The sequence below is a fragment of the Streptomyces sp. NPDC048291 genome, assembly GCF_043201715.1.
Taxonomy (GTDB): domain Bacteria; phylum Actinomycetota; class Actinomycetes; order Streptomycetales; family Streptomycetaceae; genus Streptomyces.
In genome coordinates, this window is record NZ_JBICZC010000002.1 from 90,345 (window position 1) to 148,015 (window position 57,671).

General features: G+C 71.9%; 47 protein-coding genes and 1 tRNA gene (1 of these 48 only partly in view). 13 read left to right on the forward strand and 35 right to left on the reverse strand.

From position 1 onward, the window contains the following. Positions 1-46 precede the first annotated feature (46 nt). Positions 47-1,006 (reverse strand): GTPase Era, encoded by a 960-nt coding sequence (gene era / locus ACGF5O_RS04745; RefSeq protein WP_393808487.1) that lies wholly within the window; start codon positions 1,004-1,006, stop codon positions 47-49. A gap of 152 nt (positions 1,007-1,158) precedes the next feature. On the opposite strand from era, the gene ACGF5O_RS04750 reads away from it, so the two are divergent. Then, the gene (locus tag ACGF5O_RS04750; RefSeq protein WP_393808488.1) at positions 1,159-2,469 is read left to right on the forward strand and encodes an ammonium transporter; all 1,311 of its coding nucleotides are present in this window, start codon (positions 1,159-1,161) and stop codon (positions 2,467-2,469) included. After that, positions 2,466-2,804 carry a P-II family nitrogen regulator gene (locus ACGF5O_RS04755; protein WP_362582106.1) on the forward strand — a complete coding sequence of 113 codons (339 nt, stop codon included), beginning with the start codon at positions 2,466-2,468 and terminating at the stop codon, positions 2,802-2,804. Before ACGF5O_RS04750 ends, ACGF5O_RS04755 begins: the two co-directional genes overlap by 4 nt. On the opposite strand, the gene ACGF5O_RS04760 is transcribed toward ACGF5O_RS04755, so the two are convergent. The 8 genes from ACGF5O_RS04760 to ACGF5O_RS04795 all read right to left on the reverse strand — a co-directional run bounded on the left by ACGF5O_RS04760 (position 2,698) and on the right by ACGF5O_RS04795 (position 9,930). Then, positions 2,698-3,762 (reverse strand): WxL protein peptidoglycan domain-containing protein, encoded by a 1,065-nt coding sequence (locus ACGF5O_RS04760; protein WP_393808489.1) that lies wholly within the window; start codon positions 3,760-3,762, stop codon positions 2,698-2,700. The two genes, ACGF5O_RS04755 and ACGF5O_RS04760, sit on opposite strands and share 107 nt — an antisense overlap. Positions 3,763-3,847: 85 nt before the next feature. Continuing rightward, positions 3,848-5,182 carry a beta-xylosidase gene (locus tag ACGF5O_RS04765; protein WP_393808490.1) on the reverse strand — a complete coding sequence of 445 codons (1,335 nt, stop codon included), beginning with the start codon at positions 5,180-5,182 and terminating at the stop codon, positions 3,848-3,850. A 154-nt stretch (positions 5,183-5,336) separates the two neighbouring features. Next, complete coding sequence (locus ACGF5O_RS04770) at positions 5,337-5,804, reverse strand: hypothetical protein (RefSeq protein ID WP_393808491.1); 468 nt, start codon at positions 5,802-5,804, stop codon at positions 5,337-5,339. Positions 5,805-6,232: 428 nt separating this feature from the next. Continuing rightward, positions 6,233-6,583 (reverse strand): cytidine deaminase, encoded by a 351-nt coding sequence (locus ACGF5O_RS04775; protein WP_393808492.1) that lies wholly within the window; start codon positions 6,581-6,583, stop codon positions 6,233-6,235. A 90-nt stretch (positions 6,584-6,673) separates the two neighbouring features. Further along, positions 6,674-7,033 (reverse strand): MmcQ/YjbR family DNA-binding protein, encoded by a 360-nt coding sequence (locus ACGF5O_RS04780; RefSeq protein ID WP_393808493.1) that lies wholly within the window; start codon positions 7,031-7,033, stop codon positions 6,674-6,676. After that, the gene (locus ACGF5O_RS04785) at positions 7,030-8,331 is read right to left on the reverse strand and encodes a hemolysin family protein (RefSeq protein WP_393808494.1); all 1,302 of its coding nucleotides are present in this window, start codon (positions 8,329-8,331) and stop codon (positions 7,030-7,032) included. The genes ACGF5O_RS04780 and ACGF5O_RS04785 overlap by 4 nt, the downstream gene beginning before the upstream one ends. Before the next feature lie 19 nt (positions 8,332-8,350). Beyond that, entirely contained in the window at positions 8,351-8,848 is a 498-nt protein-coding gene (ybeY, locus tag ACGF5O_RS04790; RefSeq protein ID WP_393808495.1) for an rRNA maturation RNase YbeY, read from the reverse strand. Between the two features lie 14 nt (positions 8,849-8,862). Continuing rightward, positions 8,863-9,930, reverse strand: coding sequence for a PhoH family protein (locus tag ACGF5O_RS04795; protein WP_393808496.1), 1,068 nt, complete (start codon positions 9,928-9,930; stop codon positions 8,863-8,865). A gap of 254 nt (positions 9,931-10,184) precedes the next feature. Between ACGF5O_RS04795 and ACGF5O_RS04800 the strand changes: the two genes are divergently transcribed. Then, positions 10,185-10,874 carry an FAD binding domain-containing protein gene (locus ACGF5O_RS04800; protein WP_393808497.1) on the forward strand — a complete coding sequence of 230 codons (690 nt, stop codon included), beginning with the start codon at positions 10,185-10,187 and terminating at the stop codon, positions 10,872-10,874. A 303-nt stretch (positions 10,875-11,177) separates the two neighbouring features. On the opposite strand, the gene ACGF5O_RS04805 is transcribed toward ACGF5O_RS04800, so the two are convergent. Together ACGF5O_RS04805 and ACGF5O_RS04810 are read right to left on the reverse strand one after the other, a co-directional pair. Beyond that, positions 11,178-12,353 (reverse strand): carbohydrate kinase family protein, encoded by a 1,176-nt coding sequence (locus ACGF5O_RS04805; RefSeq protein ID WP_393808498.1) that lies wholly within the window; start codon positions 12,351-12,353, stop codon positions 11,178-11,180. Positions 12,354-12,543: 190 nt separating this feature from the next. Beyond that, entirely contained in the window at positions 12,544-13,494 is a 951-nt protein-coding gene (locus ACGF5O_RS04810) for a 5-dehydro-4-deoxyglucarate dehydratase (RefSeq protein WP_393808962.1), read from the reverse strand. A 108-nt stretch (positions 13,495-13,602) separates the two neighbouring features. Between ACGF5O_RS04810 and ACGF5O_RS04815 the strand changes: the two genes are divergently transcribed. Together ACGF5O_RS04815 and ACGF5O_RS04820 are read left to right on the forward strand one after the other, a co-directional pair. Next, positions 13,603-14,379: an IclR family transcriptional regulator gene (locus ACGF5O_RS04815; RefSeq protein WP_393808499.1), complete on the forward strand. Its 777-nt coding sequence runs from the start codon at positions 13,603-13,605 to the stop codon at positions 14,377-14,379. Positions 14,380-14,730: 351 nt separating this feature from the next. After that, the gene (locus tag ACGF5O_RS04820; RefSeq protein ID WP_393808500.1) at positions 14,731-15,918 is read left to right on the forward strand and encodes an MFS transporter; all 1,188 of its coding nucleotides are present in this window, start codon (positions 14,731-14,733) and stop codon (positions 15,916-15,918) included. Between the two features lie 113 nt (positions 15,919-16,031). Here ACGF5O_RS04820 and ACGF5O_RS04825 read toward each other — a convergent pair whose 3' ends face one another. The 10 genes from ACGF5O_RS04825 to hrcA form a co-directional block, all read right to left on the reverse strand. After that, a complete protein-coding gene (locus tag ACGF5O_RS04825) occupies positions 16,032-17,060 on the reverse strand; it encodes an adenosine deaminase (RefSeq protein WP_393808501.1) in 1,029 nt (342 codons plus the stop codon). Positions 17,061-17,080: 20 nt separating this feature from the next. Continuing rightward, complete coding sequence (locus tag ACGF5O_RS04830) at positions 17,081-17,995, reverse strand: ribonuclease Z (protein WP_393808502.1); 915 nt, start codon at positions 17,993-17,995, stop codon at positions 17,081-17,083. 6 nt (positions 17,996-18,001) lie between these two features. Next, positions 18,002-18,355 carry a histidine triad nucleotide-binding protein gene (locus ACGF5O_RS04835; RefSeq protein WP_393808503.1) on the reverse strand — a complete coding sequence of 118 codons (354 nt, stop codon included), beginning with the start codon at positions 18,353-18,355 and terminating at the stop codon, positions 18,002-18,004. A 119-nt stretch (positions 18,356-18,474) separates the two neighbouring features. Further along, entirely contained in the window at positions 18,475-21,699 is a 3,225-nt protein-coding gene (locus ACGF5O_RS04840) for a S41 family peptidase (RefSeq protein WP_393808504.1), read from the reverse strand. Positions 21,700-21,745: 46 nt separating this feature from the next. Further along, positions 21,746-22,318, reverse strand: a complete 573-nt coding sequence (locus ACGF5O_RS04845) for a hypothetical protein (RefSeq protein WP_393808505.1) — start codon at positions 22,316-22,318, stop codon at positions 21,746-21,748. Between the two features lie 102 nt (positions 22,319-22,420). Next, complete coding sequence (locus ACGF5O_RS04850; RefSeq protein WP_393808506.1) at positions 22,421-22,813, reverse strand: VOC family protein; 393 nt, start codon at positions 22,811-22,813, stop codon at positions 22,421-22,423. A 31-nt stretch (positions 22,814-22,844) separates the two neighbouring features. Continuing rightward, a complete protein-coding gene (locus tag ACGF5O_RS04855) occupies positions 22,845-23,594 on the reverse strand; it encodes a 16S rRNA (uracil(1498)-N(3))-methyltransferase (RefSeq protein WP_393808507.1) in 750 nt (249 codons plus the stop codon). Continuing rightward, complete coding sequence (locus ACGF5O_RS04860; protein WP_393808508.1) at positions 23,591-24,673, reverse strand: nitronate monooxygenase; 1,083 nt, start codon at positions 24,671-24,673, stop codon at positions 23,591-23,593. The genes ACGF5O_RS04855 and ACGF5O_RS04860 overlap by 4 nt, the downstream gene beginning before the upstream one ends. 295 nt (positions 24,674-24,968) lie before the next feature. Beyond that, the gene (gene dnaJ, locus ACGF5O_RS04865) at positions 24,969-26,105 is read right to left on the reverse strand and encodes a molecular chaperone DnaJ (protein WP_217549614.1); all 1,137 of its coding nucleotides are present in this window, start codon (positions 26,103-26,105) and stop codon (positions 24,969-24,971) included. Continuing rightward, entirely contained in the window at positions 26,106-27,122 is a 1,017-nt protein-coding gene (hrcA, locus tag ACGF5O_RS04870; RefSeq protein ID WP_362582162.1) for a heat-inducible transcriptional repressor HrcA, read from the reverse strand. It lies immediately after the preceding gene. 172 nt (positions 27,123-27,294) lie between these two features. Here hrcA and ACGF5O_RS04875 point away from each other — a divergent pair, with 172 nt between their 5' ends. Then, positions 27,295-28,017, forward strand: coding sequence for an MBL fold metallo-hydrolase (locus tag ACGF5O_RS04875; RefSeq protein WP_393808509.1), 723 nt, complete (start codon positions 27,295-27,297; stop codon positions 28,015-28,017). Between the two features lie 34 nt (positions 28,018-28,051). Then, a complete protein-coding gene (locus ACGF5O_RS04880) occupies positions 28,052-28,867 on the forward strand; it encodes a DUF3097 domain-containing protein (RefSeq protein WP_393808510.1) in 816 nt (271 codons plus the stop codon). Between the two features lie 317 nt (positions 28,868-29,184). On the opposite strand, the gene hemW is transcribed toward ACGF5O_RS04880, so the two are convergent. After that, positions 29,185-30,417: a radical SAM family heme chaperone HemW gene (gene hemW, locus ACGF5O_RS04885; RefSeq protein WP_393808511.1), complete on the reverse strand. Its 1,233-nt coding sequence runs from the start codon at positions 30,415-30,417 to the stop codon at positions 29,185-29,187. Positions 30,418-30,516: 99 nt separating this feature from the next. Beyond that, entirely contained in the window at positions 30,517-32,523 is a 2,007-nt protein-coding gene (locus tag ACGF5O_RS04890; protein WP_393808512.1) for a SpoIIE family protein phosphatase, read from the reverse strand. Between the two features lie 102 nt (positions 32,524-32,625). Between ACGF5O_RS04890 and ACGF5O_RS04895 the strand changes: the two genes are divergently transcribed. Both ACGF5O_RS04895 and ACGF5O_RS04900 read left to right on the forward strand, forming a co-directional pair. Next, positions 32,626-36,774 (forward strand): HAMP domain-containing protein, encoded by a 4,149-nt coding sequence (locus ACGF5O_RS04895; protein WP_393808513.1) that lies wholly within the window; start codon positions 32,626-32,628, stop codon positions 36,772-36,774. After that, the gene (locus tag ACGF5O_RS04900) at positions 36,771-37,331 is read left to right on the forward strand and encodes a two-component system response regulator (RefSeq protein ID WP_393808514.1); all 561 of its coding nucleotides are present in this window, start codon (positions 36,771-36,773) and stop codon (positions 37,329-37,331) included. Before ACGF5O_RS04895 ends, ACGF5O_RS04900 begins: the two co-directional genes overlap by 4 nt. Positions 37,332-37,393: 62 nt before the next feature. Here the strand turns inward: ACGF5O_RS04900 and ACGF5O_RS04905 are convergent, their stop codons facing one another. Together ACGF5O_RS04905 and lepA are read right to left on the reverse strand one after the other, a co-directional pair. After that, positions 37,394-39,268, reverse strand: a complete 1,875-nt coding sequence (locus ACGF5O_RS04905; protein WP_393808515.1) for an AMP-dependent synthetase/ligase — start codon at positions 39,266-39,268, stop codon at positions 37,394-37,396. Between the two features lie 273 nt (positions 39,269-39,541). Continuing rightward, positions 39,542-41,416, reverse strand: coding sequence for a translation elongation factor 4 (gene lepA / locus ACGF5O_RS04910; protein ID WP_393808516.1), 1,875 nt, complete (start codon positions 41,414-41,416; stop codon positions 39,542-39,544). Positions 41,417-41,637: 221 nt separating this feature from the next. Here lepA and rpsT point away from each other — a divergent pair, with 221 nt between their 5' ends. After that, positions 41,638-41,904, forward strand: coding sequence for a 30S ribosomal protein S20 (rpsT, locus tag ACGF5O_RS04915; protein WP_089106790.1), 267 nt, complete (start codon positions 41,638-41,640; stop codon positions 41,902-41,904). Between the two features lie 197 nt (positions 41,905-42,101). Here rpsT and holA read toward each other — a convergent pair whose 3' ends face one another. The 9 genes from holA to leuS all read right to left on the reverse strand — a co-directional run bounded on the left by holA (position 42,102) and on the right by leuS (position 53,963). Beyond that, a complete protein-coding gene (holA, locus tag ACGF5O_RS04920; protein WP_393808517.1) occupies positions 42,102-43,094 on the reverse strand; it encodes a DNA polymerase III subunit delta in 993 nt (330 codons plus the stop codon). Between the two features lie 72 nt (positions 43,095-43,166). Next, complete coding sequence (locus ACGF5O_RS04925) at positions 43,167-43,412, reverse strand: hypothetical protein (RefSeq protein WP_393808518.1); 246 nt, start codon at positions 43,410-43,412, stop codon at positions 43,167-43,169. Between the two features lie 29 nt (positions 43,413-43,441). Next, positions 43,442-44,323: a YceI family protein gene (locus ACGF5O_RS04930; protein ID WP_393808963.1), complete on the reverse strand. Its 882-nt coding sequence runs from the start codon at positions 44,321-44,323 to the stop codon at positions 43,442-43,444. A gap of 174 nt (positions 44,324-44,497) precedes the next feature. Beyond that, a complete protein-coding gene (locus ACGF5O_RS04935) occupies positions 44,498-45,349 on the reverse strand; it encodes an arylamine N-acetyltransferase (RefSeq protein WP_393808964.1) in 852 nt (283 codons plus the stop codon). 13 nt (positions 45,350-45,362) lie between these two features. Beyond that, positions 45,363-47,957 (reverse strand): ComEC/Rec2 family competence protein, encoded by a 2,595-nt coding sequence (locus ACGF5O_RS04940; protein WP_393808519.1) that lies wholly within the window; start codon positions 47,955-47,957, stop codon positions 45,363-45,365. After that, positions 47,954-49,132 carry a helix-hairpin-helix domain-containing protein gene (locus tag ACGF5O_RS04945; RefSeq protein ID WP_393808520.1) on the reverse strand — a complete coding sequence of 393 codons (1,179 nt, stop codon included), beginning with the start codon at positions 49,130-49,132 and terminating at the stop codon, positions 47,954-47,956. Before ACGF5O_RS04945 ends, ACGF5O_RS04940 begins: the two co-directional genes overlap by 4 nt. A gap of 152 nt (positions 49,133-49,284) precedes the next feature. Next, a complete protein-coding gene (locus ACGF5O_RS04950) occupies positions 49,285-50,130 on the reverse strand; it encodes a DegV family protein (protein WP_393808521.1) in 846 nt (281 codons plus the stop codon). Positions 50,131-50,202: 72 nt separating this feature from the next. Then, complete coding sequence (locus ACGF5O_RS04955) at positions 50,203-50,931, reverse strand: hypothetical protein (protein WP_393808522.1); 729 nt, start codon at positions 50,929-50,931, stop codon at positions 50,203-50,205. Positions 50,932-51,083: 152 nt separating this feature from the next. Continuing rightward, positions 51,084-53,963 carry a leucine--tRNA ligase gene (gene leuS / locus ACGF5O_RS04960; protein WP_393808523.1) on the reverse strand — a complete coding sequence of 960 codons (2,880 nt, stop codon included), beginning with the start codon at positions 53,961-53,963 and terminating at the stop codon, positions 51,084-51,086. A gap of 427 nt (positions 53,964-54,390) precedes the next feature. Between leuS and ACGF5O_RS04965 the strand changes: the two genes are divergently transcribed. Further along, positions 54,391-55,683 (forward strand): cytochrome b/b6 domain-containing protein, encoded by a 1,293-nt coding sequence (locus ACGF5O_RS04965; RefSeq protein ID WP_393808524.1) that lies wholly within the window; start codon positions 54,391-54,393, stop codon positions 55,681-55,683. Next, positions 55,680-57,293 (forward strand): NADH-ubiquinone oxidoreductase-F iron-sulfur binding region domain-containing protein, encoded by a 1,614-nt coding sequence (locus tag ACGF5O_RS04970; protein ID WP_362582215.1) that lies wholly within the window; start codon positions 55,680-55,682, stop codon positions 57,291-57,293. The genes ACGF5O_RS04965 and ACGF5O_RS04970 overlap by 4 nt, the downstream gene beginning before the upstream one ends. 183 nt (positions 57,294-57,476) lie before the next feature. On the opposite strand, the gene ACGF5O_RS04975 is transcribed toward ACGF5O_RS04970, so the two are convergent. Then, positions 57,477-57,549, reverse strand: a tRNA-Ala gene (locus tag ACGF5O_RS04975). Between the two features lie 113 nt (positions 57,550-57,662). Between ACGF5O_RS04975 and ACGF5O_RS04980 the strand changes: the two genes are divergently transcribed. Beyond that, positions 57,663-57,671: the 5' end (the start) of a glycosyltransferase 87 family protein gene (locus ACGF5O_RS04980; protein ID WP_393808525.1), read on the forward strand. It continues 1,203 nt past the right edge of the window; only the first 9 of its 1,212 coding nucleotides appear in the window; it begins with the start codon at positions 57,663-57,665; the stop codon falls past the right edge of the window.

The following is a 57,671-nucleotide window of genomic DNA, read 5'->3' on the forward strand; positions in this document are numbered from 1 at the left end:
AGGCTGCATCAACATGCGGCTGCCGCCGCGCGGCCGGCGTACCCCCTCAGAACCCGAGCCGCCGCAACTGCTTCGGATCCCGCTGCCAGTCCTTCGCGACCTTCACGTGCAGGTCCAGGAAGACCGGCGTGCCGAGGAGGGCCTCGATCTGCTTGCGGCTCTTGATGCCGACCTCCTTGAGGCGCTTGCCCTTGGGGCCGATGATGATGCCCTTCTGGCTGGGGCGCTCGATGAACAGGTTGGCGTGGATGTCCAGGAGGGGCTTGTCGGCGGGGCGGTCCTCGCGCGGGAGCATCTCCTCGACGACGACGGCGATGGAGTGCGGCAGTTCGTCGCGGACGCCCTCCAGGGCCGCCTCGCGGATCAGCTCGGCGATCATGACCTGCTCGGGCTCGTCGGTGAGGTCGCCCTCGGGGTAGAGCGCCGGGCCCTCGGGCAGCAGCGGGACGAGGAGGTCGGCCAGCAGGCTCACCTGCTTGTCGCCGACCGCCGAGACCGGCACGATCTCGGCCCACTCGAAGCCCAGTTCCTTGCCGAGCTGGTCGATGGCGATCAGCTGCTCGGCGAGGGTCTTGGAGTCGACCAGGTCGGTCTTGGTGACGATCGCGACCTTCGGGGTCTTGCGGATCCCGGCCAGCTCCTTGGCGATGAAACGGTCGCCGGGACCGATCTTCTCGTTCGCCGGGAGGCAGAAGCCGATCACGTCCACCTCGGCCCACGTCGTGCGGACGACGTCGTTGAGGCGCTCGCCGAGCAGCGTGCGCGGTTTGTGGAGGCCCGGGGTGTCGACCAGGATCAGCTGGGCGTCGTCCCGGTGCACGATGCCGCGCACCGTGTGCCGCGTCGTCTGCGGCTGGTCCGCGGTGATCGCCACCTTCTGCCCGACCAGAGCGTTCGTGAGGGTGGACTTGCCCGCGTTGGGGCGGCCCACGAAGCAGGCGAAGCCCGCCCGGTGGACGGCCTCCGACGACTCCGACGGCTCGGTTGACTGGCTGCGAACGCTCATGGCCCCCATTCTCCCTGATCGTCGGGGCGCCGCCGCACCGTGAGTTTTCGGTAACCGCGACGCAACGAAACGTCACGGAAACACAGTCGTACGCAACCGGAAACGGGGACCGGTGACCCTCTGACGAGCCCCGACCGACGTTGGAGACGCCCGTGTTCCTCTCCGCCGCGCACGCCGACACCGGTGACACCGCCTGGCTGCTCGCCGCGACCGCCCTGGTCCTGCTGATGACCCCGGCGCTCGCCCTGTTCTACGGCGGCATGGTCCGCACGAAGAGCGTCCTCAACATGCTGATGATGAGCTTCGTGTCGATCGCCCTGGTGACGGTGGTGTGGCTGGCGGGCGGCTACTCGCTCGCCTTCGGGGACGACCTCGGGGCCGGGCTCCTCGGCGACCTCGCCCACGCGGGCATGAGCGGCCTCGGCCCGGACAGCGTCCAGGGCACCGTCCCCACCCTGCTCTTCGCCACCTTCCAGCTCACCTTCGCGATCGTCACGGCCGCGCTGATCAGCGGGGCCATCGCGGACCGGGCGAAATTCGGGGCCTGGCTGGTCTTCGTCCCCGTCTGGGCGCTGCTCGTATACGTTCCGGTGGCGCACTGGGTGTGGGGTCCGGGTGGCTGGATCGCGCACCGTCTCGGCGCCCTCGACTTCGCCGGCGGCCTGCCCGTCGAGATCACCTCCGGCGCCTCCGGCCTCGCCCTGTGCCTGGTCCTCGGCCCGCGGCTCGGCTTCAAGAAGGACGCCATGCGGCCGCACAACCTCCCGATGGTGGTCCTGGGCACCGGCCTGCTCTGGTTCGGCTGGTTCGGCTTCAACGCGGGCAGCGCGCTCGGCGCCAACGGCCTGGCCGCAGCCGTCTTCCTGAACACCCTCGCGGCCGGCTGCACCGGCCTGCTCGGCTGGCTCTTCGTCGAGCAGAAGCGTGACGGCCACCCCACCACCCTGGGCGCGGCCTCCGGCGCGGTCGCCGGCCTGGTCGCCATCACCCCGTCCTGCGGCTCGGTCTCCCTGCTGGGCGCCCTCGTCGTCGGCCTCGCCGCGGGCGTGGTCTGCTCGTACGCGGTGAGCTGGAAGTTCCGGCTGGACTACGACGACTCGCTGGACGTCGTCGGCGTCCACCTGGTCGGCGGGATCATCGGTACCCTGCTGATCGGCCTGTTCGCCGAGAAGGCCATGACCGGCTCCACCGAGGGCCTCTTCTACGGCGGCGGGCTCGCCCAGCTCGGCAGGCAGGCGGTGGCGGTCGTGGCCGTCGCGGCGTACGCGTTCGCCGTGACGTACGGCATCGGCAGGCTGCTCGACAAGGCGATGGGCTTCCGGGCGGCCGAGGACCAGGAGCACACCGGCCTGGACCTTACGGTGCACGCCGAGACCGCCTACGATCACGGGGTCCTGGGCCACGGCGCCCCGGTCGCCCACTCCGTCGTCCCCACCGCCAAGAAGGTCAACTCCCAGGCATGAAGCTCATCACCGCGATCGTCAAGCCCTACCGCCTCGACGCGGTGAAGACCGCGCTCCAGGAGCTCGGCGTGCACGGCCTGACCGTGACCGAGGCCAGCGGCTACGGCAGGCAGCACGGCCACACCGAGGTCTACCGGGGCGCCGAGTACCGCGTCGACCTGGTCCCCAAGGTCCGGATCGAGGTCGTCGTCGAGGACGCCGACGCCGAGCCCGCGATCGACGCGATCGTCAAGGCCGCGCAGACGGGGAAGATCGGGGACGGGAAGGTGTGGGCACTGCCGGTGGAGACGGTCGTACGGGTCCGGACGGGCGAACGCGGCCCCGACGCCCTCTGAACCACCCGGCGAACGGCCGCCGGCCCCTGCGGCGGGTACGGGCGAACAGCGCGCCGCCCGCCGCCCCGGCGGCGAAGACCACCACCAGCACCAGCCACGGCAGCGCGAGGAACGACGCGCTCGCCGACTCCCTGGTACCGGTCGCGCTGGCCGTCAGCGTCACCTTCCCCCAGTCGAGTTGGGGTGCGTCCCGCCAGCGGGTGGTGAGCCTGACCCGCTCCCCCGGCAGCAGTTCGGAGGGGACCCCGGTGAGGTCGCGGCTGAGCAGCGTACGGCCGAACAGGCCCGCCGCCCGCAGCCGCACCTTCGGGTCCAGCGTCACGTTCCCGGTGTTGTGCAGGGTGTAGGAGATCGTCGCCGTGCTGGTGCCGAGGCCGGGCACGAGCGGCTGGTGGTGGCTGACGTGCACGTTCTCGACGGCGAGGGCCGGGAGCGTCGGCCCGCTCACCCGCAGGTAGACGCGGGCGCCGACGGCCCGCCGCACGCCGAGCGCCAGGGACCCGGACCCGGGATCGACCTGCTCGTCCAGCGCGACGATCGCCCCGGGATGGTCACCGGGTTCGGCACCCTTGGGCACCCGCAGCGTGAACGGAACGGTGACCGTCCTGTGCGGCGGGACGGTGACCCGGGCCTTCCCGATCTTCGCCCAGGCACCCACCCCCCGCATCCGCTCCGTCACCGTCCGGACGGCGAAGCCGCCGTCGCGCGCGGTGTTGTAGGCGTCGGCCGCATACAGCCGGAAGGTCAGCGGCCTGCCGGTCTTGTTGGCGACGGCCACCTTGTCGGTGATCGTCTGCCCGGGGTCGAGGGAGAGGTAGAAGTACGGCCGCGCCGCGATCTTCGAGGCGACCGGGTAGACGGACCAGCTTCCGTTGTCGGCGGCGCGCGCGGGACCCGCCGTGCACAGGACGCCGAGGATCAGGCTCAGGAGGAGGACATACGGCTTGACGCGACGCATGGGTGCGGACCCCCGGTCGGAAGCGGGTCGGGTGGCGACCGGGTCCTTCTTCACTCGAAGGCCCGGTCGCCACAGGGGAGTTGGCTCAGGTAAGGGTCAGGGTCAGGACTCCGGAGTACGACCCCGGCGGCGTGAACGCCGGTACGTCCAGGGAGAGTCCGGCGTCGACCGTGAACTCACCGCCGATGAGCGTGCCGTCCGGCGTCGAGGCGAGGGTCGCCCCGGAGCTGCCGACGGTGCCCGCCGAACCGGCCGCACAGGTGCTGGGGCTGCCCGCCTTGGTCGCGCAGCTCGGCGTCCAGCTCAGCTTCCCGGCGTCGATCTTGGCGCCGGGACCGGTGAAGTCGGTGACCTTGCCGGTGAGCGACCAACCGGCCGGCCCGCCGCGGAAGTCCTTGACGGTGACGGTCTGCAGGCTGCCCGTGGACGCCCCGCCCTGACCGAAGTCGACCGCCGACAGCGCGACGGAGTCCCCGGCCTGGGACATGGACAGGGTCCCCGCCTTGACGGTGGTGGTCAGCTTCTGGCTGCCGGGCGGCACGGGCGTGGTGTCGTTGACGGTGTAGGCGGCCGGTCCGGCCCCCAGGTCGTCGCTCCACGCGCTTCCCTCGTACGCCACGATCCCGGTCGTCGTCTTGTCGTTGACGACGACCGGTGCGCTGAAGGAACCGTCGGAGCCCGCGGTCGCCGTGGCCGTGTCGGCGGTCTGGCTGGTGCCGGACCGTCCGGCCAGCGTCACGGTGGCCCCGGGCGTGAAGTTCTTCCCGGTGACGGTCACGCTGTCACCGGGGTTGCCGGAGGCCTTGTCCAGGCTGATGGCGCGGGTGTTGACCGGGGTGGTCGAGGTGGCCGTGACGGTCTCCGACACCGGGGCGGGCGGGTTGGTGACCGTGCACGGGGTGTCCAGCTCCAGGATGTAGCTGGTGTGGATGTTGTAGTCGCTGGGCGAGAGCGTGATGGCGCCCGGCGAGGTGACGGTGAACGTCCCCGTCATCGAGAACGACGGGAAGACCCCGTATCCCGGCACCGGATCGTTCTTCTTCGGCCCGGTCACCGTCACGTCACCCGTCTGTGCCCCGCCCAGCGTCACCTTCCCGGTCGGCGTCATGATGTCGGCCGGCAGGGCGAGCGCGGTGGGGTTGTTGGCGGCGGGCGTGACCACGGTGTAGGTCACGGTGACCGTGTCGCCGACCTTCGGGGCGGTGTTGTCCACCGAGATGGCGGCGGTGGTGGTGCCGTCGATCGGCGGGAGGCCCGCGATGGCGGGCGGGATGCAGTGCGTGGCGAAGTCGACGTTGGTGCCGGCGGCGCCGGCCGGGCAGGCCAGCGCGCCGCCCGCCGTGACCGCGAGCGCGGTCGCCCCGAACAGTGAGATCCAGCGCCACCGTCGGGATCTTCGTGATCTTGGGGGTGAACCCATGGAAGCCCCCTCCTGAGGGTTGCGGGCGCAGCGGCTCCTCTGCGCCGACAGGGGGCCATTGATGTGGAGGCCGCGTGAGAAGTCAATGGAGATGCCGCAGAAACCTGACGGTTCATCAGGTTCTGCGGCATCCGGAACGAACCCGTCACACGGTTCAGAAGACGAACGGACCCGGGGACTGGGCGGCGCTGGACGTACAGGTGACGGTGATGCCGAAGATGACCATCTTCAGCGAGCCGCCATAGAAGTCGAGGCTGTTGCCGGAGGCCACGGTGCCGGGGAGCGGACCGACGGTGACCGCGGAGCCGGCGGCCATGGCCGGGTTCACGGTGCCGCTGAAGACGACGTTGCTGCCGGTGGAGTTGGCCATGGTGAGCGTGGAGGCGATGGAGTTCGCCGACAGGGCCAGCGGGGTGGTGATCGCGCTGGAGGTGAGCGTGAGGGTGGCGCTCGTGCCGCTCTGGGTCGCGGTGAGCGTGGCCGCGCCGCCGCCGAAGATGCCGCAGCTGGCGGTGACGGTGGCGGTGGTCGGGGTGACGGCGGCAGCCGTCGGGGCAAAGGCCAGCGCCGTTGCGGCGAGGGCCCCCGCCGCGAGTGCCGCACCGGTGGCGATTCGTTTCATGGGGTTCGGGCTCCCTTCCCGTTGCGTGGGAATGCCATGTGGGAATGGCGACCCCGGTCCGGGTGGGTGCGGACACACCGCGGGGCCGAATCTGACGGTCCGTCGGAACTTACGGTCCCATTGATACGCGAGAGACACAGACCGACAAGGTTGAAATTTGGCCGACTGCGCGGAGGGGGTGGGCGACGTGTGTGGGCGGGTGCGGCGGCGTCATGGTTGCTCGCGCAGTTCCCCGCGCCCCTGAAGGGGCGCTCAGCGCAGCGCCCTGCTTTTTGGGGGCGCGGGGAACTGCGCGAGCAGCCCCCGCGCGCCCGCAGTCACCCACGCACCCCAGCCACCCCGGTCAAACAAGCCCCGCCCCTCCCCGACGGAGTCAGAGAAGACCTCGCTTCTCGGCGGAGCGAGCCGGTGGGCGGGTGGGCAGAAGGTCACGCGGGGACAGTGAGCCGAACCTCCCCGTCCGCCCCCGCGAGCAGCACCGGCGTCCCCGGCCCCCCGAGATCCCGCACCGCCGCCAGGTCCTCCGCCGAAACCCCCTCGGCCCCCGACACCACCGCCGCCGCCTCCAGCGACTCCGCCCCCGACGCCACCGCCATCGCCACCGCCGTCCGCAGCGCGCTCAACTTCAGCGAGGCCAGCTCCACGGTCCCCGCCACATACGTACGGCCCGTCGAGTCCCGTACGGCCGCCCCCTCGGGCACCCCGTTGCGGGCCCGGGCCGAGCGGGCCAGGGTGACGATCTTGCGGTCCTCGGCGCCAAGCGCGCTGCTGTCGGTCATGCCCCGAGCATACGAACAACCCGGACCGGCCCCACCCCTCCCCGCCGCCGGACGGAGTCAGCGGAGGTTCCGGACGCTCTGACTCCGTGGCTACGGCCGGTCCAGCCGCAGCCGTTCCGCCCTCGGCAGGCCCGCCACGACGAGGTCGTAGGAGTCCTCGATCAGCTCCCGGACGAGCCTCTCGGGGAGGGCGCCGTCCACGGTCACGGTGTTCCAGTGCCGCTTGTTCATGTGGTACCCCGGCGCGATCAGCCCCTCGTGCTCGTCGCGCAGCCGTACCGCGTCGTCGGGGTCGCACTTGAGGTTGACCTTGAGGGGCTTGGCGTCGATCCAGCTCAGCGCGAACATCTTGCCGAGCACCTTGAAGACGGAGATGTCCGGGTTGAAAGGGAAGTCCTCTTCGGCCGCGTTGAAGGAGAGGCAGAAGGCACGGAGCCGGTCCGGGGTCACTCGGGGTCGTCCTCCGAGGTGTCGGGCACCGGCACCGGCTCGACCAGCACCGTCACGATCTTGTTGCGGCGGCCGGCGGCCGACTCCGCGGTGAGGGCCAGACTGCGGCCGTCGGGGAGTTCGACCTGGGCGGCGGCACCGGCGATCGGCACCCTGCCGAGGGCCTTCGCGAGCAGCCCGCCGACGGTCTCCACGTCCTCGTCGTCGTACTCCTCCAGGCCGTACAGCTCGCCGAGGTCGGTGATGTCGAGGCGGGCGGTGACCCGGTAGCGGTCGTCGCCGAGGTCGGTCACGGGCGGGAGTTCACGGTCGTACTCGTCGGTGATCTCGCCGACGATCTCCTCCAGGATGTCCTCGATGGTGACGATCCCGGCCGTGCCGCCGTACTCGTCGATGACGACGGCGACGTGGTTGCGTTCCTTCTGCATCTCGCGCAGCAGGTCACCGGCGTTCTTGGTGTCGGGCACGAAGAACGCGGGCCGCATCGCGGTGGAGACCAGGTCGGACTCGGCGTCCCGGCTGATGTGGGTCTTGCGGACCAGGTCCTTGAGATACACGATCCCGACGATGTCGTCCTCGCTCTCCCCGGTGACCGGAATGCGCGAGAAGCCGGAGCGCAGCGCGAGGGTGAGGGCCTGCCGGATGGTCTTGTAGCGCTCGATGACGACCAGGTCGGTGCGCGGGACCATGACCTCGCGGACCAGGGTGTCGCTCAGCTCGAAGACCGAGTGCACCATCCGGCGCTCCTCGTCCTCGATCAGCGACTCCTTCTCGGCGAGGTCGACCAGCGCCCGCAGTTCGGCCTCGGAGGCGAACGGGCCGCGCCGGAAGCCCTTGCCGGGGGTGAGCGCGTTGCCGATGAGGATGAGGAGATAGGGAATCGGGCCCATGACGCGGGCCAGCGGCAGCAGCACGTAGGCGGCGGCCGTCGCCGTGTTCAGCGGGTGCTGGCGGCCGATGGTGCGCGGGGAGACGCCGACGGCGACGTACGACACGAGCACCATCACGCCGATCGCGGCGAGCAGCGCCTGCCAGGTGGTGGGGATCTCCTGGAGGCAGGCGTAGGTGACCAGCGCGGCGGCCGCCATCTCGCAGGCGACGCGGACCAGCAGCGCCACGTTGAGGTAGCGGGTGGGGTCGGCGGCGACCTGGGCGAGCTTGGCGCTGCCGCGCCGCCCGGACTTCACCGCCTCCTCGGCCCGGAAGCTGGAGACGCGGGCGATGCCGGCCTCGGCGCAGGCGGCCAGCCAGCCGACGACGACCAGCACGACCGCGCCGAGGACGATCTGCGGACTCATACGACGACTACCCGCCCGACTAGGAGACCGTCGGCGCCGGCGAGGGCCCGGTCAGGCCCTGCTCCGCACGCCAGCCGTCCACGATGGCCGCCTGCAGGCCGAACATCTCGGCCTTCTCGTCGGGCTCCTCGTGGTCGTAGCCGAGCAGGTGCAGCACGCCATGGACGGTGAGCAGCTGGAGCTCCTCGTCCATGGAGTGCTGGGTGTCGGCCTCGGCGCCCTGCTTGGCGGCGACCTCCGGGCAGAGCACGATGTCGCCGAGCAGCCCCTGCGGCGGCTCCTCCTCGTCCTTCGACGGCGGCCGCAGCTCGTCCATCGGGAAGGACATGACATCGGTCGGCCCGGGCAGGTCCATCCACTGGATGTGCAGCTGCTCCATGGCGTCGGCGTCCACGACGATCACCGAGAGCTCGGAGAGCGGGTGGATGCGCATCCGTGCGAGCGCGTAGCGGGCGATGTCGAGGATCGCCTGCTCGTCGACCTCGGTTCCGGACTCGTTGTTGACGTCGATCGACATGGCGCGGTGCTTGTCTACTTCCCCTTGTGCCCGGACTTCGAGCGGCCGCCCTGGTGCGCGCCGTTCTCCGTGCCGTGCGTGCTGTCGTACTTCTCGTACGCGTCGACGATACGGCCCACCAGCTTGTGCCGTACGACATCGTGGGACGTCAGCCGGGAGAAGTGCACGTCGTCGACGCCGTCCAGGATGTCCTGCACCTGGCGCAGACCGGACTTGGTGCCGTTGGGCAGGTCGACCTGCGTCACGTCACCGGTGATCACGATCTTCGACTCGAAGCCGAGCCGGGTGAGGAACATCTTCATCTGCTCGGGCGAGGTGTTCTGGGCCTCGTCGAGGATGATGAAGGCGTCGTTGAGGGTACGGCCGCGCATGTAGGCGAGCGGCGCGACCTCGATGGTCCCGGCCGCCATCAGGCGCGGGATCGAGTCGGGGTCGAGCATGTCGTGCAGCGCGTCGTACAGCGGGCGCAGGTACGGGTCGATCTTCTCGTAGAGCGTGCCCGGCAGGAAGCCGAGCCGCTCGCCCGCCTCGACCGCGGGCCGGGTCAGGATGATGCGGTTGACCTGCTTGGACTGCAGGGCCTGCACCGCCTTGGCCATGGCCAGGTACGTCTTTCCGGTACCGGCGGGGCCGATGCCGAAGACGATCGTGTGCTTGTCGATCGCGTCGACGTACCGCTTCTGGTTGAGGGTCTTGGGGCGGATGGTGCGGCCGCGCGAGGACAGGATGTTCTGTGTCAGAACCTGGGCCGGGGTCTCCTCCGGGCCCTCCCCGTTCTCGCTCGCCCGCAGCATGGCGATCGAGCGTTCCACTGCGTCCTCCGTCATCGGCTGCCCGGTGCGGAGCACCAGCATCATCTCGTCGAACAGGCGCTGGACGAGGGCGACTTCGTGCGCCTCGCCGACCGCGCTGATCTCATTGCCCCGGACGTGTATGTCGGCCGCCGGGAAGGCCTTCTCGATCACGCGCAGCAGGGAGTCGCCGGATCCCAGCACGGTGACCATGGGGTGCTGGGCGGGAACCTCGAACTGAGCTCGGGCCTGCTGCTGCGCGGGAGTGTGAGCTGTCGGTGTCTGAGTCATGGGCCGGCGCTTAAGGCCTGCGGTTCCTCCTCGTCACGGCCGCGTAGCTGAGGGCGGCCTCGCGGTATCAAGCGTACGACGCGGGGCTGACAACGCCGTAGGCCTTTTCACAGCCGAAGGCGCCCCCGCTGCAGCCGTGAGCCCTGCATGCGCTCCCGCACGCCGGGGCAGGATCGGGCCGTCACTGCCATCACGTGGTCGGGGGGCCGCGTCCGCTCGCTCCGGCCACCTGTCCGCACAGAAAGCAGGTAGCCGTGCAGCTGCGTCTGCCCACGTCGGTGTCCGAGGCCCGGGACTGTCTGGCCGAGGGGGCGATACCCGTCGGCGGAGCGACCCTGATATGGGCCGCGTGGCAGCGGGACGGCTTCCCGGAACAGGCGGTGTCCCTGCGGAAGGTACCGGAGGCGACGGCGGTGGGGAACGGGGTGCTGGGCGGCGCGGTCCTTCTCCACCAGGTGGACGACAGGGTTCCGGAGGTGCTGCGGCAGGCGGCGAAGGGCGTCGGCACGGGGGCGGTGCGCCGGGCGGCGACGGTCGGCGGGAACATCGCCGGGTCGAGCCTGCGGGACCTGCTGCCGGCGGCGATCGTGCTGGACGCGTGGGCCGACGTGCTCACGGCGGACGGGGTGGAGCGGGTGGACCTGGCCGAGGTGCAGGCCAAGTCGCCGGTGCTGCTGTCGCTGCGCTGGCGGGAGCCGGTGACGGGGGCGTACACGAAGGTCGCCGATCCGGCGGGCGGGGAGGTGCCGACGATCGCCGCCGCGGCGGTGGACACGGAGGGTGTGCTGCGGGTCGCGGTGCGGGAGGGGTACGTGGTGAGCAGCGGGAGTGTGGGGGCCGACGGGGGCGGGGTGGAGGAGCTGTTCGCCGGGGCGCTGTCCGGGGTGTCGGAGGCGGGACGGTCGCTGGCACGCCAGCAGGTCGCCAAGGTGCGGGGAGAGTAGGCCGGGGGGTCGTACGGTCTCGTCGCCACCCGCGGCCCGGCGGGGGCTCGTCGCGCAGTTCCCCGCGCCCCCAAAAGACAAAGACCCAGCCGCGGGCCGGTGGGGGTTGCTCGCGCAGTTCCCCGCGCCCCCAAAAGACAAAGACCCAGCCGCGGGCCTGTGGGGGTTGCTCGCGCAGTTCCCCGCGCCCCTGAAAGACAAAGACAACGACATGGCTGCGGGCAGGCGTGCCGCAGGGCGGCACGGGTGGGCGCGGCGGCACCCGGCGAGCGCCGGTGAGCGTCCCCGCCCCCCGGCCCGTCGCTACCCCGCGCGGCCGAACCCGATCGTCGGTACCGCCCGTCGCAGCGGCCAGGGCCGCACCTGGTCCTCCTCGGGCACCAGCCCCTCCAGGAACGCGTACCGCCGCAGCGCCGCCGGGTCCTGGCCCGCCACGGACTGCACCTTCCGCCACCACGCGCCGATCTCCGACCAGCCGGGCGCCGACAGCGAACCCCCGAACTCCTGGACGGAGAGCGCCGCCGTGAGGCCCGCGAAGGCGAGGCGGTCGGCGAGCGGCCAGTCGGCGAGGGTGCCGGTGACGAACCCGGCGACGAAGACATCGCCCGCCCCGGTCGGGTCGAGGGCCTCGACCGCGATCGCCGGGACCTCCGCGGACTCGCCGGTCCGCCGGTCGACGGCGTAGGCCCCCTCACCGCCCAGGGTGACGACGGCGAGCGGGACGTGCTCGGTGAGGGCGTGGGCCGCGGCGCGCGGGCAGTCGGCGCGGGTGTACCGCATCGCCTCCTGCGCGTTCGGCAGGAACGCCTCGCAGTGTTCGAGGTCGGCGAGGGCGGCGAGGTCCCACTCCCCCGTGTCGTCCCAGCCGACGTCGCCGAAGATCCGGGTGCCCTCCGCGGCGGCGCGGGCGATCCAGGGGTTGCGCTTGCCCGGCGTGAGCGAGGCGACCGCGGCGCGCGCACGGGCGGGGTGGCCGGGCGCGTTCTGCTGGCGGAACAGCATGTCGGCGGGCGGCTCGTGGCCGTGCGAGACCATGGTCCGCTCGCCCTCGTACGCCATGGAGACGGTGACCGGGGAGTGCCAGCCGCGCACACTCCGGGACGGGGAGAGGTCGATGCCCTCGCCCTGGGCGAGCGCGTCCCAGCAGTACTCGCCGTAGTGGTCGTCGCCGAAGGCCGCCGCGAGGGAGGTCTTCAGGCCGAGGCGGGCCAGGGCGGTGGCCATGTTGGCGATGCCGCCGGGGCTGGATCCCATGCCCCGGGCCCAGGACTCGGTGCCGCGCACCGGCGCGGAGTCGAGGCCGGTGAAGATGATGTCGAGGAAGACGGTGCCGGTGAGGTAGACGTCCCAGGGCGGATCGTCCGGTGCGCGCAGGCCGGCCAGCGGGTCGACCTGCGCGGCACAGTGCGGTGTCGTTGCTCCCCTGTCGTCGTCGAGGTACTCCGGTTCCTCTCCGGCGAACGCGTTGGACGCGGTCACGGTGCGCTCCCTGACGTGGTGCGGATCCGGCCAGTGTGCACCATGTCACGGGAGCGGCGGCCGCTCTCGCCGTACGACCGCTCGATCGGACGGCGCTACCGGCGGGGCACGGCCGGTGCCGTCCGGCCCGGTCCGGGGACGGGAACAGGGACCGGAACCGGGGTGAGGCGGACGCCGTCGCCCGTGAGGTTCACCGGGACGCTCCCACGAGGGCGAGGCCGGCGTCGAGCAGTGCCCGGAGGTCGGCGAGGTCCGCGGCGGTGGGGTCGGTGAGCGGGGCGCGCACGGGTCCCACCGGCCGGCCGCGCAGCCGGGCCGCCGCCTTCACCAGCGACACCGCGTAGCCGGGCACCCGGTCGCGCAGTTCGACGAACGGCACGTAGAAGCCGCGCAGCAGCTTGTCGGCGGTGCCCTGGTCGCCGTCGCGGAGGGCGGCGAAGAACGCGTCGGCGATCTCGGGGGCGAAGGCGTGCACGGCGGAGGAGTAGGCGGGGACGCCGACGGTCGCGTAGGCGCGGGCCTGGATCTCGGCGGTGGCGGCGCCGTTGAAGAAGAGGAAGCCGTCGGGGGCGGCGAGGGTGAGCCGCTGGAGCCGGTCGAGGTCGCTGTGCCCGTCCTTGAGGCCGATGACGCCGGGGATGCGGGCGATCCGCGCCACCGAGTCGGCCGTGTACGTGACCTGGCCGCGCTGGTAGACGACGAGCGGCAGCCCGGTCCGGCCCGCGATCGCCTCGACCTGCGCGACGAGTCCGTCCTGCGGGGCGGCGACCAGGTAGTGCGGCAGCACGAGCAGGGCGTCGGCCCCGGCCTCCTCCGCGATGCGCGCGAACCGGACGGCCTGCGCCCAGCCGTACCCCACCCCCGCGACCACCGGCACCCGCCCGCCGGCCTCCTCGACCGCGACCCTCACGACCTGCCGGTACTCCTCCTCGTCCAGCGAGAAGAACTCCCCGGTCCCGCAGGCCGGGAAGAGGGCGCCGGGCCCGGCGGCCAGCTGCCCGGCGACGTACGTCCGGAACCCGTCCACGTCGAGGGACCCGTCAGCACGGAACGAGGTGAGCGGGAACGACAGCACCCCGCCCGCCATCCCGTCCCGCAGCCTGCGCGCCACCTGCTCCGGCCGTCCGGCCACCGCACCCATCTCGCTGTCTCCCCATATAGACGTCATCCACGTATGAAGACCGAGACTAGATATGCGAACGCACCCCGTCAACGGCGCCCGCCTCCCCCGCCCCCATACGATCTGCTCATGTCCGAGACAGCAGGGGTCCGCGAGGTGAAGTCCGCGGCGCGCACCGTGGAGCTGCTGGAGCTCCTCGCCGCCCGCGGCGACCGCCCGGCCCGCCTCCAGGAACTGGCCGACGGCCTCGGCGTCCCGCGCAGCTCGATGTACGCCCTGCTCCAGACGCTGATCACCAGGGGCTGGGTGCGCACCGACACCACCGGCTCCCTCTACGGCGTCGGCATCCGCACCCTGCTGACCGGCACCGGCTACCTGGACTCCGACCCGCGCGTCCGCCTCGTCCGCCCCTACCTCGACGAGGCCTCCGAGGCGCTCGGCGAGACGATCCACCTGGCCCGCCTGGACGGCCCGGACGTCGCGTACCTGGCGACCCGGGAGTCCCACGAGTACCTGCGCACCATCAGCAGGGTGGGCCGCCGCCTCCCGGCCCACGCGGGCGCCCTCGGCAAGGCCCTGCTGGCCGAGCGCCCCGACGCCGACCTCCCCGAGGGCCCGTACGCCGCCCTCACCCCCAACACCCGCACCACCCGCGACTCCCTGACGGCGGACCTCGCCGGGATCCGCGCCCGCGGCTACTCGATCGACCGCGAGGAGAGCGTCCTCGGCATCACCGGCTACGGCTTCGCCCTGCGCTACGACACCCCGCCCCAGGACGCCATCAGCTGCTCGGTACCACTGACCCGCCTCACACCGGAACACGAGGCCCGGATCGTCGACGTGATGCAGGAAATCCGCACCCGGATCGAATCCGCGACCACAGGCGGCACGGTCAACTGGCGCTAGCCGCCCCCGAGTTCCAGGAGCACGACTCCCTGCCGACACACGGCCGAACAACCCCCCGCAAGAGCCACGGACCCCTGCCGACGAACGACTGAACAGCGCCCCGCAAGGGGCGCGGGGAACTGCGCGGGCAACCCCCACCGGCCCGCACCCGCGAACACACCGCTCCCCCACGGCGCGCGGCGCTCCTACCCCCCTCCTCGCACCGAAAACAGAACATGACCCACATCACACCCCCCGCACTTCTTCGAACCCCCCGCGCTTGATACAAATTGCCCGCGCGTTCCTGTCCCTCGACGGCCTGCGCCCAACCCCCTGAATGAGCCGCTCCTTTCGCATGCCCTGGGAACGCCCGTGTCCGCCCGCCGCACCACCCCCTGGCCCCTCGTCGCCCTCTTCACGGCCGGGTACCTCGCCCCGTACCTCCTGCCGACCACCGTCGGCCGGCTCGAATCGGGGCTCCCCCTCTCCCCCACCCGGGCAGGCGCCGTCGGCAGTGCCCTGCTGCTGAGTTCGGCGACGGCCGGCTTCCTGCTCGCGTCCCGGGTCGACCGCATCGGCCCCCGCACCCTCGCCCGCATCGGCCTCCTGCTCGCGGTCCTCGGCTACGGCGGCGCCGCCCTGACCACCACCGTCCCCGCGGTCGTCGCCGGCGCCGTCCTCGGCGGCTTCGGCTCCGGCACGGTCACCGCCGTCGCCGCCACCGGCATCGCCGCGCAGCGCGATCCCCACCGCACCACCACCCTCGGCCTGCTCGGCGTCTCCGCCCTCGCGGGTGCCGTCTACCTGACGGTCCCGCACCTCGGCGCCGGCCACGCGCAGCCCCTCGCCGCGCTCGCGCTCACCGCACTCGCGGTCTGGCCGCTCACCGCCCGCCTGTCCCCCCGTACCGCCCCGGCGCCGGCCCGTACCGCCGCCGGCTCCCGGCTCCCCCACCTCCGCTCGGGTCTGCTGCTGGCCGCCGCGATGCCGTGCTGGTCGGCCGCGCAGAACTCGCTGTGGGGGGTCAGCGGCCGGATCGGCCTCACGCAGGCGCATCTCGGCGAGGCGACCGTCGGCGCGGTGTTCGCGGTCGCGCTCGGCACCGGCCTGCTCGGCACGGTCGGCGCGGGCGCCCTCGGCCCCCGGCTCGGCCGGGCCCTGCCCATCGGTCTCGGCACCGTGCTGATCGCGGGCTGCATCGCGCTCAGCGCGTCCGCCACCGACCTCACGTCCTTCGCGGCCGGCGAGATCGCCTGGAACCTGCTCTACCCGGTCGTCCTGTCCTACGTCATCGGGCTCGCCGCCGCCCTCGACCCGCGGGGCCGCTGGGCGGTGCTGGTCGGCTCGGCGTCGTCGCTGGGGACGGCCGTCGGCCCGATGACCGGCAGTCTGCTGGCGGCGCGGGCCGGGTACCCGGCGATGGGAACGGTCCTCGCGGTGGGCCTGCTGGCGGTCGCGGTACCGCTGACGGCGGTGGCACTGCGGCGCAGGACCACCACCGTCGCGACCGGCCCGACCCTCACCGACGGCACGCAGGTGCGGCTGGACGTCGCGGCCTGAGCAGCGCCCCCGAGGTCCGCGCCCCGAAGGAGCGCGGGGAACTGCGCGACCAGCCACGACGGCGCCGCGGACGGCAGACGGCACATCGCGGCGCTTCCAGCGAAGCGAACCGCTCAGCCGTGGGTCTGACCGTGTGCCGGGCCGTGTCCCGGGCCGAACTCGAACGCGTCCACCTCCGCGAGGTACCGCGCCCGCAGCTCCTCGTCGTCCTCCAGGAAGGACGCGAGGAAGGAGTTGCGGGCCAGTTCCCGCATCTGCTCCCTGGACAGGCCCAGGGCGTCGCGCACGGCGTGGTAGTTGTCGGCGACGTAGCCGCCGAAGTACGCCGGGTCGTCGGAGTTGACCGTGCACAGCAGCCCGGCCTCGATCATGGCCGGAAGCGGGTGTTCGGCGAGCACGTCGACCGCGCGCAGCCGGACGTTCGACAGCGGGCACAGCGTCAGCGGGATCCGCTCCCGCACCAGCCGCTCCACCAGCCGCGGGTCCTCCATGCAGCGCAGCCCGTGGTCGACGCGCTCGATGCCGAGCACGTCCAGGGCCTCGGTGATGTACTCCGGCGGCCCCTCCTCACCCGCGTGCGCCACCCGGCGCAGCCCCAGTGCGGCCGCCGCCTCGTACACCTCGCGGAACTTGACCGGCGGGTGCCCGACCTCGGCGGAGTCGAGCCCGACACCGGTGATCCGGTCCAGGTAGGGCTTCGCCGCCTCCAGCGTGGCCAGCGCCGACTCGGCGGACTCGTCGCGCAGGAAGCACATGATCAGGCGGGTGGAGACCCCGTGGTTCGCGGCGCTGCTGCCGAGCGCCCGCCACAGGCCCTCGACGACCGTCCCCATGTCCACGCCCCGCGCGAGATGCGCCTGCGGGTCGAAGAAGATCTCGGCGTGCCGCACGCCCTGCGCGGCGGCCCGTGCGAGGTAGGCGTCGGCGAGGTCGGCGAAGTCCTGCTCGGTGCGCAGGACGGTCATGAGCTCGTAGTACAGGTTCAGGAAGGACTGCAGGTCCTCGAACTGGTATGCCTTGCGCAGCGCGTCGGTGTCCGCGTAGGGCAGCTCGACGCCGTTCCGCGCGGCCAGCGCGAACGCCAGCTCGGGCTCCAGGGTGCCTTCGATGTGAAGATGCAGTTCTGCTTTGGGGAGGGGCATCAGAGCATCGTACGGCCGTTTCACCTGCGCTTCGGGACCGGCACTCGGAGCAGGTCGCGGGCGACGGTCAACTCGCCCTCATAGCCGGCGGCCCGCGCCTGCCGTTCGAAGCTCTCGGGGTTCTCGGGTTCGGCGTAGCGCTGGCTGAAGTGGGTCAGCACGAGGTGCCGTACACCCGCGTCGCGGGCGACGGCCGCCGCCTGACCGGCGGTCAGGTGGCCGTGGTCCGCGGCGAGCCCGGCGTCCTCGTCGAGGAAGGTCGACTCGATGACGAGCAGATCGCAGCCCTCGGCGAGCGCGTGCACCCCGTCGCACAGGCGGGTGTCCATGACGAACGCGAACCGCTGGCCGCGCCGTACCTCGCTGACCTCGTCGAGTGTGACGTCCCCGAGGACGCCCTCGCGCTGGATCCGGCCGACGTCGGGGCCGGTGATGCCGTGCGCGGCGAGCCGTTCGGGCAGCATGCGGCGGCCGTCGGGCTCGGTGAGCCGGTAGCCGTACGACTCGACGGGGTGGGAGAGCCTGCGGGCCTGCAACGTGTAGGCGGGGGTGGCCGCGAGGTCGCCGTCCGCGTCGACCGGGGCCTCGGTGATGCCGACGGTCTCGCGGTAGGCGGTGGCGTACCGGAGCCGGTCGAAGAAGCGCTGCCCGGAGCGCGGGTAGTGCGCGGTGACCGGGTGCGGGACCTGGTCGAGGTTGATGCGCTGGATGACGCCGGCGAGGCCGAGGGAGTGGTCGCCGTGGAAGTGGGTGACGCAGATCCGGTTCAGGTCGTGGGCGGCGACCCCGGCCCGCAGCATCTGCCGCTGGGTGCCCTCGCCGGGGTCGAAGAGGATGCCCTCGCCGTCCCAGCGCAGCAGGTAGCCGTTGTGGTTGCGGTGCCGGGTGGGGACCTGGCTGGCGGTGCCGAGGACCACCAGTTCACGTACGGACATGGCGAGTTATCCGGGCGGCCACTGCAGGCCGCGGCCACCGAGGACGTGCGCGTGGGCGTGCCAGACGGTCTGGCCGGCGCCGCTGCCGGTGTTGAAGACGAGGCGGTAGCTCTCCAGCTTGTCCTCGTCGGCGACGGCCTGCGCCTCACGCAGTATGTCGGCGGCGACGGCGGGTTCGCCTGCGGCGAGCTCGGCCGCGTTCCTGTAGTGGACCTTGGGGATCACCAGGACGTGGGTGGGGGCCTGGGGGTTGATGTCCCGGAAGGCGACGGTGGTGTCCGTCTCCCGGACGATCGTCGCGGGGACGTGGCCTGCGACGATCTTGCAGAAGAGGCAGTCGTCCTGGGGTTCCCCTGGCATGTTCTCTCCTCGCCCGGTGATCGGTTTGGGGGGCATCGTATCGTCGTCGGGTGCCCGCCCGGTGGGGGCTGGGCGCGCCCACGCGGCGGAGCCGCATATCAAGTGCAGCCCCGCGCCCCTCAGGTGGGCAGAGTCGGCGGAGTCTTCGCAGGAGCCGCCTCCAGGGCCTCCAGGGCTATCCGTACCGCCTCGTCCAGCTGGGGGTCGCGGCCCGCTCCCCAGTCCTGCGGCGTCTGGACGACCTCCACGTCCGGGTCGACGCCGTGGTTCTCGACGCCCCAGCCGTAGCCCTCCAGCCAGAACGCGTACTTCGGCTGGGTGACGAGCGTGTCGTCGACGAGGCGGTAGCGGCTGTCGATGCCGATCACGCCGCCCCAGGTGCGGGTGCCGACGACCGGGCCGATGCCGAGTGCCTTGATGGCGGCGTTGACGATGTCGCCGTCCGAGCCGGAGAACTCGTTGGCGACGACGACCACCGGGCCGCGGGGTGCGTCCCGCGGGTAGCTGAACGGGCGCATGCCGCGCGGCAGGTCCCAGCCGACGATGCGGCGGGCCAGTTTCTCGACGACGAGCTGGGAGGTGTGGCCGCCGCGGTTCTCGCGGACGTCGACGACGATGCCCTCGCGGGCCATCTCCACGCTCAGGTCGCGGTGGATCTGGGCCCAGCCGGGCGCCTGCATGTCGGGGACGTGGAGGTAGCCGAGCCGGCCGCCGGACGCCTCGTGCACATGGGCCCTGCGGTCGGCGACCCAGGCGTGGTAGCGGAGTGGTTCCTCGTCGCCGACGGGGACGACGACCGGGTGCCGCAAGTCTCCGCCGCCCGCCGGGGACACGGTCAGTTCGACGGCCTTGCCCGCGGTGCCGACGAGGAGCGGGCCGGGGCCGGTCACCGGGTCGACGGGGCGGCCGGCGACGGCCACGATCGCGTCGCCGGGGCGGACCGCGGCACCGGGTGCGGCGAGCGGGGAGCGGGCGCCGGGGTCGGAGGTCTCGGCGGGCAGGATCCGGTCGATGCGCCAGCTGCCGTCGGCGTGCCGGGAGATGTCGGCGCCGAGCAGGCCCTGCCGGGCGCCGCCGCCGTGGCCGCCGCGCGGGGTGACGTAGGCGTGCGAGGTGCCGAGTTCGCCCTGGACCTCCCAGAGCAGGTCGACGAGGTCGTCGTGGGTGGCGCAGTGGTCGACGAGCGGCCGGTAGCGGTCGAGGACGCCGTCCCAGTCGACGCCGCCGAGGTCGGGGCGCCAGAACTGGTCGCGCATGATGCGGCCGGTCTCGTCGAACATCTGCCGCCACTCGGCGGCCGGGTCGACGGTCTGCCGGACCCGGGACAGGTCGACGGTGACGTTGGTGTCGCTGTCGTCGTCGCCCGAGGCGCGGCGGTCGCTGGGGACGACCTTCAGCTTGCTGTCGGCCCACAGCAGGACGCGTTTGCCGTCGCCGCTGACCTCGAAGTGGTCGGCGTCGGAGGCGAGGTACTCGATGCGCTGCTGGGCGAGGTCGTAGCGCTCCAGTTCGGTCTTGGGCGCGGGGTCCTCGGGGTGGGCGCGGGAGGCGCCGAGGACGCCTCGGACCGGGTGGCGCAGCCAGAGGACACCGTCCTTGGCGGCGCGGAGCGTGGAGTAGCGGCCGGCCTCGACGGGGAAGGGCACGATCCGGTCGGCGAGGCCCTCCAGGTCGATGCGGGTGGCGGGGGTGCCCTCGGCGTCCGGGGTCTCGTCCTTGTCGGGGGTCTCGAAGGGGCGGCCGTGCCGCTGCGGGCCGAACGGCGAGGGGGTGGTGGCCGCCAGGGTGATCAGGTGCGGGCGGTCGCCGACCACGAACGCCAGGTCGAAGACGTGCTCGTCGTAGACCGGGTCGAAGGACCGGGTGGACAGGAACGCGAGGTGTTTGCCGTCGCGGGTGAAGGCGGGGTCGTAGTCCCGGAACCGCAGCGGGGTGGCCTCGGTGACGGTGAGGTCGGTGGTGTGGGCGATGCGGAGCTGGCAGAGCCCGCCGGCGCCGGGGTGGGACCAGGCGAGCCAGCCGGAGTCGGGCGAGAAGGCCAGCCCGGAGACGTCGCCGTCCTCGCTGCGGTCGACCTCGCGGACCTCGCCCGTCTCCCGTTCGACGAGGAGCAGCCGTCCGTCGTGGGCGGCGACGGCGACCCGGCCGCCGTCGGGGGCGACGGCGAGGTCCAGGACCCGGCCGAGCTGTCCGGCGGCGATCCGGCGCGCGGTGGCGCCGGGCGCGAGCCCGGTGGCGGGGGCGAACTCCAGGGCGTCGTCGCCCTCGGCGTCCGTCACCCACACCACCCATTCCTCGGCGTCCGCGCGGAAGGTGACGGGCAGCCGGGCCCGCACCCCGGGCTGGGCGACGAGCGCCCGCGCCGGGCCGGACCGGTGGGTCACCCAGTGCACGCCGCCGCGCACCAGGACGGCGCTGCCGCGCGCGGTGTGGTCGGGCGAGGCGTGCGAGAACCAGCGGGCCGCGTTGACCGGGTACGGCTGCCGGTCCACCCGCTGTCCGCCGAGCCGGATGTCCAGGCGGCGCGGCTCGGCGCCCTCCAGGTCGTCCAGGATCCAGAGTTCACCGGCGGAGGCGTAGACGACGCGGGTGCCGTCGCCGGACGCGTGCCGGGCGTAGAAACCGTCGAGGGGGGTGTGCCGGCGCAGGTCGGAGCCGTCGGCGAGGGAGGAGTAGAGCGCCCCGGTGCCCTCGTGGTCGGAGAGGAAGGCGATCCGGTCGCCGGCCCACACCGGGTACTCCAGGTTCCCGTCCAGCTCCGCGTGCAGCCGTACGAAGTCGCCGGCGCCCTCGCCGTCCCGGTCGTCCCGGGCGATCCACAGCTTGCCGGCCGTACCGCCCCGGTACCGCTTCCACCAGGCCGCCTCCCGCCCCATCGGCGCGGACAGCAGCACGGTGCGCGGGCCGGGCGCGACATGGCCGACCGGGCCGTACGGCAGGACGGTGGACGGGCCGCCGTCGAGCGGGACGGTGTGGGCCCAGCTGCGCCGGAGGCTGGCCTGGCCGTGGGTGGAGATCGCGAGGACCTGCCCGTCGGCGGTCCAGCCGCGTACCTGGGTACGCGAACTCCCCCAGTGCGTGAGGCGGGTGGACGGGCCGCCGTCGACGGGCGCGAGGTGGATCTCGGGGGCGCCGTCACGGGTGGAGGTCCAGGCGACCGTGGTTCCGTCGGGCGAGATGCGCGGCAGCGTCACGGGGACGTTGTCGGCGCTGACCCGCCAGGCCCGGCCGCCGTCCAGGGGCGCGAGCCACACGTCGTCCTCGGCGGTGAAGGCGACCAGGTCGCCGTGGACATGCGGAAATCGGAGGTAGGACCGCGGTCCTGTCGCTGCACCCTGAGTCACTCGCTCAGCCTATGCACCGCGTCGTGTTCGCGCTGGCCGATTTCGATCACTTCCCCTGCACCGGCCAGCACTTGGGGTCGCCCTGGCACCAGATCGTCTTCGTGACGGTCACGGTCGGGCCGGGCTGCTGCCCGTAGGTGGGCGGCCGGTAGGTGCTGTACGTCGGCCCGGGCGTCGCGTCGCAGTCGCCCAGCCCGTTCACCCGGAACCACTCCTTGCCGCCGACCTCGGCGACGAGTTCGCCGCGCACGCAGGCCCCGCTGACGGCCTTGGTGACCCGCCCGGTGACGGTGATGTCCCGGCCGTCCTTGGTCCGACCCTGGCAGTCGACGGAGACGACGGTGGTCGCGCCGGCCGACGGCGTCTTCGAACTCTTGGTGGTTCCCGTACTCTTCGCCGCTGCCCCGTAGTTGCCGGTGCAGGTGAGCCAGTCGACGTCGACGTGCTGGCGTTTCAGCTCGGCGGTGGCGGTCCGGTCGGTGGTGTAGGCGACCGTCGCGGTGTTCAGGTCGCTCGGCTGACAGGCCACCGCACCGCCCGCGGTGAGCACCACGAGCCCCGCCACGGCCGCTGCCCTGGTCCCGCGCGGCCGGCCCCAAATCCGCCTCAATACCCCCATGGAGGGCAGCCTGCCACCGTCGCGCCGGTGGCGGTAGGGGGCTTACGGCCACTCACGTGTTCGGAGAGGTCACCCGTGCCGGTGACCGTTCCGCGGGATTCCTCAGGTCCGCAACAGCAGCCACTCCTGGAGCTCCACCAGGTTGCCCTCGGGGTCCTTGAGGTGGGCGACCCGCATGCGTTCCGTCATCGCCGCCGGCCCGTGCAGGAGGACCGCCCCGCGCCCGGCGATCTGCTCGCAGTAGCCGTCGAGGTCGTCGACGCGCAGTACCACCAGCGAACGGTGCCCGGTCGCCGCGTCCCCCAGCTCCCCCAGTATCGCGGCCATCATCGCCCGGTCCTGCAAAGCGATCCCCGCCGACCCGGCGTGCGGGCTGAACTTCTCGTACGGTCCCTCGCTCGCCCCGGACTGCGGCTTCAGCCCGAGCACCTCGGCATAGAAGCGGTAGCAGGCGGCGAAGTCGGTGACCAGGAGCCGGACTTGGGCGAGTTCCACGGAGTGTCCCCCAGGGTGCGGTGCGGTCGGTTCAGGACCACCGGCCGGTGCGGCCCAGGAGCAGGGCCGTGGCCGCCGTCCCGGCGGTCGACGTGCGCATCACGGTAGGCCCCAGGGTGTACGTCCGCGCACCCGCCTCCTCGAACAGCGCCACCTCGTCCCGGGCGAGGCCCCCTTCGGGCCCGACGACCAGCACGATGTCGCCGTCGGCGGGCAGTTCGGCCGCGGCGAGTGGTTCGCTGCCGTGCCCGAAGTCGGAGTGCAGGACGGCGGCGAGGTCGGCCCCGGCCAGGAGTGCCGCGACCTGCTTGGTCGTCGCCGCGTCCGCGACCTGCGGGAACCGCACCCGGCGGGACTGCTTGCCGGCCTCGCGGGCGGTGCCCCGCCACTTCGCCAGTGACTTGAGACCCCGCTCGCCCTTCCACTGGGTGATGCAGCGGGCGGCCTGCCAGGGCACGATCACGTCGACGCCGACCTCGGTCATGGTCTCCACGGCGACCTCGCCGCGGTCGCCCTTGGGGAGGGCCTGGACGACCGTGATCCGGGGAGCGGGCTCCGGCTCCTCGGAGACCGACGTCAGGCGGACGACCAGCCGGTCCTTGCCCTCGGCGGCGATCACGTCGCAGAGCGCGTAGCGGCCGGCGCCGTCGGTGAGGACGACCTCCTCGCCGGGCTGGAGCCGCTTCGCGGAGACCGCGTGCCGTCCCTCGGGCCCTTCCAGGACGTACTGCCCGGAGCCGTCCGCCGGGAACCGCTCGACGACGAACACGGGAGCGGTCATCGCCGGTCCCCCTCCGCCTTGGCCGACAACGCTGTCGACGCGGCGGCGAGTTCCGCCGCGAGGGTCTCCACCAGCTGCCCGGCGGGCAGCTCGCGGGCCATCCGGTGCCCCTGCCCGGCCCACAGGGCCATGCCCTGCGCGTCCCCGGCCTTGGCGGCGGCCTTGCGCAGCGGGGAGGTCAGGTGGTGGACCTCCGGGTAGGCGGCGGGCGCGTACGGGCCGTGCTCGCGCATGAACCGGTTGACCAGACCGCGGGCGGGCCGCCCGGAGAACGCCCGGGTCAGCGCGGTCCGCGTGAACAGCGGGTCGGTGAGCGCCCGCTTGTGCGGGGCGGCGGCGCCGGACTCCGGGGTGGCGAGGAAGGCGGTCCCCAGCTGCGCGGCGCTCGCCCCCGCGGCCAGGACGGCCGCGATCTGGCCGCCGTGCATGATCCCGCCCGCGGCGACGACCGGGATCCCCACGGTCTCGCGCACCTGGGCGACCAGCGACAGCAGCCCGATCCCGGACCCGTCGTTCTCCGGCACGTCCCGGTGGGTGCCCTGGTGTCCGCCGGCCTCCACGCCCTGGGCGATCACCGCGTCCGCCCCGGCCCGCTCGACGGCCCGGGCCTCCTCGACGGTGGTGGCGGTGACCAGCGTGAACGTCCCGGCCCGCCGCAGGGAGTCCAGCACCTCCCGGGCCGGCACGCCGAAGTGGAAGGAGACGGCGGCCACCGGGTCGTCCAGCAGCACGGCCAGCTTGGCCTCGTACCCGTCGTCCCGGCCGCTGTCCGGGTCACCGAGCTCGGTCTCGTACCAGGCGGCCTCACCGGCCAGCTGATGCGCGTAGACCTCCACGGCGCCCGACTCGGCGTGTTCGGGCTGCGGCATGAAGACGTTCACCCCGAAGGGCCGGCCGGTCAGCCCTCGCAGCTGCTTGATCTCCTGGTACATCCCGTCGGCGGTCTTGTACCCGGCGGCCAGGAACCCCAGCCCGCCCGCCTCGGACACGGCGGCGGCGAGCTGCGGGAGGGAGACCCCGCCTGCCATGGGGGCCTGCACGATCGGAAGAGGGAAGAGATCGGTCAGTGCGGAGGACATGACGGCATGTTGTCACGTCCTCCGAACAAGACCGAATCGGGCCGCCCCATTGGCACATGCCAGAAATCTCCCGGCACGAGCACCCCGACCACCCTGCCCACACCTCCCGCAGAACCGAGTCACGAGAGGCGACCGCACCCCTCTACGGACCGAGTCGCAAGGGGCGACCGCACCCCTCTGCCAACCGATTCGGGTGGTGGGTGGGCATAGGTCTTGGGGGTCCAGGGGGCGGAGCCCCCTGGCGGGGTCGAAGGGGCGGAGCCCCTTCACGGTGCGCCCTGCCCAGGGCACCCGGTCAACGCCCGTTGAACGCGTCCTTCAGCCGGCTGAACAGCCCTTGCTGACCCGGCTGGAACTGCCCCGTCGGCCGCTCCTCCCCCCGCAGCTTCGCCAACTCCCGCAGCAACCGCTCCTGCTCGGGATCCAGCTTCGTCGGCGTCGTCACCTCGACGTGCACGATCAGGTCACCCCGCCCGCCACCCCGCAGATGCGTGACCCCACGCCCGTGCAGCGGAATCGACTGCCCGGACTGGGTGCCCGGCCGGATGTCGACCTCCTCCAGCCCGTCCAGCGTCTCCAGCGGCACCTTCGTACCGAGCGACGCCGCCGTCATCGGGATCGTCACCGTGCAGTGCAGGTCGTCCCCGCGCCGCTGGAACGTGGAGTGCGGCAGCTCGTGGATCTCGACGTACAGGTCACCCGCGGGACCGCCGCCGGGCCCGACCTCGCCCTCACCGGCGAGCTGGATCCGCGTGCCGTTGTCGACACCGGCGGGGATCTTCACGGTCAGCGTCCGCCGCGACCGCACCCGCCCGTCGCCCGCGCACTCGGGGCACGGCGTCGGCACGACGGTCCCGAACCCCTGGCACTGCGGGCAGGGCCGCGAGGTCATGACCTGGCCCAGGAAGGACCGCGTCACCTGCGAGACCTCACCCCGGCCCCGGCACATGTCACACGTCTGGGCGGAGGTGCCCGGCGCCGCGCCCTCACCGTTGCAGGTGTTGCAGACGATCGCCGTGTCGACCTGGATGTCCTTGGTCGTACCGAAGGCCGCCTCGTCGAGCTCGACCTCGATCCGGATCATCGCGTCCTGGCCGCGCCGGGTACGAGACCGCGGCCCGCGCTGGGACGCCGTACCGAAGAACGCGTCCATGATGTCCGAGAAGTTCCCGAACCCGCCGGCCCCGAAGCCGCCCGCGCCCGCGCCGCCGCTCTGCGACAGCGGATCCCCGCCGAGGTCGTAGACCTGCTTCTTCTGCGGGTCGGAGAGCACCTCGTAGGCGGCGTTGATCTCCTTGAACCGCTCCTGGGTCTTCGGATCCGGGTTGACGTCCGGGTGCAGCTCGCGCGCGAGCCGACGGAACGCCTTCTTGATCTCTTCCTGCGACGCGTCGCGGCGCACGCCGAGAACGGCGTAGTAGTCCGTGGCCACTTACGACTCCGCCAGGATCTGTCCGACGTACCGTGCCACCGCTCGTACCGCTCCCATCGTTCCCGGGTAATCCATGCGGGTCGGTCCGACCACGCCGAGTTTGGCGACTGCCTCGCCGCCCGAACCGTAGCCGACCGACACCACGGACGTGGAGTTGAGTCCCTCGTAGGCGTTCTCGTGACCGATGCGTACGGTCATGCCCGAATCCCCCGCCTCGCCCATGAGCTTGAGGAGCACGACATGCTCCTCCAGAGCCTCCAGGACGGGCCGGATCATGAGGGGAAAGTCATGCCCGAAGCGGGTGAGATTGGCGGTACCGCCGATCATCAGCCGCTCCTCGTTCTCCTCGACGAGCGTCTCCAGCAGGGTGGAGAGCACCGCCGAGACCGCACCGCGGTCCTCGACCTCGAACGCCTCCGGCAGATCCTCCACCAGCCGGGGCACGTCCGAGAACCGGCGCCCCGCGACCCGGCTGTTCAGCCGCGCCCGCAGGTCCGCCAGAGACGTCTCCCCGAAGGGCGCAGGACAGTCGACCATCCGCTGCTCGACCCGCCCGGTGTCGGTGATCAGGACCAGCATCAGCCGGGCCGGGGCCATCGACAGCAGTTCCACGTGCCGCACGGTCGACCTGGTCAGCGACGGGTACTGCACGACCGCCACCTGCCGGGTCAGCTGCGCCAGCAGCCGCACGGTCCGCGCCACCACGTCGTCGAGGTCGACGGCGCCGTCGAGGAAGTTCTGGATGGCCCGCCGCTCGGGCGCGCTCATCGGTTTGACGCCGGCCAGCTTGTCGACGAACAGCCGGTACCCCTTGTCGGTGGGGATCCGCCCCGCGCTGGTGTGCGGCTGGGCGATGAACCCCTCGTCCTCCAGGGCGGCCATGTCGTTGCGCACGGTCGCCGGGGAGACCCCGAGGTTGTGCCGTTCGGTCAGCGCCTTCGACCCGACCGGTTCCTCGGTGCCGACGTAGTCCTGGACGATGGCGCGCAATACCTGAAGCCTGCGTTCACTCAGCATCCGGCGCCACACCTCCAGAAAGTCGTCCCCGCGGCCTTTCGGTCCCTTCGGGCCTTTCGTCTGGCACTCTGCGAACGCGAGTGCCAGCATCCCCGGCCCAGTGTACGGCCGTGGGGTACTGACTGGGCAAGGTCGGTCGGGACCCATGGCGTTCTACGGCTAGCGTCGCGGCATGACGGTGACTTGGGAAGAGCTGGGCTGGGAGCGGGTGGCCGAAGGGGTCGGCCGGTGCCGGCTGCCGGGCTGGGACTGCACGGCGGGTCTGGTCCTGGGCGCGGGCACGGCCCTGATGGTGGACGCCGGGTCGAGCCTGGCGGAGGGCGCACGGTTGCGTACGGAGGCGCAGGCCCTGGCCGGCCGCCGTGTGACCCATCTCGCGCTCACCCATCCCCACTTCGACCACGTCTTCGGCGCGGCCGCCTTCGCGGGCGCGGACCTGTACGCGGTGGCGGGCGCGGAGGCCGTCCTCGCGTACGGCCGCGAGGAGCTCCGTCTGGACGCGATCCGCAACGGCCTGCCGTCCCCGGAGGCCGAGGAGGCGACGGACACCCTTCCGCTCCCCCGCCACCCGGTCTCCGGCGAGTGGACCCTCGACCTGGGCGACGGCCGCCGGGCCCTGCTGGCCGCCGTCGGCCCCGGCCACACCTCCCACGACCTCGCGGTCCTGGTCCCCGGCGACCCGCCGGTGGTCTTCTGCGGCGACCTGGTGGAGGAGTCCGGCGCCCCGCAGGCAGGACCCGACGCCGTACCGTCGCGCTGGCCGGCCGCTCTCGACCGCCTCCTCGCGCTCGGCGGCGACCGCGCCCGGTACGTCCCCGGTCACGGAGCGGTGGTCGACGCGGCGTTCGTACGGGCCCAGCGTGACGCCCTGTCGGCCCGTTTCGGCGTGTCGTAGGCGCACCCGTTCGGCTTCTCCTATCGTCATCCGAATGCGCCAGTACTCCGCCGATCTGACCCCGCCGTGGAAGAAGCCGAAGCCGGTGCCCGAGGTGGCCGCCGAGCCCGGTCTGGTGGTCGAGGAGCCGGGCACCGGTTTCTGCGGCGCGGTGATCCGCTGCGAGGCGGGCACGGTCACCCTGGAGGACCGCTTCGGCAAGCACCGCGTCTTCCCGCTGGAGCCGGGCGGCTTCCTCCTGGAGGGCCGGACCGTCACCCTCGTCCGCCCCACGTCCGGAGGGCAGGTACGCCCCTCCCGCACCGCCTCCGGCTCGGTCGCAGTCCCCGGCGCACGCGCGCGTGTCGCCCGCGCGGGCCGCATCTACGTGGAGGGCCGCCACGACGCGGAACTGGTCGAGAAGGTCTGGGGCGACGACCTGCGCATCGAGGGCGTCGTCGTGGAGTACCTGGAGGGCGTCGACGACCTCCCCGCCATCGTCACCGAATTCGCCCCCGGCCCCGACGCCCGCCTGGGCGTCCTCGTCGACCACCTGCTCCCCGGCACCAAGGAGTGGCGCATCGCCCAGTCGGTGACGAGCGAGCACGCGCTCGTGGTCGGCCACCCGTACATCGACATCTGGGAGGCGGTGAAACCCTCGTCCCTGGGCATCGACGCGTGGCCACGCGTCCCGCACGGCCAGGACTGGAAGACGGGCGTCTGCCGGGCGCTGGGCTGGCCCTCGGAGAACACGGGCGCGGTATGGCAGGCCATCCTGGCTCGGGTGACCTCCTACAAGGACCTGGAGCCGGAGCTGCTCGGGCGGGTGGAGGAGCTGATCGACTTCGTCACGGGTAGCGGTGGGGCCTGACGCGAGGAAGGGTGCCGAACGTATCGGTGTCCAGCTCAAGGCCGAACAGCTCCAAGGGCACGGGTACGCCGAACTTGCTGATTCGCTGTACCTGACAGTCCGCGGCTGGACGAGTACCCGTGTACCTGATCATCGACCCGATCATGGCGCACTGTGTCCTGCGAAGAACTCCACGACGTCGGTGGTCATCGGTCGGTCGTCCACAGCGGTCATCTCCCGCAGCCCTCCGGTTTCTGCCACCGCCAGTTACGACAGCAGACTGCGAACCAGGTTGGGGACCGAACCTGCGTTCCGCACCGGTTCACTCGCCCGGGTGATCAGTCCACCAGGTCCCTGACCACCGCATCCGCCAGCAACCGCCCCCGCAGCGTCAGCACAGCCCGCCCCTCGTCGTACGCACCGCTCTCCAGCAGCCCCTCCCCCAACGCGCGCCGCGAGGCCTTCAGGCCCTCCTCCCGCAGGAGCGAGAGCGGCACGCCCTCCCGTAGCCGCAGCTCCAGCAGGATCCGCTCCACCCGCCGGTCCTCGTCCGACAGGACCTCCCGCCCGGCCCCCGGCGACCGCCCGGACGCCAGCGCCGCCGCGTACGCCCCCGGATGCTTGACGTTCCACCACCGCACGCCCCCCACGTGCGAGTGCGCCCCCGGCCCGGCGCCCCACCAGTCGGCGCCCCGCCAGTACAGCTCGTTGTGCAGGCAGCGGCCCGCCTCGGAGGTCGCCCAGTTGGACACCTCGTACCAGTCGAAGCCCGCCCCCGAGAGCACCGAGTCGGCGATCAGGTAGCGGTCGGCGTGGACGTCGTCGTCGGTCATCGGGACCTCGCCGCGGCGAATCCGCCGGGCCAGCTGGGTGCCCTCCTCGACGATCAGCGCGTACGCCGACACGTGGTCGGGTCCGGCACCGATCGCCGCGTCCAGGGAGGCCCGCCAGTCGTCGTCGGACTCGCCCGGGGTGCCGTAGATCAGGTCGAGGTTGACGTGCTCGAAGCCGGCCGCGCGGGCCTCCGCGACACACGCCTCGGGGCGCCCGGGGGTGTGGGTGCGGTCGAGGACCCGCAGCACGTGCTGCTTGGCGCTCTGCATGCCGAAGGAGATCCGGTTGAAGCCGCCCTCCCGCAGGGCCGCCAGGTAGGCGGGGTCGACGGACTCCGGGTTCGCCTCCGTCGTGACCTCCGCGTCCGCCGCGAGCCCGAACTCGTCGCGGATCGCGCCCAGCATCCGTACGAGATCGGCGGCGCCCAGCAACGTAGGCGTGCCGCCCCCGACGAACACGGTCCGCACCTCGCGCGGATCGTCGCCGAGGACCTTCCTGGCCAGCCTGACCTCGTCGATCAGCGTGTCCGCGTAGTTGTCGCGGGAGGCGAGCACACCGCCGGTGCCGCGCAGCTCGGTCGCCGTGTACGTGTTGAAGTCGCAGTAGCCGCAGCGGGTCGCGCAGTACGGGACGTGCAGGTAGAACCCGAGGGGGCGGGCGGCGGCGCCGGCGAGCGCGGACGCGGGGAGCGCGCCGTCGTCGGGGACGGGCTCGCCGTCGGGGAGTGCGGAAGGCATGTCCTCCATTGTCCCGTACGGCGCCGGTTGCTCCGCCGGTCACTCAGCCTGTCGCTCCGCCGGTCACTCTGTCTGTCACCCGGCCTGTCACTCGACCTGTCACTCGGCCTGGAGGACGAGCAGTGCCAGGTCGTCCTCCGGCTGTCCGCCGCCGAACTCGTGGACGAGCCGTCTGATGCGTTCGGCGATCAGGTCGGCGTTCAGCCCCGCGCAGCCGGCCAGCGCCCGCGCGAGCCCGTCGCCGTCGTCGAACTGGCGGCTGCCGGAGCGCCGCTCGGTGACCCCGTCGGTGACGCACAGCAGGCTGTCGCCGGGCGCGAGCTCGATCGTCTCGCTGGTGTACGTCTCGTCCTCGACGACCCCGAGCAGGGTCTGCGGGCGGGCGGCGGTGCTGACCTCGCCGTCGGGGCCGAGGAGCAGCGGCAGCGGATGCCCGGCGGAGGCGAGGGTGCAGCGGACGCCGCCGCCGCCGAGAGGGGTGAGTTCGCCGTAGAGCAGGGAGAGGAACCGGGTCTGCGGGCCGTCGCCGGGCGGCAGGGCACGGCCGCCGGCGGCGACCAGGGCGCGGGCGGCGGCGTCGGCGGCCTCGGTGGCGTCGTCGAGGAGGAGCTGGTTGAGCCGGTCGAGGACGTCGGCGACCCGGTAGCCCTCGCGGGCGAGGAGCCGCAGCCAGGGCCGGGCCAGGCCGATGACGACGGCGGCCTCGGGGCCCTTGCCCTGGACGTCGCCGACGGCGAAGCACCAGCGGCCGTCGCCGGCCGGGAAGAGGTCGTAGAAGTCGCCGCTGGGGCCGCCCTTGTCGCAGGGCTCGTAGACGAGCGCGCTGCGCACGCCCGGGATCTCGGCGACCGCGCCGGGCAGCAGTCCGCGCTGGAGGACGGCGCTGATGGTGGCCTGGCGGGCGTACTGGCGGGCCGCGCCGATGGCGAGGGCGACCCGGCGGCCGAAGTCCTCCACGAGGCCGGTGATCTCGTCGGGGATGCCGTCCGGGCCGGAGCGGCCGATGACGAGCGTGCCGAGCGGGCGGCCGCCCGCGATCAGCCGGTAGGCGAGCGCCGAGCCGTGGGTGCCCTGCGGGCCGAGCGCCGCGCCGGGCCAGGGATACGGCTCGGGCCCGGACCGTAAGCCGCTCCGCGCGCACGGCGGGTCCTTCTCCAGGGCGTGGCGCAGCTCCTCGATGCGGTTCTCGCTGCCGTGCCAGACCCGGGCCAGCCGCGGGCCGCCCGCGCCGCCCGCGGCGCCCGCGGCGCCGGGGTCGCCCCAGCCGCCGCCCCGCCCCGTCGCCTCGTCCTCCAGCCACACCGCGCACCAGTCGGCGAGCCGGGGCACGATCAGCTGGCCGGTGAGCGCGGCCACCAGGTTCTCGTCGAGCTGCCCGGCGAGCAGGTCGGAGGCCTCGGCGAGGAAGGACAGCGCGCCCCGGTTGACCCAGTCCCGGTCGCGCTCGGGGCGGTGGGCGCAGCCGCCGCGCTCCGCCCCACCCGCGCCCGCGTGCGCGTGCGCGGGTGCGTGCTGGGGCGGCTCGGGGGCGAGGATCTCGGCGACCTTCAGCTGCCGCTCGTCGGGGAGCGTGCCGCCGCGGCCGGTCAGCCGCGCCCACACCGACTTGGCGCCGGTGCGGTACGTCACCCCCCAGGACTCGGCGAGCGAGGCGACCAGGCGCAGCCCGCGCCCGAACTCCGGTGTCTCGTACGGCGTCTCGCCGGGGTGGTCGCGGGGCGCGCGGGAGGGATGGTGGTCGGTGACGTCGACGACGAACGCCGTCTCCTCCCGCCCCTCCAGCCACCAGTCGACCTCGACGTCCGTGCCGGCGTGGACGACGGCGTTGGTGACGAGTTCGCTGACGACGACCAGGGCGTCCTCGGCGACCCGCTGCTGCTCGGGGCGGAGGAGTCCGCACTCGGTCCACTCGTCGAAGGAGGCGCGCACCAGGGCGCGGGCGGAACCGGGCGCGAGGGGGCTTCCGGGCAGAGTCGCACGCCCCTGCGCGCGCGGGCCCGCGGTGTCGTGCGCGGGCGCCGCGTCGTGCTGCGTGGGCGCCGCGTCGTGCGCAGGCGCCTCACGGACCCGGGAGACGGTCTCCCGTTGCGTGGGTATGGCCCCCATGTCCAGCTCCCCGAGCAGTTCGGACGAATACATCCCGATCGATGCGGACAGAGTGACAGACTGGCTGCGCCCATAAGCACCGAGTTACCGAAGTGGGCCGCCATGAGTGAGAACAGTGCTACGCGTGTGCTCGAAGACGGACAGAAAACAGCACAACTCCGAGCATCCGCACTGCGCCCACTGCTCGCCGCGATGACCGCCGCCCGCGACGGCGACTTCACGAAGGTCCCGGAGACCGGGAACGACAGGACCGACGGGGCCGGCGGGCCGGACGGTCCCGGCGGGGAGTGGATCGTCGCCGAACTCACCGCGGTCTTCAACCAGATCATGGACCGCGGCATTCACTTCAACACCGACCTGCGGCGCGTGAAACGGGAGTTGGTGCGCCACGGCCGGCTGGACGAACGGCTGTCGGCCAGTCCCGGCCAGGGCGCCTGGACGTCCCGCGTCAACGACGTCAACCAGGTCCTCGACGCCCTCGTCGCGCCCGCCGCGAACGCCACGCGCGTGCTGGACGCGGTGGCCGGCGGCGACCTGACCCAGCGGGTCGATCTGCACGACGGCAGCCGGCAGCTCCGCGGCGGTCTGCGCCGGCTCGCCCGCGCCGTGAACACGATGGTCGACCAGCTGTCCCTGTTCACCGGCGAGGTGACCCGGGTCGCGCGCGAGGTCGGCACCGAGGGGCGGCTCGGCGGCCGGGCCAAGGTGCAGGGCCTGTCGGGCAGCTGGCGGGACGTCACCGAGGCCGTCAACACCATGGCGTCCCGGCTGACCGCGCAGGTCCGTGACATCGCCCTGGTGACGACGGCCGTGGCCCGCGGGGACCTGACCCGCACGGTGACCGTCGAGGCGACCGGTGAGCTGCTGGAGCTGAAGCTCACCGTCAACACCATGGTCGACCAGCTGTCCGCGTTCGCCGACGAGGTGACCCGGGTGGCCCGCGAGGTCGGCACGGAGGGCCGGCTGGGCGGCCGCGCCCAGGTGCGGGGCGTGTCGGGCGTCTGGAAGGACCTGACCGACAACGTCAACTTCATGGCGTCGAACCTGACGTCCCAGGTCCGCAACATCGCCCAGGTGACGACAGCCGTCGCCGACGGCGACCTCTCCCAGAAGATCATGGTCGACGCGCAGGGCGAGATCCTCGAACTGAAATCGACGATCAACACGATGGTCGACCAGCTCTCCGCCTTCGCCGACGAAGTCACCCGCGTCGCCCGCGAAGTCGGCACCGAAGGAAACCTCGGCGGCCGAGCGCACGTCAGAGGCGTCTCCGGCGTCTGGAAGGACCTCACCGACAACGTCAACTTCATGGCCGACAACCTGACGTCCCAGGTCCGCAACATCGCCCTCGTCTCCACGGCCGTCGCCCAGGGCGATCTCGGCAAGAAGATCACGGTGGAGGCGAAGGGCGAGATCCTCGAACTGAAATCAACGATCAACACGATGGTCGACCAGCTCTCCGCCTTCGCCGACGAAGTCACCCGCGTCGCCCGCGAAGTCGGCACCGAAGGAAACCTCGGCGGCCAGGCGCAGGTCAGAGGCGTCTCGGGGGTCTGGAAAGAGCTGACGGACAACGTCAACTTCATGGCCCTGAACCTGACCTCCCAGGTCCGCAACATCGCCCAGGTGACGACAGCCGTCGCCAACGGCGACCTCTCCAAGAAGATCACCGTCGACGCACGCGGCGAAATCCTGGAACTGAAGGACACCGTCAACACGATGGTGGAACAACTGCGGGCCTTCGCCGACGAGGTGACCCGCGTCGCCCGCGAGGTCGGCACCGACGGCCGGCTGGGCGGCCGCGCCCAGGTGCTCGGCGTCTCCGGCGTCTGGCGGGACCTGACGGACAACGTCAACTACATGGCCGACAACCTCACCTCCCAGGTCCGCAACATCGCCCAGGTGGCGACGGCCGTCGCCCAGGGCGATCTGTCCCGGAAGATCGACGTGGACGCACGCGGCGAGATCCTCGAACTGAAGACCACCATCAACACCATGGTCGACACCCTCTCCTCGTTCTCGTCCGAGGTGACCCGGGTGGCCCGCGAGGTGGGCTCCGACGGCAGGCTGGGCGGCCAGGCCCGGGTGGAGGGCGTCTACGGCACCTGGAAGCGCCTGACGACCAACGTGAACGAACTCGCGCTCAACCTCACCACCCAGGTCCGCGCGATCGCCGAGGTCGCCTCCGCCGTGGCACAGGGCGACATGTCCCGCTCGATCACGGTCGAGACCCGCGGCGAGGTCGCCGAACTCAGGGACAACATCAACCTGATGGTGGCCAACCTGCGCGAGACAACCCGCGCGAAGGACTGGCTTGAGTCCAACCTGGCCCGCCTCGCCGCCCTCATGCAGGGCCACCGGGACCTGATGGAGGTCGCCGACCTCATCGTGCGCGAGCTGACCCCGCTGGTGAACGCCCAGTACGGCGCCTTCTTCCTGGCCGACCCGGACGAGGACGGCGCCGCCGTACGCACGGCCGTACCGGCCAAGGGCCTCGCGTTCATCGCCGGCTACGGCTCCGCCCAGGGCGCGACGGTCGAGACCGGCGGCCTCCCCGTGCACGGCCTGGTCCGCCAGGCGGCCCGCGAGAAGAAGCGGATCCTCGTCGAGGAGACCCCGCCGGACTACATCAAGATCAACAGCGGTCTCGGGGAGGCCGCGCCCACCACGATCGTCATCATCCCGATCCTCTTCGAGGACAAACTCCTCGGCATCATCGAACTGGCCTCCTTCTCCCGCTTCTCCGACGTCCACCTCGCGTTCTTCGACCAGTTCGTCAACACCATCGGCGTGGCCATCAACACGATCATCGCCAACTCCCGCACGGAATCCCTGCTCGGCGAGTCGCAACGGCTGGCGATGCAACTCCAGGAACGTTCGGACGAACTTCAGAAACAACAGGCGGAACTACAGCGCTCCAACGCGGAACTGGAGGAGAAAGCCGCCCTCCTGGCGACCTCTTCCCAGTACAAGTCGGAGTTCCTGGCGAACATGTCCCACGAACTGCGCACCCCACTGAACTCCCTGTTGATTCTGGCCCGGCTGCTGTCCGACAACCCGGACGGCCGTCTCTCCGACCAGGAGGTCCAGTTCGCGACGACCATCCACCGCTCCGGCTCGGACCTGCTCCAGCTCATCAACGACATCCTGGACCTGTCGAAGATCGAGGCCGGCCGGATGGACGTACGCCCCAAACGCCTCCCCCTGATCAAACTCCTCGACTACGTCCACGCGACCTTCCGCCCGCTGACCCTGGACCGGGGCCTGGCCTTCGAGGTGACCGTCGGCGAGGACGTACCGCGCGAGATGTACTCCGACGAACAACGGCTCCAGCAGATCCTGCGCAACCTGCTCTCCAACGCGATCAAGTTCACCGCCAAGGGCCGCGTGGAACTGCGGGTGCGCCGGGTGAAGGACCCCGAACAGCACTACGTCCACGACAGCGACGAGGTGATCGCCTTCCAGGTGTCGGACACCGGCATCGGGATCGCCGCCGAGAAACTCCCCGTCATCTTCGAGGCGTTCCAGCAGGCCGACGGCACCACGAACCGCAAGTACGGCGGCACCGGCCTCGGCCTCTCCATCAGCCGGGAGATCGCCGGCCTGCTGGGCGGCCGGATCGTCGCCGAGAGCGAACCCGGCACGGGCTCCACGTTCACCCTCTACGTACCGGTCGTCAGCCCCGGCCACCCGGCGCCCGGCCCGGCCCCGCACAACCACACCGCGGCGGCCCTCGGCCCGGCACCGGCCGCCACCCCCGACCCCGACGACTCCTGGCCCGCCCCGACCCGGCTGGAGGCCTGGCAGACGGGCCGCGCGGGCCGCGTCCTCCCCGGCCGCCGCGTCCTGATCGTCGACGACGACATCCGCAACGTCTTCGCCCTCACCCACGTCCTCGGCCGCGTCGGCATGCCGGTCCTGTACGCGGAGAACGGCCGGGAGGGCATCGAGACCCTCGAACGCAACCCCGACGTCGAACTCGTCCTGATGGACATCATGATGCCGGAGATGGACGGCCACGAGACCATCGCGGCCATCCGCCGCGCACCCCGCTGGACCGGCCTGCCGATCGTCGCCCTCACCGCGAAGGCGATGCCGGGCGACCGGGAGAAGTCCATCGCACGCGGCGCCAACGACTACGTACCCAAACCGGTGGACGTCGACCGGCTGCTCACCGTCGTCTGCGCACTCCTGGACCCCGACAACACGCAGGACGGCGAGACCGCCGACGACGAACGGACGGAGCAATGACCGCTGACGACCGTGCCGGCATCCTCCTGGTCGACGACATGGAGGACAACCTGATCGCACTGGAAGCCGTCCTTGCGTCGCTGAACGAGCCGATCGTACGGGCCCGCTCCGGCGAAGAGGCGATGAAGGCCTTGCTCCGCCGCCGCTTCGCCGTCGTCCTCCTCGACATCCGCATGCCCGGCATGGACGGCTTCGAGACAGCCGCGAACATCAAACGCCTCGACCAGACGAAAGACGTCCCGATCATCTTCCTGACCGGAGCGGACGAGGACGCCGGATACACGTTCCGCGGCTACGCCACGGGCGCAGCGGACTACCTGACAAAGCCGTTCGACCCGTGGGTACTGCGAGCAAAGGTCAACGTGTTCCTGGAACTGCACCGGAAAAACCAGCAGTTGCAGGAGTTGTTGACACGGGAACAGGCTGAATTCGGCGAGTTGGGCAAGCAGCTGACGGCCATCGAGAACCGCTTGTCCGAGGAACCCGTCGACATGGCAACGCTGCGGGAAGAGACCAGGGAGCTACGGCAACTGCTGAACAAGGTCAGGTCGAACTGACGTGAAGGGGCGCGGGGAACTGCGCGACCAGCCCCCACGCACCCGCACCCGACGACGAACCCCTAGGCCTCCCGCGTCCCCGCGTACATCTCGTCGATGAGGTGCTTGTACTCCCGCTCCACAACCGGCCTCTTCAGCTTCAGGCTCGGCGTGATCTCCCCGTGCTCCACGTCGAGATCCCGGGGCAGCAGCCGGAACTTCTTGACGGTCTGCCACTTCTGCAGCCCGGCGTTGAGCTCCTTGACGTACCCGTCGACCATCCCGACGGTCGCCGGCGCGGCCACCACCTCGGCGTAGGACTTGCCGTCCAGGCCGTTCTCCTTGGCCCACTCCAGGATCGCGACCTCGTCGAGGGCGATCAGCGCGGTGCAGAAGTTCCGGTCGGCGCCGTGCACGAGGATGTTGGAGACGTAGGGGCAGACCGCCTTGAACTGTCCCTCGACCTCGGCGGGCGCGATGTACTTGCCGCCGGACGTCTTGATGAGGTCCTTCTTGCGGTCGGTGATCCGCAGATAGCCGTCGGGGGACAGTTCGCCGATGTCACCGGTGTGGAACCAGCCGTCGGCCTCCAGGACCTCCGCCGTCTTCTCGGGCAGCCCGTGGTAGCCCTGCATGATGCCGGGGCCGCGGAGCAGGATCTCCCCGTCGTCGGCGATCCGCACCTCGCAGCCGGGCAGCGGCTTGCCGACCGTACCGGTGCGATAGGCCTCGCCGGGGTTCACGAAGGACGCGGCGGAGGACTCGGTCAGGCCGTAGCCCTCCAGGATGTGCACGCCGGCACCGGCGAAGAAGTAGCCGATCTCGGGGGCCAGCGCCGCCGACCCGGAGACGCAGGCCCGCAGCCGCCCGCCGAAGGCCTCGCGCAGCTTGGAGTAGACGAGGCCGTCGGCGACCTTGTGCTTGGCGGCGAGCCCGAAGGGCGCGGTCGCGGCTCCGGTGCGGCGGAAGTTGTCCTGGGTGACCTTGGCGTACTCGCGGGCGACCTCGGCCGCCCACTGGAAGATCTTGTACTTGGCGGCACCGCCCGCGCGGGCCTTCGCGGCCACGCCGTTGTAGACCTTCTCGAAGATGCGCGGCACGGCGGCCATGTACGTCGGCTGCACGACCGGCAGATTCTCGATGATCTTGTCGACGCGGCCGTCGACGGCGGTGACGTGACCGACCTCGATCTGCCCGGAGGTGAGCACCTTGCCGAAGACGTGGGCGAGCGGCAGCCACAGGTACTGCACGTCCTCGGCACCGATCAGCCCGGTCGCGGCGATCGCCTTCGCCATGTACGACCAGTTGTCCTGCGGCAGCCGTACGCCCTTGGGGCGGCCGGTGGTACCGGAGGTGTAGATGAGGGTGGCGAGCTGGTCCTTGGTGATCGCGCCGACCCGCTCCTTGATCAGCTCGGGGTGCTTCTCCAGGTACCTGGCGCCGCGCTGCTCCAGTTCGGCGAGGGTGATGACCCAGTCGCCGGTCTCGGCGCCGGCCGGGTCGATGACGACGACCTGGACGAGCTCGGGCAGTTCGGCGCGCTTCTCGACGGCCTTGGCGACCTGCGCCGCGTCCTCCGCGATCAGTACGCGGCTCTCGGAGTCGGAGAGGATGAACGCCGATTCCTCGGCGTTGGTCTGCGGATAGACCGTGGTGGTGGCCGCTCCGGCGCACAGGATGCCGAGGTCGGCGAGGATCCACTCGACGCGGGTGGAGGAGGCGAGCGCGACCCGCTGCTCGGGCTGGATGCCGAGTTCGATGAGACCGGCGGCGATCGCGTAGACCCGCTCGGCCGCCTGCGCCCAGCTCAGCGACTTCCAGTCGTCCGGGCCCTGACCGGAGGCCGCGGGCACCGGGTAGCGGTAGGCCTCGGCGTCCGGTGTGGCCGCCACCCGATCCAGGAAGAGGGCCGCCACGGACGGCGGTCGGTTCTCGATCAGTGTCTGTGTGTCGGTCACGACATCCTCCGGGGCCCGCGACGGTGCGGCTGGCTCAGTGCGGCTGGGGTCTACTCGCGGTGGGGTTCGCGCTGGTTGTTTAACTCGCGAGTAACTATCGAGCAGGGATCAGAGTAAGCCGCGACCGGCCTGTACGTAAGGGGCATCGGGCTGTCTGTTTCACCGCATGTTCCACGCAGAGCGACGCTACGCACGCGTAGGGGTCCGCCGCACTTTCGTACGGCGGACCCCTGTTGTACCCGATTTGCGTCCGCGACCGATTGTTACCCGCGGCTACTTCTTGCTCTTGGCCGATCCCGCGCTGTCATCGCTGGACAGCACCGCGATGAAGGCCTCCTGCGGAACCTCCACGGAACCCACCATCTTCATCCGCTTCTTGCCTTCCTTCTGCTTCTCCAGCAGCTTGCGCTTCCGGGAGATGTCACCGCCGTAGCACTTGGCGAGGACGTCCTTGCGGATGGCGCGGATGGTCTCGCGGGCGATGACCCGGGAGCCGATGGCCGCCTGGATGGGCACCTCGAAGGCCTGCCGCGGGATGAGCTCGCGCAGCTTGGCGACGAGCCGCACGCCGTACGCGTAGGCCGCGTCCTTGTGGGTGATCGCCGAGAACGCGTCGACCTTGTCGCCGTGCAGCAGGATGTCGACCTTGACCAGGCTGGAGGTCTGCTCGCCGGTGGGCTCGTAGTCCAGCGAGGCGTAGCCGCGGGTCTTCGACTTCAGCTGGTCGAAGAAGTCGAAGACGATCTCCGCGAGGGGCAGCGTGTACCGGATCTCGACCCGGTCCTCGGACAGGTAGTCCATGCCGAGCAGGGTGCCGCGCCGGGTCTGGCACAGCTCCATGATCGACCCGATGAACTCGGTCGGCGCGAGGATCGTGGCCCGTACGACGGGCTCGTACACCTCGTTGATCTTCCCCTCGGGGAATTCGCTCGGGTTGGTGACCGTGTATTCGGTCCCGTCCTCCATGACGACGCGGTAGACCACGTTCGGCGCGGTGGCGATGAGGTCGAGCCCGAACTCGCGCTCCAGCCGCTCCCGGATCACGTCCAGGTGCAGCAGGCCGAGGAAACCGACCCGGAAGCCGAAGCCGAGGGCGGCGGAGGTCTCCGGCTCGTAGACGAGCGCGGCGTCGTTCAGCTGGAGCTTGTCGAGGGCCTCGCGCAGCTCCGGATAGTCGGAGCCGTCCAGCGGATACAGACCGGAGAAGACCATCGGCTTCGGGTCCTTGTACCCGCCGAGCGCCTCGGTGGCGCCCTTGGTCTGGCTGGTGACGGTGTCACCGACCTTGGACTGCCGGACGTCCTTCACACCGGTGATCAGGTAGCCCACCTCGCCGACGCCGAGTCCGTCGGCGGACAGCATCTCCGGCGAGTTGGTGCCGATCTCCAGCAGTTCGTGGGTGGCGCCCGTCGACATCATCTTGATCCGCTCACGCTTGTTGAGCTGCCCGTCGATGACACGGACGTAGGTCACGACACCGCGGTAGGAGTCGTAGACCGAGTCGAAGATCATGGCGCGCGCGGGCGCGTCGGCGACGCCGACCGGCGCCGGGATCTCCTTGACGACCTTGTTCAGCAGGGCGTCCACGCCGAGGCCGGTCTTGGCGGAGACCCGCAGCACGTCACTCGGGTCGCAGCCGACCAGGTTCGCCAGTTCCTCGGCGAACTTCTCCGGCTGCGCGGCCGGCAGGTCGATCTTGTTGAGCACGGGGATGATCGTGAGGTCGTTCTCCATCGCCAGGTAGAGGTTGGCGAGGGTCTGCGCCTCGATGCCCTGGGCGGCGTCGACGAGGAGGACGGTCCCCTCGCAGGCCGCCAGCGACCGCGAGACCTCATAGGTGAAGTCGACGTGCCCCGGGGTGTCGATCATGTTGAGGATGTGCGTGCTGCCCTGGTCCGGGCCCTCGGTGGGGGCCCAGGGCAGACGTACCGCCTGGGACTTGATCGTGATGCCGCGCTCGCGCTCGATGTCCATCCGGTCGAGGTACTGAGCACGCATCTGCCGCTGCTCGACCACGCCGGTCAGCTGGAGCATCCGGTCGGCGAGCGTGGACTTGCCGTGGTCGATGTGCGCGATGATGCAGAAATTGCGGATCCGAGCCGGGGCGGTACGGCTCGGCTCGGGCACATTGTTAGGGGTCGCGGGCACGCAGGGTCCTGTCTCTTGAGGCGCCTTATGCCTCGGGTCGGATCAATACGTAGCCTCCATGGTCCCATGGAGAGGGACCCGGGACCGGTTTGGGCCATTCTCCTGCCCGCTGGTAGTGTGGGCAGCTGTGTCTCATGCCCTCTCAGCGCGAGGCACGTCTTCAAGAAATCATCGGCACGGGACCTTCGCGGGCCCGTACCAGAACCTGAAAAGGCTCATTCGTGGCGAACATCAAGTCCCAGATCAAGCGGATCAAGACCAACGAGAAGGCTCGGCTGCGCAACAAGGCCGTCAAGTCCTCCCTGAAGACCGCGGTCCGCAAGGCCCGTGAGGCCGCTGCCGCGGGTGACGTCGAGAAGGCCACCGAGCTGCAGCGCGCTGCCGCGCGTGCGCTCGACAAGGCCGTCTCGAAGGGCGTCATCCACAAGAACCAGGCCGCCAACAAGAAGTCGGCGCTTGCTTCCAAGGTTGCTTCCCTCAAGGGCTGAACACTTGATTTGACGCCGGAAGGACCCGGGCGGGCCCTCTCTCATCCGCCCCCGACCGGCACCCGAGGATCGACGCGCGGCCTGCGTTCGCCACGCGGGCGTCGATCGGCAGCTTGAACCGAAGGCCCCGGCACCTCGCCCTTCCCCAGGGCGGACGCCGGGGCCTTTCGGTATGTCCTGGCGTCTGCTCCTACCCGCTACCCGCGGCCGCGTGACCGCGCCGCGCGCGCGATCGTCACCACGGCCTTCTCCAGGGCGTACTCGGGGTCGTCCCCGCCGCCCTTCACGCCGGCGTCCGCCTCGGCGACGGCCCGCAGCGCGACGGCGACCCCGTCCGGGGTCCACCCCCGCATCTGCTGCCGTACCCGGTCGATCTTCCAGGGCGGCATCCCGAGCTCCCGGGCGAGATCGGCGGGCCGCTGCCCGCCCCGCGCGCCCGCGAGCTTCCCGATCGCCCGGACGCCCTGCGCGAGCGCACTCGTGATCATCACCGGGGCGACGCCGGTCGCCAGCGACCAGCGCAGCGCCTCCAGCGCCTCGGCGGTGCGCCCCTCCACGGCCCGGTCGGCCACGGTGAAGCTCGACGCCTCGGCCCGCCCGGTGTAGTAGCGCCCGACGACCGCCTCGTCGATGGTGCCCTCGACGTCCGCGGCGAGCTGGGTCACGGCCGACGCCAGCTCCCGCAGATCGCTGCCGATCGCGTCGACGAGCGCCTGACAGGCCTCGGGCGTCGCGGACCGGCCGAGCGCCCGGAACTCGGCGCGTACGAACGCGAGCCGGTCCGCGGGCTTGGTCATCTTCGGGCAGGCCACCTCCCGCGCCCCGGCCTTGCGCGCCGCGTCGAGCAGTGCCTTGCCCTTGACTCCGCCCGCGTGCAGCAGCACGAGCGTGATCTCCTCGGCGGGCGCCCCGAGGTACGCCTTCACGTCCTTGACCGTGTCGGCGGACAGGTCCTGCGCGTTGCGTACGACCACGACCTTGCGCTCCGCGAAGAGCGACGGGCTGGTCAGCTCGGCGAGGGTGCCGGGCTGCAGCTGTTCGGGGTTCAGGTCCCGTACGTCCGTGTCGGCGTCGGCGGCCCGGGCAGCCGCCACCACCTGCTGCACGGCACGGTCGAGCAGCAGCTCCTCCTGCCCCACGGCCAGCGTCACCGGGGCAAGCGGATCGTCATCAGCAGTCTTCTTGGCCATCGCGCCAAGCATCCCACGGCCCACTGACAACGGGGCCGGCCGCGCCTTCCCCGCCGGGGGCCGGCCGCGCTCCTACGGCTCCTCCCGCCAGCCGTCCCACTCGCCCGCGAACTCGTCCAGCTCCGCCGGGTCCAGCCGCCCCTGCTCGTCCCTCAGCAGCACCAGCCACTGTGCGTCCTCGGCGTCGTCCTCCCCCGCCAGCGCGTCCCGCACCAGCCGCGGCTCCTCGGCGATCCCGAACCGCTCCCCGAGGGCCTCGGAGGCCTCCTCCGCCGCGTCCCGGTCGGGCAGCACCAGCACATGTCTCACATCGCTCACGGCCCCATTCTCGGGCACCGCCGGCGGGCTCAGCCCTTCGGGACGATCTGCACGTCCAGGTCGACGCGGATGCTCGGCCCGACCACCGCGATCCCGCGTGCCAGCATGCTCTGCCAGCTCACGGTGAAGTCGTCCCGGTGGAGTTCGGTGGTGGCCCGGCAGGCGGCCCGCACCTCGCCCTCCATGCCGTTGCCGATCCCGAGGTACTCCGTGTCGAGGGTGATCGTGCGCGTCACGCCGTGCAGGGACAGCGCCCCGGTGACCGCCCACCTGGTGCCGCCCCGGTGCGCGAACCGGTCGCCGTAGAACTCCAGCGTCGGGAAACGCTGCGCGTCCAGAAAGTCCGCCGAGCGCAGATGGTCGTCGCGCATCCGCACGCCCGTGTCGATGGTCGCAGCGTCGATCACCACGTGCATCGCGGAGCGCTCCATCCGGTCGGCGATCCGCACCGCGCCCGCGAACGAGTTGAACCGCCCGTGGATCCGGGCCAGTCCGATGTGCCGGGCGGTGAAGCCGATCGAGGAATGCGTCGGCTCGATCTCCCAGTCGCCCGGGGCCGGGAGTTCCGGCGGCTGGGCCACCTGGAGGGTCACGTCACCGAGCGAGACGAGGGAGTTCTCGCCGACCTGCGCGGTGGCCCGGTACGGCGTGAACCCCTCGGCGGACACCGCCAGCCGGTACTCCCCGGCCGGCACGGTGGTCATGAACGACCCGTAGGGATCCGTGCCCCCGCTGACCACCGTGCGCCCCATGGCGTCGCTGACCGCCAACTCGGCGTTCGGCACCGGTTCGTTGACCGGGTCGAGCACCCGGCAGCTGAGCACCCCCGCCTCGGGCGGGGTCCGGACCGCCGCCAGGGGGCCGGTCCGCTGCACCCGGTTCGTTCGGTTTCCCATCACGCGGCCGAACATCGTCGCCACCCCTGTACGCCTCGCCATCATCCGTTACCGAAGAAACATTCGATCACTGATGCGGCTTTCGAGGCAACACGGGCCCACATCGCGGGAATCCAGCACATGCGCCGGAACTACGCACGAGTAGCACCCTACGAGCCAGTAGAAACACACTCTCCCGCATAGTCCGAATTATTCATTCCGGTTGCCTTTCCCCGGATTTCGCACAGTCGGCACACAGTCCAGCCCGATCCCGAACCGCTCCCGGTAGACCCCGAGCACGTCCTCGTCGTGCTCCAACTCCCGTACCCCACGCGTCCCGTCGGCAGCCGTCTCCGTCAACGTCCGCCCGCCGAGCGTGATCCGTCCGCCGTCCTCGGTGACCCGGGAACAGACCAGCGACTGCGTGAAGTGCGACGACGGCGAGGTGCTGTGCCACCACGCCCCGGCCGTGAAGTCCCCGAGCACCCGCGGCCGGATCTCCAGCCGGTACTCCGGCCTCCCGTCGCGCAGCACGTCCAGGTCCCCGCCCACCCCGCGGCCCCCGCCCCCTCCGGTCGCCCCCGCCGCGTCCGGCCCGGCCTCCGCGATCCGGAACGTGCCGCCGGGATCGTCCTGCTCACCCCGCTCCCCGAAGGCCAGCGGGTAGTGGCTGTGCGCCCCGAATCCCACGTCAGCGAGCCACTCGCCCCCGTCCACCGTCCGCACCCGCAGCGCGAGATGGTCGTACGGGATCCCGAGCCGCCCCTCCGCCCCGTACACCCGCCCCGCGAGCGGTGTCACCCCGAAACCGAGCGCGGTCAGCAACACCGAGAACGCGCCGTTGAGTTCGTAGCAGAACCCGCCCCGGCCCGCGCCCACCACCTTCTCCAGCAGCCGCTCCTCGGCCAGCACGATCTCCTCGCCGAGGTGGATCGACAGGTTCTCGAAGGGCACGGTCCGCAGATGCCGCAGGTGCAGGTCACGCAGGGCGTCGGCGGTGGGCCGGGCCGGACGGGCGGCTCCGAGGCGGCGGAGGTAGGCGTCGATCTGCGCGGGGTTCACCGGGTTCATGACCTCAGTCTCGCGCCACGCGCAGTCCGCCCGCCTCCCCGCCCGTGCCGCCGCCGGTCACCGCGAGCGCCCCGTCCCGGTCGGTCCGCAGCACCACCGCCCCCACGGCCCGCAGCTCGGCCACCGTCCCCGGTGCCGGATGACCGTACGGGTTGTCCGCCCCGCAGGAAATGAGCGCGACCCGCGGCGCCACCAGCCGCAGCAGCTGCGGATCCTGGTACGCGGACCCGTGATGAGCGACTTTCAGCACGTCCACGTGGCCCAGTGCGGCGGCGGCCGGTGATCTCAGCAGCTCCTGCTGGGCCGGGGGTTCGAGATCCCCGAGCAGCAGCATCCGCAGCCCGGCCGAACGGACCAGCAGCGCGACACTGGCGTCGTTCGGTCCGTCCGGCTCCGGTGCCGGGTCCGGAGGCGGCCACACCACCCGCCAGTCCAGCGGCCCGGTCCTGCGCCGCTCCCCGGCGACCGCCCGCGTCACCGGAACGTGCTGCCCGGCGGCCTCCCTCCTGACGAACTCGGCCTGGTCCGCGGGTTCCTCGAACCCGGTCGTCTCGATCTGCGCCACCTCACGGCCGCGCAGCACCCCGGGCAGCCCCGCGACGTGGTCCGCGTGGAAGTGGGTGAGGACGACGAGCGGGATCCGGGTGATGCCGAGTTCCCGCAGGCAGTGGTCGACCAGCGTCGGATCGGGTCCGGCGTCCACGACCACTCCCGTGCCCGCGCCCGCCGCGAGCACGGTCGCGTCCCCCTGCCCGACGTCGCACATCGCCAGCCGCCAGCCGGGCGGCGGCCAGCCCGTGACCACCCGCGCCAGCGGCACCGGCCGCACCACCAGCAGCACGAGCAGCACCCCGAACACCCCGCACCACCAGGGGTGCCGCAGCAACCGCCGCCCCAGCAGTACGGCGACCACCGTCACCCCGGCCAGCAGCAGCGCACCCGTCCAGCTCCCGGGCCAGTCCACGCCCGCTCCCGGCAGCCCGGCCCCGGCCCGGGCGATCCCCGCGATCCACCCGGCCGGCCAACTCGCACACCACGCCAGCACCTTGGCCACCGGCATCGCCACCGGAGCCGCCGCGAGCGCCCCGAACCCCAGGACCGTGGCCGGCGCGACCGCGATCTCCGCCAGCAGGTTGCAGGGCACCGCCACCAGACTCACCTTCGCCGACAGCACCGCGACCACCGGCCCGCACACCGCCTGGGCGGCCGCGGCCGCCGCCAGCCCCTCGGCCAGCCGCTCCGGCACCCCGCGCCGCCGCAGCGCCTCGCTCCACCCGGGCGCCAGCAACAGCAGCGAACCGGTGGCCAGCACCGACAGCAGGAAGCCGTAGCTGCGGGCCAGCCACGGGTCGTACAGCACCAGCAGCAGAACCGCCGTGGCCAGTGCCGGGACCAGGGACCTGCGGCGGCCGGTCGCCAGGGCGAGCAGGGCGACCGCGCCGCAGGCCGCGGCCCGCAGCACGCTGGGGTCCGGCCGGCACACGACGACGAAGGCGAGTGTGAGCGCCGACGCGAACAGCGCGGTCGCCCGCAGCGACAGTCCGAGGCGTGGAGCGAGGCCCCGCCGCTCGGTCTGCTGGGCCAGCCCCGGCGGTCCGATGAGCAGCGCGAGCAGGATGGTGAGGTTGCTGCCCGACACCGCGAGGGTGTGCGCGAGGTCGGTCGCCTCGAACGCCTCGTCCAGTTCCGGACTGATCCGTGAGGTGTCCCCGACGACCAGCCCGGGCAGCAGCGCCCGCGCGTCCTCCGGCAGCCCTTCGGTCGCCTCCCGCAACCCGGCCCGCAACCGTCCGGCCAGCCGCTGCGGCCCGCTCGGCTCCCCCACCACCACCGGCGCGAGTCGCTCCCGCACCCGCAGCATCGCCGCCACCCGGTCCCCGCCGGCGGTGGCAGGCGCCAGCCGCCCGCTCACCCTCAGCCGTGTGGAGGGCAGCAGCCCGAGCCACCGCGCCCGGCCGCCGCCACCGCCACCGGGCGCCGGTACCCCCCTGTCCACGGCCATCAGCACCGGTGAGCGCGTCGTCACCGCGGTCCCGTCGCTCGTCTCCACCCGCAGCACCTCGCCGCGCACCAGTACGGCGGCCGGAGTGGCGTGGTCCCCCCGCACCCGCGGCCTGGCGGCCCAGGGGTCGCCGGTGAGCTCCACCTCGGCGGTCACGGTGGCGTACGCGCGGGCCAGACCGGGAACCGGTCCACGGCGTACGTCCGCGCCGTGCAGCCCCGCGGAGGCGGCCGCCCCGGCGACGCAGAGGAGCAGCGCGCCGGCGGAGGCCCGCCGCCAGGCAGGCCGGGCGGACCCGGCACCTGTACCGGCACCGGCAGTCGCCGTCCCCGGCCGGGGACGCGTCCGGCCGAGCCGCAGCAGGATCACTCCGGCGACCAGGCAGACGACGCCGACCGCGGCCGTCAGCCGCGGCGGTGCGTCCAGTGCCAGGGCCGCCGTGGCCCACACGGCCAGCGCGGGCGGCACCAGCCGCAGGTCGGCCCGCGCGTCCTGCCGAGCGTGCACGGAGCCGCCACCCCGCCGCCCCGGGCCGGCGCGCACCGACCGGCCCACGGCCGCGGGCCCGGGTGCCGCTCCGCCGGTTGCGTGCCTCATGGTCGAACCAGGTCCCGCAGGTCGGAGTAGCGGCGGTCGCCGATGCCCCTGACCTGGCGGAGTTCGTCGACCGACCGGAAACCGGCGTGCTGGGTGCGGAAGTCGAGGATGTGCTGGGCCAGTACCGGGCCGACTCCGGGAAGGGCGTCGAGCTGCTCGACGGTCGCGGTGTTCAGGGAGAGCGGAGCGGCCGGGCCCGCTCCCGTCGTGGCACCGCTCGCGGCCTGGCCCGGTGCGGCCGGCGGAGCGGGGCCCCCGACGACGATCTGTTCGCCGTCCGTCAGGAAACGGGCGCGGTTGAGTCCGTCGGTGTCCGTACCGGGCCGCACCCCGCCCGCCGCCCGCAGCGCGTCGGTCACCCGGGACCCGGCGGGCAGCGTATGCACTCCCGGATCACGGACCTTCCCGGTGACATCCACCACGATCTCCGCACCGGGCCCGCCGGTTCGGGTGGTTCCGGCGGTTCCCCCGGTCGTGCCGGAACCGTCGAGCGCACCGGACGCCGCGGCGGTGCCGGTACCGGCGGCCGTACCGGCGGCTGGGGCCCGCTCCTCGTTCTTCTCGTACGGCGACTCCGCGCGCACCACCTCCGGCGCGGCCACGGACTCGGTCCGGCCCGTCCAGAAGTGCTGCACGGCCACTGCCGCGGCCACGACGAGGACCACCCCCAGGGCAACCGCGCCCCGGCGTTCCAGCCCGCAGCGCGTCTGGAGCCACACCGGCATCCGCTCCCGCACCGCGAGCCCGACCCGGGAGCGCAGCCCGGGCAACGCGGGCTCGCGGCGCGCGGTGGCCTCGCCGGCCAGTGCGCGGGCCGACGACATCACGGCCGCCGCCGTGGACAGCGCCGCCGCGGCGGTGCGCACTCCGGCCGTGGCCGTACGCACCGCGGTCGTGGCCGCGGTCAGTCCGCTCGCCGCGCCGGTGCCGGCCACCGTGTCCGCGGCGGGCGGTCCTTGCCGCGGCACCGGTCCCGGCGCCGGCCCCTGCCTGGCGACGGCGCCCGCGCCGAAGATGAGTTCCGCCCGGCGGCGCAGTTCGTCCGCCGGTGCGGGGCGGTGGCGGGCGCGGGCCCGGACCGGGGACCGCCGGTGCCGGGTGCGGCCGTCGGAGGTGGGGCCCCGGCCCGGGCCACTGGTCGCATGTGTCTCGTGTGAGCGTGATCGAAGTGCCATGCGACGAGGATCGGGCTTCCCGCCGATCCGCGATGATCTTGCTCAGTTTCCGTGGACGGCGGCCTGGTTGTGGAAAACTCCGCCACCCGTACGAGTGAGTGTGCCGAGGCTCGCGCCCTCGGATCCACAGGTCACCGCGGTGCACCCCCGGGTCACCGCAGTGAGACGACCGCCCCGAGCAGCCCGGGGCCGGTGTGCGCGCCGATGACCGCGCCGACCTCGCTGACATGCAGCTCGGCCAGCCCGGGCACCCGCGCCCGCAGCCGGTCGGCGAGAGCCGAGGCCCGGTCGGGGGCGGCGAGATGGTGGACGGCGATGTCCACCTCGGCGCCGCCCGCCCGCTCGGCGGTGAGCTCCTCGAGGCGGGCGATGGCCCGGGACGCCGTCCGTACCTTCTCCAGGAGCTCGATCCGGCCGCCGTCCAGCTGGAGCAGGGGCTTCACGGCGAGCGCGGAGCCGAGCAGGGCCTGTGCGGTGCCGATGCGGCCGCCGCGGCGCAGATAGTCGAGGGTGTCGACGTAGAAGTACGCGGAGGTGCCGGCGGCCCGCTTCTCCCCCGCCGTGACGGCCTCGTCGACGGTGCCGCCCGCCTCGGCCGCCTCGGCCGCCGCGAGCGCGCAGAAACCGAGGGCCATCGCGACCATCCCGGTGTCCACCACCCGCACCGGGACGGGTGCCTCCCGGGCGGCGACGACGGCCGCGTCGTAGGTGCCCGACAGTTCGGCGGAGAGGTGGAGCGAGACGATTCCGGTGGCTCCCGACGCGGCTACCCTGCGGTAGGTTCCGGCGAACACCTCCGGGCCGGGCCGGGACGTGGTGACGGGCCGCCGCTTCTGCAAAGCCTGGGCCAGCGAACGGGTCGAGATCTCGGTGCCCTCTTCGAGCGCCCGGTCGCCGAGGACCACGGTCAGGGGCACCGCGGTGATGCCGTGGCGCTCCACCGTCCGCGGCGGCAGGTAGGCCGTTGAATCGGTGACGATCGCGACATGGCGGGACATGAGCTGGAGGTTACCTGGCGTAGCCCGGGCGCGGCAGCCCGCCCCCGGCCGCCCGGACCGGGACCCGCGGGATCAAGTGGTGCTCTCCGGCCGGGGCTTCTTCTGCCAGGGGTACGCCCGGGGCCGGCCGGGCGGGGTGATCGCGGGCCGCACCGGGTCCTCGGCCGCGGCCGACCGGGGTTGCTCGGGCCAGGTCTGGCGGTCGCCGGGGCCGTCGGCGGCCTCGGGCCACGGCGGGGTCTGTGCGGCCGGGTCCGGCCGGGTCCAGTGCCGCAGGGCGTCCGCCTCGACGCCGATCTGGGTGCTCAGGGTGTCCAGGTCGTCGTCGGCGAAGCGGCGGGCCCGGTCGCGGGCCGCCCAGCGCAGCGCGTCCGCGGACTCGGTGATGCGCTCGGTGCGGCGGCGCAGGTCGGGCAGGCGGGTGGCGAGCGTGGCCCGGTCCGGTTCGGCCTCCAGGCGCCTGAGCTCGCCGTCCAGTTCGTACCCGTGGGCGCTGAGACGCTGGAAGAGACCGAGGGACTCCTTCAGCGACTCGTCCTCGGCGACGCCCGCGTGCAACGCGTCCTGGGTGGCCCGCATCGAGGTGCGCAGGGCGAGCCGGAGCTGGGCGATCTCGCCCGCCGGGCCGATCTGGACCATGGACTTGGCGCGCAGCGTGTGCTCCTCGACCGTGCGCCGGGCCTGGGTGATCGTGCGGTCCACGCCCCGCTTGGCGGCGCCGACCGCCTTGAACGTGACGTACGCCCCACCGGCGACGAAGAGCAGGAAGAGCACGGCGAACACGGCGATCACTGTTTCCACGGTGCCTCCTCCTTGCTGCCCGCCACCCCGGCCGCCTGCGGGCACGGCGTGGGTGGCCGTGCTCCTCAACGGTAAACGCAAAGGGCAGGCCCGGAGTTCCGGAAGAACCCCGAACCTGCCCGTAGGGGACCACCCGGAGATGGCCGCGGGTGTCACGCAGTGACGATGTTCACCAGCTTCGGCGCGCGCACGATCACCTTGCGGATCCCGGCACCGCCCAGCGCCTTCACGACCAGCTCGTCGGCCAGCGCCGCCTTCTCCAGCTCCTCGTCCGAGATGTCGGGCGACACCTCCAGGCGGGACCTGACCTTGCCCTTGATCTGCACGACGCAGGTCACGGTCTCGTCGACGACGTACTCAGGGTCGGCGACCGGGAAGTCCCGGTGCACGACCGAGTCGGTGTGACCCAGCTTGCGCCACAGCTCCTCGGCGATGTGCGGGGCCAGCGGAGCGATCATCAGCACCAGCGGCTCGGCGACCGGACGCGGCACCGCGCCGCCCGCCTTCGTCAGGTGGTTGTTCAGCTCGGTGACCTTGGCGATGGCCGTGTTGAAGCGCAGCCCCTCCAGGTCCTGGCGGACGCCGTCGATCGCCTTGTGCAGGGCGCGCAGCGTCTCCTCGTCCGCCTCGGCGTCGGTCACGGTGACCGCGCCGGTGGCCTCGTCGACGATGTTGCGCCACAGCCGCTGCAGCAGCCGGAACTGGCCGACCACCGCGCGGGTGTCCCACGGCCGGGACACGTCCAGCGGGCCCATCGCCATCTCGTACAGGCGCAGGGTGTCGGCGCCGTACTCGGCGCAGATCTCGTCCGGAGTGACCGCGTTCTTCAGGGACTTGCCCATCTTGCCCAGCAGTCGGGAGACCTTCTCTCCCTGGTAGTAGTAGTCGCCGCCCAGTTCCTCGACCTCGGCGGCGGGCACCGGGAAGCCGCGGCCGTCGCGGTAGACGTAGGCCTGGATCATGCCCTGGTTGAACAGCTTGTGGAACGGCTCGGCGGACGAGACGTGCCCCAGGTCGTACAGGACCTTCGACCAGAAACGGGCGTACAGCAGGTGCAGCACGGCGTGCTCGGCACCGCCGACGTACAGGTCGACACCGCCGTGCGGCATGCCCTCGCGCGGGCCCATCCAGTACTGCTCGATCTGCGGGCCGACCAGCTGCTCGCTGTTGTGCGGGTCCAGGTAGCGCAGTTCGTACCAGCAGGAACCGGCCCAGTTGGGCATGGTGTTGGTCTCGCGGCGGTACTTCTTCGGTCCGTCGCCCAGGTCCAGGGTGACGTTGACCCAGTCCGCGTTGCGCGACAGCGGCGTCTCGGGCTGGGTGTCGGCGTCCTCGGGGTCGAAGGTGCGCGGCGAGTAGTCCTCGACCTCCGGCAGTTCCAGCGGCAGCATCGAGTCGGGCAGCGCGTGGGCTACGCCGTCCTCGTCGTAGACGATCGGGAAGGGCTCGCCCCAGTAGCGCTGGCGGCTGAACAGCCAGTCGCGCAGCCGGAAGTTGACGGTGCCCTCGCCGATGCCCTTGCGGGCCAGCCACTCGGTGATGCGGGCCTTGGCCTCGGCGACCGGCAGGCCGTCCAGCCTGATGTCGTCGTTGGAGGAGTTGATGATCTTCGCGTCGTACGAGGCGAAGGCGTCCTCCCACGTCGACGTGTCGGTGCCGCGGCCGTCGGTGGGCTCGACGATGCAGACGATCGGCAGCTCGAAGGCGCGCGCGAACTCGAAGTCGCGCTGGTCGCCGGCCGGGACGGCCATGATCGCGCCGGTGCCGTAGCCCATCAGCACGTAGTCGGCGATGAAAACCGGGACCTTGTCGCCGTTGACCGGGTTCGTCGCGTAGGCGCCCGTGAAGACGCCGGTCTTGTCCTTGGCCTCGGCCTGCCGTTCCACGTCGGACTTGGCGCCGGCCTGCGCGCGGTACGCGGCGACGGCGTCGGCGGGGGTGGCGTGGCCGCCGGTCCACACCTCGTGGGTGCCCTCGGGCCAGGCGTCCGGGACGAACCGGTCGACCAGCGGGTGCTCGGGTGCCAGCACCATGTACGTCGCGCCGAACAGGGTGTCCGGGCGCGTGGTGAAGACGGTGATCTTCTCGCCGTCGATCGGGAAGTCGACGCGGGCGCCCTCGCTGCGGCCGATCCAGTTGCGCTGCTGCAGCTTGATGGCCTCGGGCCAGTCCAGCTCGTTCAGGTCGTCCAGCAGCCGGTCGGCGTAGGCGGTGATGCGCATGTTCCACTGGCGCAGCTTGGCCTTGAAGACGGGGAAGTTGCCGCGCTCGGAACGGCCGTCGGCGGTGACCTCCTCGTTGGCCAGCACGGTTCCCAGGCCGGGACACCAGTTGACCGGCGCGTCGGAGGCGTAGGCCAGGCGGAACTCGCCCAGGACGTCGCCGCGCTCGGTCGCGGTCAGCTCGTTCCACGCGCGCGTGTGGCCCGGTACGGCACGTTCACCGGACTCGAACTGGGCGATCAGTTCGGAGATCGGGCGGGCCTTGTCCGCCTCGTCGTCGTACCAGGAGTTGAAGATCTGCAGGAAGATCCACTGGGTCCACTTGTAGTAGTCCGGGTCGATCGTGGCAAACGACCGGCGCTTGTCGTGGCCCAGGCCCAGCCGGCGCAGCTGGACCTTCATGTTCTCGATGTTGGCCTCGGTGGACACGCGCGGGTGCGTGCCGGTCTGCACGGCGTACTGCTCGGCGGGCAGGCCGAAGGCGTCGAAGCCCAGGGTGTGCAGGACGTTGTGGCCGTTCATCCGCTGGAAGCGGGCGAAGACGTCGGTGGCGATGTAGCCCAGGGGGTGGCCGACGTGCAGGCCCGCACCGGACGGGTACGGGAACATGTCCATGATGAACTTCTTGGGTCGGGCGACCACCTCGGGGTCGCCCGCCAGGTCGCCCGTGGGGTTCGGTGCCGCGTAGGTGCCGTCGGCGTCCCAGAAGTCCTGCCAGCGTGCCTCGATGTCGGCCGCCAGGGCGGCCGTGTAGCGGTGCGGCGCTGCCTCCGCCGACGTGGCGGCGGCAGCGGGGTTCGTCTCGCTCATGATCCTCAAAGCTCCATCGGTCGTCTCTGCCAGCGGCTGCGAACGTTCTAGAAACGAAAAATCCCCTCGCACAGGAGGGGACGCCGCGCCGATGCCGACCAGCCGTTTCGTCCGGCGGTCGGGACTGATCAGCGCGGCCCGCTAAGCAGAAGGCGTACGGCACGCATGGCGTCAGGGTACCGCAGCGCTTGAGCAAGCTGCGACGCGCTTACGTATCAATGGTTGACACGTGTGTCTGAGGCGACCATCGGGACGAGAGTTGAACCAGGTTCAAGAATTACTTCGCGTAACGTCCGCTAAGGGACACCGCAAGGGCTGCACGGCTCTTTGATAACAACGCAATAACTCAAACCTCGTACTGATCGGTATGGCGCCACTTAGGCTGCGGCACCGGGACCGCTTTCCCGAACTGCTCGGAGTTGCCCCCATGAACCCTCGTCGTAGTAACAGCTCGCTCCCCAAGCCAGGCCGTTCGGTCTGGGGGGTGGCGTCCGCTGTCGTCCTGTTGCTCATACCCGTGGTTGTGCTGACCGGAGGCAGCCAGTTCCAGTCGTTCCTGAACTTCGGCGCGGGCGTGCTCTCGCTCGTCTCGCTGAGCTGCTCGGTGATCTGGGGTCTGATCGCACAGGACCGCATCTTCCTCAACACCCGCCAGCGGATCGTCGGCCAGGCGGTACACCGGACGACCGCGGTCGCCTCGATCGCGTTCCTGCTGGTGCACATCGTCACGAAGATCGCGCTGGATCACACCGTGGTGATCGCCGCGATCATTCCGTTCTCTCTCGGCATCACCGGAAGCGCCGGCCTGATCGGACTCGGCTCGCTGGCCGGACTGCTGATGATCTTCGTAGGCGTCACCGGCGCCCTGCGCAGCAACTTCGCCGCCCCGGCCGTCGTCGCGGCCCGCTGGCGGGCCATGCACATGCTGGCCTACCCGGCCTGGTGCGCCGCGCTGATCCACGGCCTGTACGCGGGCCGCGCGGCGAAGCCGTTCTTCATGATCTCGTACGACCTGTGCCTGATCGGCGTGATGGCGGCGCTGGCGCTGCGCGCCGCCCCGCGCCCGTTCAAGCGGAGGGTCGCCGACCGTCTCGTCTCCGTCCTAGGCAGTTCGGAACGGCCGGAGCTGGACGATCTGGACGCCAGTCGCGCCCGGGTGGGCGAGTCCGGGCTGCCGGGCTACGAGTCCATGCGTGAGCGCGAGCCGAGGCCGTCGCGCGCCGACACGGCCGCCCCGCAGCAGAACCCGCTGTTCCCGTCCGCGGCCCCCGGCCCCGATCCGGCGTCCGGCTTCGCCGCCGCCTACCGGGCGACGGCCGCGCCCGGCCAGCCCCAGTCACCGTTCGCGGCCGGCCAGACCGCGCGCATGGAACGCCTGGACATGCAGGCCACCCAGGCCAACCCGCGCATGGACGGCCCGTCCAGCACCTCGGGCAGCTGGCCGATCCCGTCGCCGCCGCCGGTCGGCGAGGCGCCCCGGTCGACGTACGACCCGATGCAGGACACCGGATACAACATCCCGGCCTATGGCAATCCGGGCGCCGGCGGTGCGGGTGGACGTGATGTGTACGACACGGGTGAGACGAATGCCCGGTACGGGACGTACAACTCGAATGACACGTACAACAGCGGTCCCGCCAACGAACCACCGCCCGGTGCGTCCTTCGACGCCCCGGGTTCGGGCGAACCTTGGAACACGCCTTCCGGAGGCTATAGGTGAACGAGGCCCTGCCCGACGTCCCAGAAGTCCGCGTGGTCGGCCTTCCGCAACTCACGTCGGGCTTCGACCTTGTCGAAAGACTCGATCTGCCCATGCACCTCAAGGTGCACGGGCCGCTCGAACCCCTGGGCGGGGAGCAGCTCGCGCAGCTCTCCGAACGCATCAACCTGAAGGGCCGCGGCGGCGCGGGCTTCCCCTTCCACAAGAAGCTGCGCTCGGTCGCCGAAGCGGCGATCAAGCGCGGCGTGCGGCCGGTCGTCGTCGTCAACGGCAGTGAGGACGAGCCTGCCTGCCGCAAGGACACGGTGCTGATCAACCGTGCCCCGCATCTGATCCTGGACGGCGCGCTGCTGTGCGCCGAGGCGCTGGGTGCCCGCACGCTCGTGGTGGGGGTCACCCGGGAGTCCACGCAGCGCTCCATGGAGCAGGCGCTCGCCGAGCGCGGTCTGAGCAACGGCCGGCGTTCGGCGTTGAAGGCGTTCGTGCAGCGCAACCCGGTCCGCATGGTCACCGGCGCCGCCGCGTCGCTGATCCGCTCGATCGACGGCGGCCCGGCGATCCCGCCCGGCCGCAAGACCAGTGCCTCGCAGAACGGTGTCGGCGGCGCGCCCACGCTGCTGTCGAACGCGGAGACGTTCGCACAGCTGGCGATCGCCGCCCGCATCGGCCCGGAGCGCTACGGCAACACCGGCCTGTACGACGAGCCGGGCACCGTCATGCTGACGGTCTCCGGCGCGGTCGCCCGCCCCATGGTGATCGAGGTCCCCACGGGTGTGCCGCTGCGTTACGTCCTGCAGCTGGCCGGCGCTCCGCCGGTGCCGCAGGGTGTGCTGACCGGCGGTTACCACGGCAGGTGGATCGACGCGGCGACGGTCAACGAGGCGATCGTCTCCCGCAACTCGCTCGACGCGGTGGGCGGTGCGCTGGGTGCCGGTGCGATCCTGCCGATCACGCAGGAGACCTGTCCGCTGGGCGAGTCGCTGCGGGTCGCCCAGTGGCTGGCGGAGGAGAGCGCGGGACAGTGCGGTCCCTGCTACCTGGGTCTGCCGGCGGCCGCGCGTGGCATGGAGGACATCCTCAACGGCGGCGGACCGGCCGCCCTGGAGGCGCTGAAGCAGGTCGCGAAGAACGTGAAGCGGCGCGGGGCGTGCTCGCACCCGGACGGCTCCGCGATGTTCCTCGAGTCGACGATCAAGGCGTTCACCGACGACCTCGCCGCGCACGTTCTCGGAAACGGCTGCGGACGGCCCGTGGAGGGCGTTCTGCCGCTCTTCGAGGACGGCAAGATGCCTTCGGGCATCCCCGGCGGCGGAGAGCCCGAGGACAACGGCGGCGGCAGCCGTCAGAAGATCTACGTCGACTGGACGCTGTGCCGGGGCCACGGTCTGTGCGCGGACATCCTCCCGGAGGTCTTCGAGCTGGGCGCGGACGGGTTCCCGACGGTCGCGCAGGCGAAGGTGCCCCGGTTCGCGGAGGCCAAGGCGCTGCGCGCGGTGCGCCGCTGCCCGGCGCTCGCCCTGCGTCTGGAGGAGGACACGCGCTCGCAGGCGCCGGCCAAGAACCTGCCGGTTCTCTCGCAGGGCCGCGGCCGCCGGGCGCTGGGCCGCTGATCGCACGTTCCCGCGCGCGTGGGGCGGGCCACCCGATCAGGGTGGCCCGCCCCACGCGTGCGGGAGGAGTCCGCCGCGGAGGGAAGTTCCGTGGACAGGGTTTGCGTGTGCTTTCGGGACAATGCCGACCGGGACAACGCCGAAGGCGGACCATCCGTTCGGATGATCCGCCTTCGACTTCTGTGGAGCTAAGGAGAATTGAACTCCTGACCTCCTGCATGCCATGCAGGCGCTCTACCAACTGAGCTATAGCCCCGTGTTTTGGTCCGCCCGGTTTCCCCGGCGGCGTCGCCAACATTACACGGTCGAAGGGGTGCACCACCAAATCGTTTCCGTTCTGTACGGATACGGAGGCTAGTGTCGGACTTCGTGACCGTG

Excerpts from the sequence above, each read along its gene's own strand:
- era (WP_393808487.1), bottom strand. The coding sequence starts at position 1,006 with ATGAGCGTTCGCAGCCAGTCAACCGAGCCGTCGGAGTCGTCGGAGGCC.
- ACGF5O_RS04755 (WP_362582106.1), top strand. The coding sequence starts at position 2,466 with ATGAAGCTCATCACCGCGATCGTCAAGCCCTACCGCCTCGACGCGGTG.
- ACGF5O_RS04760 (WP_393808489.1), bottom strand. The coding sequence starts at position 3,762 with ATGCGTCGCGTCAAGCCGTATGTCCTCCTCCTGAGCCTGATCCTCGGC.
- ACGF5O_RS04765 (WP_393808490.1), bottom strand. The coding sequence starts at position 5,182 with ATGGGTTCACCCCCAAGATCACGAAGATCCCGACGGTGGCGCTGGATC.
- ACGF5O_RS04770 (WP_393808491.1), bottom strand. The coding sequence starts at position 5,804 with ATGAAACGAATCGCCACCGGTGCGGCACTCGCGGCGGGGGCCCTCGCC.
- ACGF5O_RS04775 (WP_393808492.1), bottom strand. The coding sequence starts at position 6,583 with ATGACCGACAGCAGCGCGCTTGGCGCCGAGGACCGCAAGATCGTCACC.
- ACGF5O_RS04785 (WP_393808494.1), bottom strand. The coding sequence starts at position 8,331 with ATGAGTCCGCAGATCGTCCTCGGCGCGGTCGTGCTGGTCGTCGTCGGC.
- ybeY (WP_393808495.1), bottom strand. The coding sequence starts at position 8,848 with ATGTCGATCGACGTCAACAACGAGTCCGGAACCGAGGTCGACGAGCAG.
- ACGF5O_RS04795 (WP_393808496.1), bottom strand. The coding sequence starts at position 9,930 with ATGACTCAGACACCGACAGCTCACACTCCCGCGCAGCAGCAGGCCCGA.
- ACGF5O_RS04810 (WP_393808962.1), bottom strand. The coding sequence starts at position 13,494 with ATGGGTGCGGTGGCCGGACGGCCGGAGCAGGTGGCGCGCAGGCTGCGG.
- ACGF5O_RS04815 (WP_393808499.1), top strand. The coding sequence starts at position 13,603 with ATGTCCGAGACAGCAGGGGTCCGCGAGGTGAAGTCCGCGGCGCGCACC.
- ACGF5O_RS04825 (WP_393808501.1), bottom strand. The coding sequence starts at position 17,060 with ATGCCCCTCCCCAAAGCAGAACTGCATCTTCACATCGAAGGCACCCTG.
- ACGF5O_RS04830 (WP_393808502.1), bottom strand. The coding sequence starts at position 17,995 with ATGTCCGTACGTGAACTGGTGGTCCTCGGCACCGCCAGCCAGGTCCCC.
- ACGF5O_RS04835 (WP_393808503.1), bottom strand. The coding sequence starts at position 18,355 with ATGCCAGGGGAACCCCAGGACGACTGCCTCTTCTGCAAGATCGTCGCA.
- ACGF5O_RS04845 (WP_393808505.1), bottom strand. The coding sequence starts at position 22,318 with ATGGGGGTATTGAGGCGGATTTGGGGCCGGCCGCGCGGGACCAGGGCA.
- ACGF5O_RS04855 (WP_393808507.1), bottom strand. The coding sequence starts at position 23,594 with ATGACCGCTCCCGTGTTCGTCGTCGAGCGGTTCCCGGCGGACGGCTCC.
- ACGF5O_RS04860 (WP_393808508.1), bottom strand. The coding sequence starts at position 24,673 with ATGTCCTCCGCACTGACCGATCTCTTCCCTCTTCCGATCGTGCAGGCC.
- hrcA (WP_362582162.1), bottom strand. The coding sequence starts at position 27,122 with ATGCTGAGTGAACGCAGGCTTCAGGTATTGCGCGCCATCGTCCAGGAC.
- ACGF5O_RS04875 (WP_393808509.1), top strand. The coding sequence starts at position 27,295 with ATGACGGTGACTTGGGAAGAGCTGGGCTGGGAGCGGGTGGCCGAAGGG.
- ACGF5O_RS04880 (WP_393808510.1), top strand. The coding sequence starts at position 28,052 with ATGCGCCAGTACTCCGCCGATCTGACCCCGCCGTGGAAGAAGCCGAAG.
- hemW (WP_393808511.1), bottom strand. The coding sequence starts at position 30,417 with ATGCCTTCCGCACTCCCCGACGGCGAGCCCGTCCCCGACGACGGCGCG.
- ACGF5O_RS04890 (WP_393808512.1), bottom strand. The coding sequence starts at position 32,523 with ATGGGGGCCATACCCACGCAACGGGAGACCGTCTCCCGGGTCCGTGAG.
- ACGF5O_RS04895 (WP_393808513.1), top strand. The coding sequence starts at position 32,626 with ATGAGTGAGAACAGTGCTACGCGTGTGCTCGAAGACGGACAGAAAACA.
- ACGF5O_RS04900 (WP_393808514.1), top strand. The coding sequence starts at position 36,771 with ATGACCGCTGACGACCGTGCCGGCATCCTCCTGGTCGACGACATGGAG.
- holA (WP_393808517.1), bottom strand. The coding sequence starts at position 43,094 with ATGGCCAAGAAGACTGCTGATGACGATCCGCTTGCCCCGGTGACGCTG.
- ACGF5O_RS04930 (WP_393808963.1), bottom strand. The coding sequence starts at position 44,323 with ATGTTCGGCCGCGTGATGGGAAACCGAACGAACCGGGTGCAGCGGACC.
- ACGF5O_RS04940 (WP_393808519.1), bottom strand. The coding sequence starts at position 47,957 with ATGAGGCACGCAACCGGCGGAGCGGCACCCGGGCCCGCGGCCGTGGGC.
- ACGF5O_RS04945 (WP_393808520.1), bottom strand. The coding sequence starts at position 49,132 with ATGGCACTTCGATCACGCTCACACGAGACACATGCGACCAGTGGCCCG.
- ACGF5O_RS04950 (WP_393808521.1), bottom strand. The coding sequence starts at position 50,130 with ATGTCCCGCCATGTCGCGATCGTCACCGATTCAACGGCCTACCTGCCG.
- leuS (WP_393808523.1), bottom strand. The coding sequence starts at position 53,963 with ATGAGCGAGACGAACCCCGCTGCCGCCGCCACGTCGGCGGAGGCAGCG.
- ACGF5O_RS04965 (WP_393808524.1), top strand. The coding sequence starts at position 54,391 with ATGAACCCTCGTCGTAGTAACAGCTCGCTCCCCAAGCCAGGCCGTTCG.